Source organism: Candidatus Pantoea deserta (genome assembly GCF_003813865.1).
In the GTDB taxonomy this organism is placed as follows: domain Bacteria; phylum Pseudomonadota; class Gammaproteobacteria; order Enterobacterales; family Enterobacteriaceae; genus Pantoea; species Pantoea deserta.
On record NZ_RMVG01000010.1, the window covers coordinates 112,172 to 169,842 of the forward strand.

51 protein-coding genes, 1 tRNA gene and 1 pseudogene (1 of these 53 cut by a window edge) are annotated in these 57,671 nt (G+C 57.5%); 34 read left to right on the plus strand and 19 right to left on the minus strand.

Annotated features, from left to right (window positions below; all coding sequences use genetic code 11):
• Positions 1-9: 9 nt before the first annotated feature.
• Positions 10-2,871: a bifunctional diguanylate cyclase/phosphodiesterase gene (locus BBB56_RS13930; protein WP_123801543.1), complete on the plus strand. Its 2,862-nt coding sequence runs from the start codon at positions 10-12 to the stop codon at positions 2,869-2,871.
• On the opposite strand, the gene BBB56_RS13935 is transcribed toward BBB56_RS13930, so the two are convergent.
• On the minus strand, positions 2,868-3,932 hold the full coding sequence (locus BBB56_RS13935; protein ID WP_123801544.1) for a LacI family DNA-binding transcriptional regulator: 1,065 nt from the start codon (positions 3,930-3,932) through the stop codon (positions 2,868-2,870). The genes BBB56_RS13930 and BBB56_RS13935 overlap by 4 nt on opposite strands.
• A 237-nt stretch (positions 3,933-4,169) precedes the next feature.
• On the opposite strand from BBB56_RS13935, the gene BBB56_RS13940 reads away from it, so the two are divergent.
• Both BBB56_RS13940 and BBB56_RS13945 read left to right on the plus strand, forming a co-directional pair.
• Complete coding sequence (locus BBB56_RS13940) at positions 4,170-5,480, plus strand: MFS transporter (RefSeq protein WP_123801545.1); 1,311 nt, start codon at positions 4,170-4,172, stop codon at positions 5,478-5,480.
• 10 nt (positions 5,481-5,490) lie between these two features.
• Positions 5,491-7,851, plus strand: a complete 2,361-nt coding sequence (locus BBB56_RS13945; protein ID WP_123801546.1) for a glycoside hydrolase family 31 protein — start codon at positions 5,491-5,493, stop codon at positions 7,849-7,851.
• Between the two features lie 123 nt (positions 7,852-7,974).
• On the opposite strand, the gene ftnA is transcribed toward BBB56_RS13945, so the two are convergent.
• Entirely contained in the window at positions 7,975-8,487 is a 513-nt protein-coding gene (gene ftnA / locus BBB56_RS13950) for a non-heme ferritin (protein WP_123801547.1), read from the minus strand.
• Positions 8,488-8,931: 444 nt separating this feature from the next.
• Here ftnA and BBB56_RS13955 point away from each other — a divergent pair, with 444 nt between their 5' ends.
• From BBB56_RS13955 to mrdA2, 13 genes are all read left to right on the plus strand, one after another.
• The gene (locus BBB56_RS13955) at positions 8,932-9,603 is read left to right on the plus strand and encodes a nucleoside recognition domain-containing protein (protein WP_123801548.1); all 672 of its coding nucleotides are present in this window, start codon (positions 8,932-8,934) and stop codon (positions 9,601-9,603) included.
• Positions 9,593-10,066, plus strand: coding sequence for a YjiG family protein (locus BBB56_RS13960; RefSeq protein ID WP_123801549.1), 474 nt, complete (start codon positions 9,593-9,595; stop codon positions 10,064-10,066). Before BBB56_RS13955 ends, BBB56_RS13960 begins: the two co-directional genes overlap by 11 nt.
• A 10-nt stretch (positions 10,067-10,076) precedes the next feature.
• Complete coding sequence (locus tag BBB56_RS13965; protein WP_123801550.1) at positions 10,077-11,180, plus strand: M20 peptidase aminoacylase family protein; 1,104 nt, start codon at positions 10,077-10,079, stop codon at positions 11,178-11,180.
• 319 nt (positions 11,181-11,499) lie between these two features.
• Entirely contained in the window at positions 11,500-13,083 is a 1,584-nt protein-coding gene (prfC, locus tag BBB56_RS13970) for a peptide chain release factor 3 (protein WP_123801551.1), read from the plus strand.
• Between the two features lie 259 nt (positions 13,084-13,342).
• Positions 13,343-13,957 carry a molecular chaperone OsmY gene (gene osmY, locus BBB56_RS13975; protein WP_123801552.1) on the plus strand — a complete coding sequence of 205 codons (615 nt, stop codon included), beginning with the start codon at positions 13,343-13,345 and terminating at the stop codon, positions 13,955-13,957.
• Between the two features lie 99 nt (positions 13,958-14,056).
• Positions 14,057-14,218, plus strand: a complete 162-nt coding sequence (locus BBB56_RS13980) for a DUF1328 domain-containing protein (RefSeq protein ID WP_065426276.1) — start codon at positions 14,057-14,059, stop codon at positions 14,216-14,218.
• A gap of 215 nt (positions 14,219-14,433) precedes the next feature.
• Positions 14,434-15,486 carry a patatin-like phospholipase family protein gene (locus BBB56_RS13985; RefSeq protein ID WP_123801553.1) on the plus strand — a complete coding sequence of 351 codons (1,053 nt, stop codon included), beginning with the start codon at positions 14,434-14,436 and terminating at the stop codon, positions 15,484-15,486.
• Positions 15,483-16,259: a TatD family hydrolase gene (locus BBB56_RS13990; protein WP_123801554.1), complete on the plus strand. Its 777-nt coding sequence runs from the start codon at positions 15,483-15,485 to the stop codon at positions 16,257-16,259. Before BBB56_RS13985 ends, BBB56_RS13990 begins: the two co-directional genes overlap by 4 nt.
• Before the next feature lie 170 nt (positions 16,260-16,429).
• Complete coding sequence (gene deoC, locus BBB56_RS13995) at positions 16,430-17,209, plus strand: deoxyribose-phosphate aldolase (RefSeq protein WP_123801555.1); 780 nt, start codon at positions 16,430-16,432, stop codon at positions 17,207-17,209.
• A gap of 58 nt (positions 17,210-17,267) precedes the next feature.
• Positions 17,268-18,593 (plus strand): thymidine phosphorylase, encoded by a 1,326-nt coding sequence (gene deoA, locus BBB56_RS14000; protein WP_123801556.1) that lies wholly within the window; start codon positions 17,268-17,270, stop codon positions 18,591-18,593.
• A gap of 111 nt (positions 18,594-18,704) precedes the next feature.
• Positions 18,705-19,928, plus strand: coding sequence for a phosphopentomutase (gene deoB / locus BBB56_RS14005; RefSeq protein WP_123801557.1), 1,224 nt, complete (start codon positions 18,705-18,707; stop codon positions 19,926-19,928).
• Between the two features lie 35 nt (positions 19,929-19,963).
• Positions 19,964-20,677, plus strand: a complete 714-nt coding sequence (gene deoD, locus BBB56_RS14010; protein ID WP_033792187.1) for a purine-nucleoside phosphorylase — start codon at positions 19,964-19,966, stop codon at positions 20,675-20,677.
• Between the two features lie 177 nt (positions 20,678-20,854).
• A complete protein-coding gene (mrdA2, locus tag BBB56_RS14015; protein WP_123801558.1) occupies positions 20,855-22,732 on the plus strand; it encodes a peptidoglycan DD-transpeptidase MrdA2 in 1,878 nt (625 codons plus the stop codon).
• A 56-nt stretch (positions 22,733-22,788) separates the two neighbouring features.
• Here mrdA2 and BBB56_RS14020 read toward each other — a convergent pair whose 3' ends face one another.
• A complete protein-coding gene (locus BBB56_RS14020) occupies positions 22,789-24,111 on the minus strand; it encodes a methyl-accepting chemotaxis protein (RefSeq protein ID WP_123801559.1) in 1,323 nt (440 codons plus the stop codon).
• A gap of 194 nt (positions 24,112-24,305) precedes the next feature.
• Between BBB56_RS14020 and BBB56_RS14025 the strand changes: the two genes are divergently transcribed.
• Positions 24,306-24,381: transfer RNA gene (locus BBB56_RS14025), tRNA-Phe, on the plus strand.
• Between the two features lie 562 nt (positions 24,382-24,943).
• Here BBB56_RS14025 and BBB56_RS14030 read toward each other — a convergent pair.
• The 4 genes and pseudogenes from BBB56_RS14030 to BBB56_RS14045 form a co-directional block, all read right to left on the minus strand.
• A pseudogene (locus BBB56_RS14030) lies at positions 24,944-25,443 on the minus strand (transposase family protein); the annotation flags it as partial.
• Positions 25,444-25,541: 98 nt separating this feature from the next.
• On the minus strand, positions 25,542-26,078 hold the full coding sequence (locus BBB56_RS14035) for an Hcp family type VI secretion system effector (protein WP_123801560.1): 537 nt from the start codon (positions 26,076-26,078) through the stop codon (positions 25,542-25,544).
• 2 nt (positions 26,079-26,080) lie between these two features.
• Complete coding sequence (locus tag BBB56_RS14040; protein ID WP_123801561.1) at positions 26,081-26,452, minus strand: hypothetical protein; 372 nt, start codon at positions 26,450-26,452, stop codon at positions 26,081-26,083.
• Positions 26,449-26,985 carry a type IV secretion protein Rhs gene (locus BBB56_RS14045; RefSeq protein WP_123801562.1) on the minus strand — a complete coding sequence of 179 codons (537 nt, stop codon included), beginning with the start codon at positions 26,983-26,985 and terminating at the stop codon, positions 26,449-26,451. Before BBB56_RS14045 ends, BBB56_RS14040 begins: the two co-directional genes overlap by 4 nt.
• Before the next feature lie 527 nt (positions 26,986-27,512).
• On the opposite strand from BBB56_RS14045, the gene BBB56_RS23495 reads away from it, so the two are divergent.
• Positions 27,513-27,686: a hypothetical protein gene (locus BBB56_RS23495; protein WP_158673937.1), complete on the plus strand. Its 174-nt coding sequence runs from the start codon at positions 27,513-27,515 to the stop codon at positions 27,684-27,686.
• Positions 27,687-27,692: 6 nt separating this feature from the next.
• Here BBB56_RS23495 and BBB56_RS14050 read toward each other — a convergent pair whose 3' ends face one another.
• The 3 genes from BBB56_RS14050 to BBB56_RS14060 form a co-directional block, all read right to left on the minus strand.
• The gene (locus BBB56_RS14050; protein WP_123801563.1) at positions 27,693-28,820 is read right to left on the minus strand and encodes an MFS transporter; all 1,128 of its coding nucleotides are present in this window, start codon (positions 28,818-28,820) and stop codon (positions 27,693-27,695) included.
• Positions 28,817-29,341: a TetR/AcrR family transcriptional regulator gene (locus tag BBB56_RS14055; protein WP_123801564.1), complete on the minus strand. Its 525-nt coding sequence runs from the start codon at positions 29,339-29,341 to the stop codon at positions 28,817-28,819. Before BBB56_RS14055 ends, BBB56_RS14050 begins: the two co-directional genes overlap by 4 nt.
• Positions 29,342-29,413: 72 nt before the next feature.
• Complete coding sequence (locus tag BBB56_RS14060; protein ID WP_123801565.1) at positions 29,414-30,196, minus strand: MBL fold metallo-hydrolase; 783 nt, start codon at positions 30,194-30,196, stop codon at positions 29,414-29,416.
• Between the two features lie 241 nt (positions 30,197-30,437).
• Between BBB56_RS14060 and BBB56_RS14065 the strand changes: the two genes are divergently transcribed.
• Positions 30,438-31,382 (plus strand): sensor domain-containing diguanylate cyclase, encoded by a 945-nt coding sequence (locus BBB56_RS14065; RefSeq protein WP_123801566.1) that lies wholly within the window; start codon positions 30,438-30,440, stop codon positions 31,380-31,382.
• A 19-nt stretch (positions 31,383-31,401) separates the two neighbouring features.
• On the opposite strand, the gene BBB56_RS14070 is transcribed toward BBB56_RS14065, so the two are convergent.
• Positions 31,402-33,270 carry an amidohydrolase gene (locus BBB56_RS14070; RefSeq protein WP_123801567.1) on the minus strand — a complete coding sequence of 623 codons (1,869 nt, stop codon included), beginning with the start codon at positions 33,268-33,270 and terminating at the stop codon, positions 31,402-31,404.
• Positions 33,271-33,288: 18 nt separating this feature from the next.
• Positions 33,289-33,846: an antibiotic biosynthesis monooxygenase gene (locus BBB56_RS14075; RefSeq protein ID WP_123801568.1), complete on the minus strand. Its 558-nt coding sequence runs from the start codon at positions 33,844-33,846 to the stop codon at positions 33,289-33,291.
• A gap of 132 nt (positions 33,847-33,978) precedes the next feature.
• Between BBB56_RS14075 and BBB56_RS14080 the strand changes: the two genes are divergently transcribed.
• Complete coding sequence (locus BBB56_RS14080; RefSeq protein WP_123801569.1) at positions 33,979-34,887, plus strand: LysR substrate-binding domain-containing protein; 909 nt, start codon at positions 33,979-33,981, stop codon at positions 34,885-34,887.
• A gap of 38 nt (positions 34,888-34,925) precedes the next feature.
• Here BBB56_RS14080 and BBB56_RS14085 read toward each other — a convergent pair whose 3' ends face one another.
• Positions 34,926-36,515: an MFS transporter gene (locus tag BBB56_RS14085; RefSeq protein ID WP_233593039.1), complete on the minus strand. Its 1,590-nt coding sequence runs from the start codon at positions 36,513-36,515 to the stop codon at positions 34,926-34,928.
• 238 nt (positions 36,516-36,753) lie between these two features.
• On the opposite strand from BBB56_RS14085, the gene BBB56_RS14090 reads away from it, so the two are divergent.
• Together BBB56_RS14090 and BBB56_RS14095 are read left to right on the plus strand one after the other, a co-directional pair.
• A complete protein-coding gene (locus tag BBB56_RS14090) occupies positions 36,754-37,575 on the plus strand; it encodes an alpha/beta fold hydrolase (protein WP_123801570.1) in 822 nt (273 codons plus the stop codon).
• A 599-nt stretch (positions 37,576-38,174) separates the two neighbouring features.
• Positions 38,175-38,339, plus strand: a complete 165-nt coding sequence (locus BBB56_RS14095) for a con-10 family general stress protein (protein WP_071997459.1) — start codon at positions 38,175-38,177, stop codon at positions 38,337-38,339.
• Positions 38,340-39,163: 824 nt separating this feature from the next.
• On the opposite strand, the gene BBB56_RS14100 is transcribed toward BBB56_RS14095, so the two are convergent.
• From BBB56_RS14100 to BBB56_RS14115, 4 genes are all read right to left on the minus strand, one after another.
• Positions 39,164-40,117: an aliphatic sulfonate ABC transporter substrate-binding protein gene (locus BBB56_RS14100; protein WP_123801571.1), complete on the minus strand. Its 954-nt coding sequence runs from the start codon at positions 40,115-40,117 to the stop codon at positions 39,164-39,166.
• A 103-nt stretch (positions 40,118-40,220) separates the two neighbouring features.
• Positions 40,221-41,879, minus strand: coding sequence for an alpha,alpha-trehalase (locus tag BBB56_RS14105; RefSeq protein WP_199756245.1), 1,659 nt, complete (start codon positions 41,877-41,879; stop codon positions 40,221-40,223).
• Between the two features lie 397 nt (positions 41,880-42,276).
• On the minus strand, positions 42,277-43,377 hold the full coding sequence (locus tag BBB56_RS14110) for an NADH:flavin oxidoreductase/NADH oxidase (protein ID WP_123801573.1): 1,101 nt from the start codon (positions 43,375-43,377) through the stop codon (positions 42,277-42,279).
• Positions 43,378-43,515: 138 nt separating this feature from the next.
• Positions 43,516-44,370: an SDR family oxidoreductase gene (locus BBB56_RS14115; protein WP_123801574.1), complete on the minus strand. Its 855-nt coding sequence runs from the start codon at positions 44,368-44,370 to the stop codon at positions 43,516-43,518.
• A 104-nt stretch (positions 44,371-44,474) separates the two neighbouring features.
• Here BBB56_RS14115 and BBB56_RS14120 point away from each other — a divergent pair, with 104 nt between their 5' ends.
• On the plus strand, positions 44,475-44,846 hold the full coding sequence (locus BBB56_RS14120; RefSeq protein ID WP_123801575.1) for a winged helix-turn-helix transcriptional regulator: 372 nt from the start codon (positions 44,475-44,477) through the stop codon (positions 44,844-44,846).
• Positions 44,847-44,879: 33 nt separating this feature from the next.
• On the opposite strand, the gene yghX is transcribed toward BBB56_RS14120, so the two are convergent.
• Positions 44,880-45,767, minus strand: a complete 888-nt coding sequence (gene yghX / locus BBB56_RS14125) for a YghX family hydrolase (RefSeq protein WP_123801576.1) — start codon at positions 45,765-45,767, stop codon at positions 44,880-44,882.
• A 769-nt stretch (positions 45,768-46,536) separates the two neighbouring features.
• Between yghX and BBB56_RS14130 the strand changes: the two genes are divergently transcribed.
• The 7 genes from BBB56_RS14130 to BBB56_RS14160 all read left to right on the plus strand — a co-directional run bounded on the left by BBB56_RS14130 (position 46,537) and on the right by BBB56_RS14160 (position 52,369).
• Entirely contained in the window at positions 46,537-47,961 is a 1,425-nt protein-coding gene (locus BBB56_RS14130; RefSeq protein ID WP_123801577.1) for a cytochrome ubiquinol oxidase subunit I, read from the plus strand.
• A 1-nt stretch (position 47,962) separates the two neighbouring features.
• Positions 47,963-48,967, plus strand: a complete 1,005-nt coding sequence (gene cydB, locus BBB56_RS14135) for a cytochrome d ubiquinol oxidase subunit II (RefSeq protein WP_123801578.1) — start codon at positions 47,963-47,965, stop codon at positions 48,965-48,967.
• Between the two features lies 1 nt (position 48,968).
• Positions 48,969-49,136: a DUF2474 domain-containing protein gene (locus BBB56_RS14140; RefSeq protein WP_123801579.1), complete on the plus strand. Its 168-nt coding sequence runs from the start codon at positions 48,969-48,971 to the stop codon at positions 49,134-49,136.
• Positions 49,137-49,479: 343 nt separating this feature from the next.
• Positions 49,480-50,346, plus strand: a complete 867-nt coding sequence (locus BBB56_RS14145) for a helix-turn-helix domain-containing protein (RefSeq protein WP_123801602.1) — start codon at positions 49,480-49,482, stop codon at positions 50,344-50,346.
• Positions 50,347-50,528: 182 nt separating this feature from the next.
• A complete protein-coding gene (locus tag BBB56_RS14150) occupies positions 50,529-50,732 on the plus strand; it encodes a hypothetical protein (protein ID WP_123801580.1) in 204 nt (67 codons plus the stop codon).
• Positions 50,733-50,959: 227 nt separating this feature from the next.
• Positions 50,960-51,748 (plus strand): siderophore-interacting protein, encoded by a 789-nt coding sequence (locus tag BBB56_RS14155; RefSeq protein WP_123801581.1) that lies wholly within the window; start codon positions 50,960-50,962, stop codon positions 51,746-51,748.
• An 84-nt stretch (positions 51,749-51,832) separates the two neighbouring features.
• Positions 51,833-52,369 (plus strand): PadR family transcriptional regulator, encoded by a 537-nt coding sequence (locus BBB56_RS14160; protein WP_233593040.1) that lies wholly within the window; start codon positions 51,833-51,835, stop codon positions 52,367-52,369.
• A gap of 93 nt (positions 52,370-52,462) precedes the next feature.
• On the opposite strand, the gene BBB56_RS14165 is transcribed toward BBB56_RS14160, so the two are convergent.
• Positions 52,463-52,759, minus strand: coding sequence for an Rdx family protein (locus tag BBB56_RS14165; protein ID WP_123801582.1), 297 nt, complete (start codon positions 52,757-52,759; stop codon positions 52,463-52,465).
• A gap of 243 nt (positions 52,760-53,002) precedes the next feature.
• Between BBB56_RS14165 and BBB56_RS14170 the strand changes: the two genes are divergently transcribed.
• The 4 genes in view from BBB56_RS14170 to BBB56_RS14185 are tightly spaced (at most 54 nt apart) and all read left to right on the plus strand, a layout consistent with a single transcriptional unit that may run on beyond the window.
• Entirely contained in the window at positions 53,003-55,354 is a 2,352-nt protein-coding gene (locus BBB56_RS14170) for a TonB-dependent receptor domain-containing protein (protein ID WP_123801583.1), read from the plus strand.
• 54 nt (positions 55,355-55,408) lie between these two features.
• Positions 55,409-56,440, plus strand: coding sequence for a hemin-degrading factor (locus BBB56_RS14175; protein ID WP_123801584.1), 1,032 nt, complete (start codon positions 55,409-55,411; stop codon positions 56,438-56,440).
• Positions 56,437-57,258: a heme/hemin ABC transporter substrate-binding protein gene (locus BBB56_RS14180; protein ID WP_123801585.1), complete on the plus strand. Its 822-nt coding sequence runs from the start codon at positions 56,437-56,439 to the stop codon at positions 57,256-57,258. The genes BBB56_RS14175 and BBB56_RS14180 overlap by 4 nt, the downstream gene beginning before the upstream one ends.
• A protein-coding gene (locus BBB56_RS14185; RefSeq protein WP_123801586.1) for a FecCD family ABC transporter permease crosses the window boundary here: on the plus strand, positions 57,251-57,671 show its start. 578 nt of this gene lie beyond the right edge of the window; 421 of the gene's 999 nt are visible here — the first part of the coding sequence; it begins with the start codon at positions 57,251-57,253; its stop codon lies off the right edge, out of view. Before BBB56_RS14180 ends, BBB56_RS14185 begins: the two co-directional genes overlap by 8 nt.

Consider the following 57,671-nt stretch of genomic DNA (forward strand, 5'->3'; position numbering starts at 1 on the left):
CTAATAACAATGGATAAAAACGCTGATGTCATGTATCGATTGCTGGTGCAGAGCGTGATCGACTACGCCATCTACATGCTTAAACCCGATGGCACCGTCGCTAACTGGAACGCGGGCGCGCAGCGCGCGAAAGGTTATACGTCGGATGAAATTGTCGGGCAGCATTTTTCGCTGTTTTACAGCGAAAGCGAGCGGCTTAACGGGCTGCCGCAGCGCGGTCTGGAGACGGCCGCGCGTACCGGCAGTTTTGAAACAGAGGGCTGGCGCTATCGCAAAGACGGCAGCGCTTTCTGGGCGCATGTGGTCATCGACGCGATCCGCGATGAGCACGGCGAGCTGATCGGCTTCGCCAAAATTTCCCGCGACTGCACCGAACAGCAGGCGCAACAGCGCAAACAGCGCGAACAGGAGGCGCGTTTTCGCCTGCTGGTGGAGGGCGTCACGGACTACGCCATTTATATGCTGGATCACGACGGTCTGGTGGTGAACTGGAACGCCGGCGCGCAGCGCGCCAAAGGCTACGTGGCGGAAGAGATCGTCGGCCAGCACTTCTCCCGCTTCTATAGCGCCAGAGATCGTCAGGCGCACATTCCGGAAAAGAACCTGCAAACGGCGTTTCGCACCGGGCGTTTCGAAGATGAGGGCTGGCGCTATCGCAAAGACGGCAGCGCCTTCTGGGCGCATGTCATCATCGATGCGGTGCGCGACGACAACGGCAAACTGATTGGCTACGCCAAGATCACGCGCGACTGCACCGAACAGCAGGCGCTGCTGCGCGCGCAGCGTGAACAGGAGCAGCGCTTTCGTCTGCTGGTAGAGGGCGTCACCGATTACGCTATCTATATGCTGGACATCCAGGGACATGTGGTGAACTGGAACGTCGGAGCGCAGCGCGCCAAAGGCTATCTTGCCGACGAAATCATCGGTCAGCACTTTTCAGTGTTTTACGGCGCGCAGGAGCGGATGCAGCGCACCCCTGACGCCAACCTCGCCATCGCGCTGGCCAGCGGCCGGTTCGAAGATGAGGGCTGGCGCTATCGCAAAGATGGCAGCGCCTTCTGGGCGCACGTCGTGATTGACGCTATCCATAACGACGAAGGACGGCTCATCGGCTTCGCCAAGATCACCCGCGACATCACCGAGCGCCGCGAGCAGCAGCAGCAGCTGCTGCGCGCCAAAGATCTCGCCGAATCGCAGAGCGCAAAGATGTCGGCGCTGTCGAAGTTTCTCGACAATATCATCGCCAATATTCCCTCCTGCGTGGTGGTGGAAGACGCCGTTACCCGTGAAATCCTGCTGGTCAACGACCGGGCCGAAAAGCTGTTCGGCGTGGCGAAGGCGCTGCTGGTTAACAAAAGGCCGCACGAATGCATGTCGGCCGAACTCAGCGACTACTTCAACAGCCTGGCGGATATCGCGCTGCGCAGCGAGGGGATCCATGAACGCGAACAGCTGCTGCTGACCGCCAGCGGCGAACGCATTCTGCATACCCGCGCCACCACTATCAAAGGACAGGACGCCCGGCAGAACTACGTTATGCTGATCGTCGAGGATGTCACCGATCAGCGCGCCGCCGACGCCCGCATTCACCATATGGCGCATCACGATAATCTCACCAGCCTGCCGAACCGGATTCTTTTCCGTCAGCGCCTGAGCGAGGCGCTGCGCAGCGACACCCAGGCAGGGCGGCAGACCGCCACGCTCTGTCTGGACCTCGACAACTTTAAAAACGTCAACGATGCGCTCGGCCACCAGATAGGCGACGAGCTGCTGCGCGCCATTGCCAAACGCCTGCGCGGCACGTTGCGCGACCGCGACACCCTGGCGCGTATCGGCGGCGACGAGTTTGCTATCGTCCTGCCTTCAGTGGGTAGCGCAGAGGAAGCGGCCATCGTCGCGCAGCGGCTGATTGAGGCGATACGGCCGCCGGTCAATATCGAAGGCCATAACCTGAGCGTCGGTCTTAGCGTGGGGATTGCCCTGAGCGCCACCCTCACTAACACGCCGGAGCAGATGCTGCGCTGCGCCGATATGGCGCTCTACGAGGCCAAGCGCAACGGCCGTAACCGCTACGAGCACTTTACGCTGGCGATGGATGATATCGCGCGCAGCCGCCGCGTGATTGAGAACGATCTGCGCGAGGCGATCGGCGGCCGCCAGCTCAAGCTTTACTATCAGCCGATTACCGATGGGGAAGCGGTGCAGTCGATTATCGGCTACGAGGCGCTGATGCGCTGGCATCACCCGGTGAAAGGGCTGATTATGCCAAACGACTTTATTCCCATTGCGGAAGAGAGCGGGCTGATTCATATGCTCGGCGCCTATGCCCTCTATGAAGCCTGCCGCGAAGCCACCACCTGGGAAGGCAAGCAGTCGGTGTCAGTGAATCTGTCGCCGCTTCAGTTTAAAAACAGCTCGCTGGTCTCTGTGGTCGAAGCCGCGCTGCGCGACTCCGGACTGGAGCCGGGGCGGCTGGAGGTGGAGATCACCGAATCGGTGCTGCTCGACGACTCGCTCGGCAATATCCGCACGCTGGAGAGTCTGAAAAAACTGGGCGTGCAGATCGCGCTCGACGATTTCGGTACCGGCTATTCGTCGCTGAGCTATCTGCGCTCTTTCCCGTTCGACAAAATCAAAATCGACAAATCCTTTATCAACGACATGGGCGACAGCCGCGAGGCGCTGGCCATTATCCGCGCCATCACTGGTATGAGCCGCAGCCTGGACATCCAGATCACCGCCGAAGGCGTGGAGAACAGCGAGCAGTTTGCGAAGCTGCGCGAAGAGGGCTGCACGCTGTTCCAGGGCTACTACTTCGGCCGTCCGCAGCCGTCGGAGCTGCGGCTGAAAGCGCTGGAGAGTCCCTCTTAATCGTACAGGCCGTGCTGCTGCACCGGCGCGTGGCTGAGGTTGTCGCGAATGCGGCGCACCGACTCGCGCACCACCAGCTTGCCGTGCAGCAGCAGCGTGCCGGGCAGGGCCTGCGGGTTCAGGCGCATCGTCTGCACCATGCGCACCGCTTCCGCGCCCAGCTCGTCGCGCGGCACCTGCACCGAGGTCAGGGGAATGTCGTGAATGGCGGCGAGGTTGAAGCCGTCCATGCTCATCACCGAAATATCCTGCGGCACGCGCAGGCCGGCCTGCTGTAGCGCTTCCACCGCGCCGGCGGCGATATAGTCGCCGCTGGCCAGTATCGCCGTAGGGCGCTGGGCGCGGGGGCAGTGCTTCAGGTATTCGCCTAGCCTTTCCGCCGCCTCCAGGCGACTAAAACTGGTCAGCGTCAGCAGATGCTGGCGGCTGTCAAAACGCAGATTCATCGCGTGCCAGGCGTCCCGCACCCCCTGCAAGCGCTGCTCCATGGTGTAGCGCCGCAGGCAGTGCAGCGACAAAATTTGCCGGTGCCCCTGTTCGAACAGATAGCGCGCGGCGCTCTCGCCAATCAGCTGATGATGGGGTGAAACTGAGGGCAGCCGCATCCGTCGATCCAGCGCATTGATTAACACGCAGGGTTTATTCATCTCGGCCGCAAGCTGGTGGATATGTCCATCGTCAATTCCCACCAGCAGCGCGGCGTCCGTCTGCTGCATCTTCTCCAGAAACAGCGCGGTATCGCTCTCATTCTCTTCCAGCGCGCAGTAGCGCAGACGCACCTCGTGCGGCTCAACGGCCTGCGCAATGCCCTGAATTACCTTGTAATAAAAGATGTCGCTGCGCGCGTCAAAAGCGCGCGACGGCGCGAATACCATCAGCGTATTGAGCAGCAGACGACCGCTGTGCAGGTTATCCAGCACGCCCTGCTGCTGCGCCACCGCCAGTACCTTGTCGCGCGTGCTGGCGCGGGTATTGGCTTTACCCGCAAGCACGCGCGAAACGGTGCTGATTGAGACGCCGCTCAGCGCGGCAATTTCGCTGATTTTCAGCCTTTGTTTCATTTTGTGATCGTCCTCAAATCTGCTGATGAAAAAATTTTCATTAAGTGCTGAATCGCGTCAGATAAGGCAAGGAAGCGGCTTTAGCCGCGCCAGAAAGTTTGCCATGAAAAAAGTTGCAAAAAAGCGGCTATACCGACGTTTCACGCTTTTTTATGGTGCAGACGGGTTCACGAGGTACGCCGGGCGGCGATGTGAAGGATTAACGTGGCCGTTAACAGTCTGCACAGGAGCTTAACAATGAGCCTTGAATCAACCACAAAAACCATCAGCGCTACAGGCGCGATACGAACGATAAAACATCTGCGCTGGTGGATGCTGGGACTGTTTCTGCTAGGCGTCACGGTGAACTACGTTACACGTAATTCCCTCGGCATTCTGGCGCCTGAACTGAAAACCAGCCTGAACATGAGTACCGAACACTATTCCTGGGTCGTCGCGGCGTTTCAGCTTGCCTATACCCTGTTCCAGCCGCTGTGCGGCTGGCTGATCGATGTGATCGGTCTGAAAATGGGCTTTCTGATCTGCGCGCTGGTCTGGTCGGTCACCTGCCTGCTGCACGCCGGGGCGGGAAGCTGGCTGCATCTGGCGCTGCTGCGCTTTGTAATGGGCGCCTCGGAAGCGGCGGCAACCCCGGCAAACGCCAAAGCGATTGGCGACTGGTTCCCGAAAAAAGAGCGGCCGGTCGCGGCGGGCTGGGCAGGCGTCGGCTTCTCTGTCGGCGCGATGCTGGCGCCGCCGATTATCTATGTGGCGCACATCTCCTTTGGCTGGCAGGGCGCCTTCCTGCTGACCGGCGGGCTTGGCCTGCTGTGGGTGGGACTGTGGTGGTGGGGCTATCAGTCACCGGAAAAACACGCGCGTCTGTCGGATGAAGAGCGCGCGTGGATCGCCCAGGATAACGAAGCGGTGGGCGAAAAGCTGCCGTTTTTCCGGGCGCTGAAAACCATCGGCAAAGAGAAGAAATTTTACGGCATCGCTATTCCCGCTTTTCTCGCTGAGCCTGCCTGGGCGGTGCTGAGCTTCTGGGTGCCGCTCTACCTGGCTAACGAGCGCGGCATGGATCTCAAACAGATCGTGATGTTCGCCTGGCTGCCGTTTCTCGCCGCCGATCTTGGCAGCGTCGCCAGCGGCTACCTCACCAAAATTTATGTGAAGTGGTTTGGCCTGACGCGCGTTAATTCCATTGTCGCCAGCTCGATCACCGGCGCGGCGCTGATGATCTCGCTGGCGCTGATGACGCTGGTGAAAGATCCTTATCTGGCGATCGCGCTGATCTCGATCGGCGGTTTCGGCCATCAGGTGATCTCCTGCATGCTCAGCGCGCTGGTGGTCGAACGCTTCGATCGCCGCCAGATGGCCACCGTTAACGGCATGCGCGGCTCCTGCGCCTGGATCGCCAGCTTTATCTTCTCTCTGATTATCGGCGTCACCGCCGACACCATTGGCTTTAACCCGCTGTTCGTCGCCATGGGCTTTTTCGACCTGATCGGCGCGATTTTCCTGGTGATGTTTATTGCCGAACGTCGTCAGCGCAGCGCTGAACAATAAGGACTCCCTGATGAAAACCCTGAAGAACTGGACGCTGAATCAGCACGCCGATCACTTTGTTGAGCTAAAGGTGGATAACCGCCATCTGCTGCGCATTTATGTGCTGGAATCGGGCCTGATGCGCGTGCTGCTGAAGCGCAACGGCGAGCTGGCGCTGAACCACACCTGGAGTATCGCGCCGGGGGACGACGTGCCCTGGGAAGGACGCGATCGCGAATCGTCTGACGGCTTTACGCTGCCCGCGTTTCAGCTGGAGCATGAGGAGAATCAGCTGCGTATCAGCACCGATCGCCTGCGCGTTACGGTACACCATCCGCTCTGCCTGAGCTGGGAACATGCTCAGCAGGGTCAGTGGCAGCCGCTGGCCGCCGATCGCCATACCGGCGCCTATCTGCTCAACGCGCATGGCGACGGCGTCGAGCACTACCAGCGTCGCCAGCCGCAGGATCGGGTATACGGCCTCGGCGAAAAAACCGGCGATCTCAACCGCAGCGGCCGCCGCTTCGAGATGCGTAACCTGGATGCGATGGGCTATAACGCCGCCAGCACCGATCCGCTCTACAAACATATTCCCTTTACGCTGACGCAGCGCGACGGCGTCAGCTTCGGCCTGTTTTATGACAACCTGAGCAGCAGCTGGCTCGATCTGGGCAACGAGCTGGATAACTACCATCTGCCGTACCGCCGCTATCGCGCCGAGGCGGGCGATCTTGACTACTACCTGATGCTGGGGCCGAAGCTGCTGGATGTCACCCAGGCCTTTGTACGCCTCACCGGACGCACCATTTTTCAGCCAAAGTGGAGCCTGGGCTACAGCGGCTCGACGATGCACTACACCGACGCGCCCGACGCGCAGCATCAGCTGCAAGGCTTTATTCGTCTCTGCCGCGAGCATGAAATTCCCTGCGACTCGTTCCAGCTCTCCTCCGGCTACACCTCGATCAACAACAAGCGCTATGTGTTCAACTGGAATTACGACAAGGTGCCGAATCCCAGCGGCATGAGCGAAGCCTTTCACGCGGCGGGCATGAAGCTGGCGGCGAATATCAAGCCCTGCCTGTTGCAGGATCATCCTCGCTATCAGGAGGTGGCGTCGCAGGGGCTGTTTATTCGCGACTCGGAGCAGGATCGCCCGGAACGTTCGGTGTTCTGGGATGATGAGGGATCGCACCTCGACTTTACCCATCCGCAGGCGGTGCGCTGGTGGCAGGAGAACGTCACCGCGCAGCTGCTGGAGAAGGGCATTGACGCCACCTGGAACGATAACAATGAATATGAGGTGTGGGACGGCGAAGCGCGCTGCCACGGGTTCGGCCAGAGCATTGCTATCAAGCATATTCGCCCGGTGATGCCGCTGCTGATGATGCGCGCCTCGCTGGAGGCGCAGCAGCGTTTCGCGCCGGAGAAACGGCCCTATCTTATTTCACGCTCCGGCTGCGCGGGGATGCAGCGCTATGTGCAGACGTGGAGCGGCGATAATCGCACCAGCTGGCAGACGCTGCGCTACAACATTCGCATGGGGCTGGGCATGAGCCTCTCCGGGCTGTTCAACGTCGGCCATGACGTCGGCGGCTTCTCTGGCGATAAGCCGGACGCCGAGCTGTTTGTGCGCTGGGTGCAGAACGGCGTGATGCATCCACGCTTTACTATTCACTCCTGGAACGACGATCACACCGTGAATGAGCCGTGGATGTATCCAGAAGTGACGCCGCTGATCCGTGAGGCGATCCGCTTGCGCTACCGTCTGATGCCTTACCTTTACACGCTGCTGTGGCAGGCGAGCGCGCAGGATCAGCCGATGCTGCGCCCAACCTTCCTCGACCATGAAGAGGACAGCGAGACCTACCGGGAGAATGACGACTTTCTGCTGGGACGCGACCTGCTGGTGGCCAGCGTGGTGGAAGAGGGCAGCCGCGAGCGCGAGGTCTATCTGCCACGCAACGCTCACGGCTGGTACGACTGGCACAGCGGGCAGTGGCTGGCGGGCGGGCAGACCGTCACGCTGGACGCGCCGCTCGACCGCCTGCCGCTGCTGGCGCGCGCCGGTTGCGCGATCCCGCTGGGCCGCTGTGAAAGCGCCACGGATGCGCGCCTCGACAATGTGCGTGAGCTTCAACTGTGGCCTGCGCCCGGCGAAGCGCAGACGGAAGGCGAGTTTTTTGACGATGACGGCGAGAGCCACGGCTGGCGTCAGGGCAATGCGCTGTGGATGCGCTGGACGCTACGCGGCAGCGCGCAACGCCTGGAGTTAACGCTGGAGAAGCGCGGGGATTATCAGCCGGCCTGGCGTGAGATTGAAGTGCTGCTGCCCGCTGGCGAGACGCGTGAACTGTGGATTAACGGCGAGAAAGGCACGCGCTTTAGCCTGTAGGCGGCGGCTGGCGCGAGGCGGCCGCGCGCCGGCCCGGTAAGGGACGCGCCTCAGGGAGGAGGCGCTTATCAGTGCGGGCTGCGCGACCAGAAACTTCTTGAGCGGTCTGGCGGTCTGGGCAACTCAGCCGTTAGCGCCGTGGCTTTCGCTATTCATACGCGCCAGATCTTTGTCGATCAGGAACAGGCCTTCGCCTTTATTACCCACCAGCGCCAGCTTATCCAGCACGGTTTTGAACAGCTTTTCTTCTTCATGCTGCTCGGCGACGTACCATTGCAGGAAGTTGAACGTAGAGTAGTCAAGCGAGGTTATCGCCGCATGCGCCAGCTCGTTGATCTTGCTGGTGATCAGCTTCTCGTGCTCCAGCGCCTGCTCCAGCAGTTCGGACAGCGAGTTATAGGCCACCGGCGGCGCGGCGATGGTGCCCAGCACCGGCATCGCGCCCGTGTCGCTCAGGTAATCAAACAGGCGCTGCATATGTTCCATCTCTTCGCGCGAATGCTCTTTGAGAAATGCCGCCGCGCCTTCCAGGCCTTTATCGCTGCACCAGGCGCTCATCTGTAAATAGAGATTCGCGGAGAAAAATTCGAGGTTAAGTTGATCATTCAGGCGCGCGGTCATTTCAGCGGTCAGCATGGGCGATTCCTTTTAAAAAGATGTTAATAAATAGCAGGGAAGTGGTGAATTATGCATCATAACGCGCAGCGAAAGAAAGCGTTTTGAATAAAAATGGTTAATTTATCCAGTTGATTTAACTAGAATTATTCAGCTATTTGAATGCGATCAATTATCATTCCTGGAGCGATTTTGTATTGCACCAGAGGCGTACGCGGCGAGCGCACCTTTGTGGTGCGCAGGCGGCCTTTCACTCAATCAGCGGTGGCGCGCAAAACATATTTACGGACGATCGCTCTTTTCAGAAAATATAAAGCGGCGCAGATTTAAACAATTATTTATTTCAAAGCTGGATTCAGAAAAACATTATTTTCAAAAGAGACTTTGCGCCCTTGCTGGCATAAATCCTGCAACGGTGAAAGTTCCATATATTGCAACTTGAACTCTTTATTAGCGGGAACAACGATGTCGGACGAAAAAATAGTCTTACCGGGCGAGCGCCTCTCCGCCAGCAAAGGAAGTTACGTGGCTCTGATTGTGGCTATCCTGTTTTTTTCAGGACTGCTATATCAGGTTGACGGTTTTCACTGGCTCGGCGCCTTTGACTTCACCACGCTGGGCGGCAGTTTCGGCACCATGAAAGATCCTGCCAGCAACACCTTTCTCGGCGCGGGCGGGCTGAGCGCCAAAGCGGGATTTCTCTTCGCCCTGTCGCTGACGCCGACGGTGATGCTGGCGCTGGGCGTGCTGGAAATCTTTACCCACTACGGCGCGATGCGGGCCGCGCATAAGCTGCTGACGCCGCTGCTTCAGCCCCTGATGGGACTGCCGGGACGCTGTGGACTGGCGCTGATCACCGATCTGCAAAGCACCGATGCCGGCGCGGCGCTGACCAAAGAGATGTATGACCGTAATCAGGTCACGAAAAAAGACATTGTGGTGATGAGCGCCTGGCAATATTCCGGCGCAGGCTTAATTAATAACTATTTTGCTATCGGCTCGGCGCTGTTCGCGTCGATGACGCTGCCGATTATTATTCCGCTGGCGTTAATGTTCATTCTTAAATTTGTTGGCGCGGCGCTGACGCGCGGCGTGTTAAACAGTGTATATAAAAAGGATTTCGCAAATGGAAAATAACGCAGCGGTAAAAACCAGCCAGAACCCATTTGATATTTTCGTCACCGGCGCGCGTAAAGGCTTCCATATCGCCGTTCACAACCTGATGCCGAACGTAGTCATGGCCTATGTGCTGGCAGAAGTGCTGAATCTGCTCGGCATTATGCCCTTTCTCGGCCAGCTATTCGCGCCGGTAATGGGGCTGTTTGGCCTGCCTGGCGAGGCGATTACCGTGCTGCTTACCGCCTGGCTCTCCTCTTCCGCCGGAACCGGCGTAGCGGTAAGCCTGCTGACCAAAGGCATACTGACCGGCGCGGACATCACTATCCTCGCGCCCGCCATTTTCCTGATGGGTTCGCAGTTGCAGTACATGGGCCGCCTGCTGGGCGTGGCCGACGTGCCGAAAAAATACTGGCCGCTGCTGATGCTGGTGAGCATTATCAATGCAGCGATCGCTATGTTTGTTATGCGTCTTTTTATCTAGGAGAGAAGCGGTGTCAAAGGTCTTAGATCACTATCACTACCTGCATGAGATCCCGGAGCTGGGGTTTCAGGAGTTTAAAACTTCCGCCTATATTGCCGATCAGCTGGAGAAAGCCGGTCTGAAGGTTACGCGCAATATCAATCAGACCACCGGCATCGTGGCGGAGATCGACAGCGGGGCGCCAGGCCCGGTGCTGGCGCTGCGCGCTGACATGGACGCGCTCGGCCATATCATCGACGGCGTGCCCTGCGCGCGCCACACCTGTGGTCACGACGGCCACTCCTCTGTGGTGCTGACCGCCGCGCAGGAACTGCTGGCGGAAGGCGCAGTGAAAAAAGGGCGTCTGAAAATCCTGTTCCAGCCTGCCGAAGAGCTGGGCGCGGGAGCGCTGGCGATGGTGGAGGGCGGCGCGCTGGACGATGTCGAGATGATCCTCGGCTTCCATCTGCGTCCGCTGGAGGAGTGTGTCGTGGGCCAGGCGACCCCTGCGGTGCGCTATTCCGCCTGCTCGACGCTGGAGGCGACCATCAAAGGCGCGCCTGCCCACGCCGCGCGCCCGCATCTTGGCGTTAACGCGCTGGACGCCGCGGTTCAGGCGGTTAACGCGGTCAACGCGATTCACCTCTCGCCAGGCCTTAACTGGAGCGTAAAAGCGACGCGCTTTCTCTGCGACGCGGGCGTCACCAACTCCGTGCCCGACGAAGCGCGCGTGGTCTGGGATCTGCGCTCGCAGGAGAACGCGCCGATGGAGGCGCTGAAAGAGAAGGTAACCCAGGCGATCCAGCACAGCGTCGCCGCGCTGGGGGCGACGGCGCAGGTGGTGGTGCTGAAGGAGATGCCGGCGGCGGAAATTCATGATGACGCGACCGAGGTGATCCGCGCGGCAATCAGCGAGGTGCTGGGGCCGGAAGGATTGCTCGACGCCAGAAGCACGCCGGGCAGCGAAGACTTCTTTTACTATCCGGTGAAGCGTCCGAACGTGAAGGCGGGATTCTGGGGGCTGGGAACCAATCTGGTGCCGGGTCTGCATCATCCCGATATGCACTTCGACCTTAACGCGCTGGAGATCGGCGTGAATATCTTCAAGTCCTGCGTGAAAAAAGTGCTGGGGTAAATCCCCGCCGCAGAGGGCTGCCCGCCAGAGCCGGGCAGCCCTTATCAGACGCGCCTTTGCCCAACCGCGCCTCTCTCCCGCCGTCGCCGGTAATTTTCCCCGTCCGCTGTTCGCCGCCGCGCGCAAAATATTGTATGCTATGCCGCCTTAAAGGAGACCAGGTAACCGGAATCGCCGCCAATGTAGAACGCGCCTTAAACACCGCCTTCCTGACGCTTTGCGTCACGTCTGGCTCCGTTTACCTGCCGGATTTCCGGCCATCATGATTACTCTGCATCGTCCTCGCATGTGACGTTGCCTCGATGAGAAGAACACACTCATGTCTAATTTCATGCAAGAGGTGGCGCGCCGCCGCACCTTTGCGATCATTTCGCACCCCGATGCGGGTAAAACCACCATCACCGAAAAAGTGCTGCTGTTCGGACAGGCGATTCAGACCGCCGGTACGGTAAAAGGCCGCGGCTCCAGCCAGCACGCGAAATCCGACTGGATGGAGATGGAGAAGCAGCGCGGCATCTCCATTACCACCTCTGTGATGCAGTTTCCCTATCGTGAGAGCCTGGTCAACCTGCTCGACACGCCGGGACACGAAGACTTCTCGGAAGATACCTACCGCACGCTAACGGCCGTGGACTGCTGCCTGATGGTGATCGACGCGGCAAAAGGCGTTGAGGATCGTACCCGCAAGCTGATGGAAGTTACCCGTCTGCGCGATACGCCGATCCTGACCTTTATGAACAAACTCGACCGTGACATCCGCGATCCAATGGAACTGCTGGACGAAGTTGAAAGCGAGCTGAAGATCGCCTGTGCGCCCATCACCTGGCCTATCGGCTGCGGCAAACTGTTTAAAGGGGTTTATCACCTCTATAACGACGAAACCTATCTCTATCAGTCAGGGAAAGGCCACACCATTCAGGATGTGCGCATCGTTAAAGGGCTGGATAACCCGGAGCTGGACAGCGCGGTAGGCGAAGAGCTGGCGGCGCAGCTGCGCGAGGAGCTGGAGCTGGTGAAGGGGGCTTCGCACGAATTTGATCAGGAGCTGTTCCTGAGCGGCGAAATCACGCCGGTCTTCTTTGGCACCGCGCTGGGTAACTTTGGCGTCGATCATATGCTGGACGGCCTGGTTTCCTGGGCGCCCGCGCCGATGCCGCGCGCCACCGATGTGCGCACCGTCACCGCGCAGGAAGAGAAGTTCAGCGGCTTCGTCTTTAAAATTCAGGCTAATATGGACCCGAAACACCGCGACCGCGTGGCCTTTATGCGCGTGGTGTCCGGTAAATATGAAAAAGGCATGAAGCTGCGCCAGGTGCGTACCGGTAAAGACGTGGTGATCTCTGACGCGCTGACCTTTATGGCGGGCGACCGTTCGCACGTCGAAGAGGCCTGGCCGGGCGACATTATCGGTCTGCACAACCACGGCACCATTCAGATCGGCGACACCTTTACCCAGGGTGAAAACATGAAGTTCACCGGCATCCCGAACTTCGCCCCGGAACTGTTCCGTCGCATTCGCCTGCGCGACCCGCTTAAGCAGAAACAGCTGCTGAAAGGGCTAGTGCAGCTGTCAGAAGAGGGCGCGGTGCAGGTATTCCGTCCGGTGCACAATAACGATCTGATCGTGGGCGCGGTGGGCGTGCTTCAGTTCGACGTCGTCGTCGCGCGTCTGAAAAGCGAGTACAACGTTGAAGCGATTTACGAAGCCATCAACGTTTCTACGGCGCGCTGGGTTGAGTGCGCCGATGCGAAGAAATTCGACGAGTTTCAGCGCAAAAATGAGGTTAACCTCGCGCTGGATGGCGGCGACAACCTGACCTATATCGCACCAACCATGGTAAACCTGAATATCACCCAGGAGCGCTATCCTGACGTGATCTTCCGTAAAACCCGCGAGCATTAATCGGCGTTACAACAGGGCCAGCCAGCTTTGGCTGGCCCTGTTCTCTCTCTCCAGACTCCTCCTAAAAACTCTGTTTTTTCTCTTAACTGGCGTGCGATCAACCAGTTAATCAAGCAAAACGCCAAACACCGACTATGATTATTCTGTCGGACGGCAAAAGAGAAGCTGCTTCTCCCTTACGTCCAACGATGCAGCAGCGCCGTTTGCTGCTGTTGCGCCCACGGTTGTGGGTGAGCTAACTGACAGAAGGAAGATATCGATGAATAAGACTAAGATTGCCCAAACGCTGATGGCGGTAATGGTAGGTTCCGCCCTGTTAAGCGGCAGCGCCCTGGCAGACGACTCTATGACGCAAAAAGCGCAGCAGAGCGCGGATAACGCCGGTGCGAAAATCAATAGTTCTATGAAAAAAGTCGATGGATTTATGGATGACAGCGCCGTCACCGCAAAAGCCAAAGCGGCTCTGGTGGATGACGAAGCCATAAAGAGTACGGATATCTCCGTGAAAACGCATGACGGCGTGGTGACGCTGAGTGGTTTTGTCACCTCGCAAGACCAGGCTGAAAAAGCCGTCGCCGTTGTGAAACAAGTGGAAGGTGTTAAATCCGTCAGCGACAAACTGCACGTTAAAGACAGCAAATCACAAAGTTTAAAAGGATATGCCGGGGATGCGGCAACGACCAGCGAAATTAAAGCTAAACTGTTAGCCGATGACATCGTCCCGTCGCGTAACGTCAAGGTTGAAACCACCGACGGCGTTGTTCAGCTTTCAGGAACCGTCGCGACTAAAGCGCAGTCGGATCGCGCTGAAAGCATCGCGAAAGCCATTGAAGGCGTTAAAAGCGTTAAGAATGACCTGACCGTGAAGTCTTAACGTCGTGAGCGCGGCGTCTGCGCGACGCCGTGCTGACAAAACAAAACCCAAACTGGGAAGAAACGAGCAGTTCGATTTCACTATGGTAAGGAGAGGCTTATGTTTCGTTGGGGTATTATTTTTCTGGTAATTGCACTTATCGCGGCAGCGTTAGGATTTGGCGGCCTGGCCGGTACGGCAGCATGGGCAGCTAAAGTTGTCTTCGTCGTCGGTATTATCCTGTTCCTCGTGAGCCTGTTTACTGGCCGCAAACGACCCTGACCGGTTGTGTCATTCTGATTTTTGCAACGCGTATGCATAAAGCGGAGACCAGCCAGCTGCCGCGCGGCGTGAAGGAATACGCGCCACGCGCGGCAGTCGCCGCCACACTCTGTGGCGGCGGGCCAGGAGAAAACATGGCTGGTTCTCCGGGATGCTGCTGAATTAAAACGGATAAAAACCACAGCAGACCTCAGAACCCTTTCTGAGGAGCAGATGTGGGTACCCGGATCCCTGTCACCCTCGGCGCAATTGAGCCTTTAGCTCTTGCCCCGTTCAAAGCGCGCAAAATCGCGCTTGTCTGCGAAGGCGGCGGTCAGCGCGGCATCTTTACCGCTGGCGTGCTGGATGAGTTTCAGCGAGCCAAATTCAATCCCTTTGATCTCTTTATCGGCACCTCAGCAGGCGCACAGAACCTGTCAGCCTTTGTCTGCGGCCAGCCGGGCTATGCGCGGCGCGTCATCACGCGTTATACCACCAGCAAACTCTTTTTCGACCCGCTACGCTTTGTGCGCGGCGGTCATCTGATCGATCTCGACTGGCTCATCGACGTTACCCGCCGCGAGCTGCCGCTGGCGCTGGACAGCGGCAAACTGCTGTTCGACAGCGGGCGGGAATTTTATATGTGCGCCTGCCGCAGCGACGACTACACGCCGGGCTACTTCGCCCCGACCAGCGCGAACTGGCACGATCTGATTAAAGCCTCCAGCGCCATTCCCGGCTTTTACCGCCTCGGCGTGGATCTGGAAGGCATTAGCTATCTTGACGGCGGCATCAGCGATGCGATTCCGGTGCGTGAGGCCGCACGGCGCGGCGCGGATACCATTGTGGTGATCCGTACGGTGCCGTCGCAGATGTTCTACACGCCCAAATGGATGAAGCGCATGGAGCGCTGGCTGAACGCCAGCGCGCTACAGCCGCTGATCGCCGTTCTTCATCATCATGAAGCGAGCTATCGCGAAATTCAGCAGTTTATCGAGCAGCCGCCGGACGACCTGCGTATTATTGAAATCTATCCGCCGCATGTGCTGGCGAGCATGGCCCTGGGCAGCCGCGTCGCCTCGCTGAATCAGGATTATCATCTGGGACGCCGCTGCGGCCGCTATTTCCTTGCTACCCTGGGGCAGTGGCTGAGCGATGCCGAGCCGTTTGTTCGCTATACCACGGTTACGCCGCCCGCCCCGGTCGCCAACGCGCCCGATAACCGACCCGTGATGACGCCGCCGCTGGCCGACAACGATGCAGACTACGATAAAGGTTCGCTGGCATGAGATTTGTCGATACCCACTGTCATTTTGATTTTCCGCCGTTTGTCGGCGAGGAAACCTCCAGCCTGGCTCTGGCCGCCGAGGCGGGCGTCGAGCGTATTATCGTTCCGGCGGTCGATGCCAGCCGCTTCGCGCGTATCGCCGCGCTGGCGGAGGAGCATCAGCCAGTCTATGCGGCGCTCGGCCTGCATCCCATCGCCATCGATCGGCACGAAGAGAGGCATCTGGATCAGCTAGAGAGCTGGCTGAAGCAGAAGCCGGCGAAGCTGGCGGCGATAGGGGAGATTGGGCTGGATCTTTATATGGAGAACCCCGCGTTTGAGCGTCAGGAAGCGCTGCTGGACGCCCAGCTGCGGCTGGCGAAGCAGTACGATCTTCCGGTGATCCTTCATTCGCGCCGCACGCACGACAAGCTGGCGCTGCATCTGCGCCGTCACGATCTGCCGCGGCGCGGCGTGGTGCATGGCTTTGCCGGTAGCCTGCAACAGGCGCAGGCCTTTATAAAACTGGGCTATGCGATTGGCGTGGGCGGCACCATAACCTATGCGCGCGCCAGCAAAACCCGCCAGACCCTGGCGCAGCTGCCGCTGTCGTCGCTGCTGCTGGAAACCGACGCACCTGATATGCCGCTGTCTGGCTTTCAGGGACAGCCGAACCGCCCGGAGCGCGCGCGTCTGGTGTGGCAGGCGCTGTGCGAGCTGCGCCCGGAAGCGCCGCAGGCCATCGCCGACGCGCTGTGGCGCAACACCCAGACCCTGTTTAACCTGCCTGATTAATCCTTGTTATGTGATAATAGTAACATCGCGCCTCTCTGCGTTATAATTGCGTTAACGCTCTTTGTTGCAGGCGGTGATGTGACAAATTGCACATTACCTCCTCTCTTTAAATGTTATAATTATCACATTACACCGGCGCTTCCGCGTCTGTTTGTTATCTGGAGAACACCATGACTGACATTAACGCTGCCGCGCAGCGCGCGCTGCATCTGATGGATCTGACCACCCTGAATGAAGACGACACCGACGAAAAGGTGATCGCGCTGTGCCGTCAGGCAAAATCGCCGGCGGGCAACACCGCGGCGATCTGTATCTATCCGCGCTTTATCCCGGTTGCGCGTAAAGCGCTGCGCGAACAGGGTACGCCGGAGATCCGCATTGCCACCGTCACTAACTTCCCGCACGGCAACGACGACATCGAGATTGCGCTGGCGGAAACCCGCGCGGCCATCGCCTATGGCGCAGACGAAGTGGACGTGGTCTTCCCTTACCGCGCGCTGATCGCCGGTAACGCGCAGGTCGGTTTCGAGCTGGTGAAGGCCTGTAAAGAGGCCTGCGCGCAGGCTAACGTGCTGCTGAAAGTGATTATTGAAAGCGGCGAGCTGAAAGAGGAAGCGCTGATCCGCCAGGCGTCAGAGATCGCCATCGACGCAGGCGCCGATTTTATCAAAACCTCTACCGGTAAAGTGCCGGTCAACGCGACGCCGGAAGTGGCGCAGATCATGATGAGCGTGATCCGCGACAAAGGCGTTAAAGCCCAGGTCGGTTTTAAACCGGCGGGCGGCGTGCGCAGCGCTGAAGACGCAGCCATCTACCTCAAGCTGGCGGACGATATTCTGGGCGAAGGCTGGGCCGACGCGCGCCACTTCCGCTTTGGCGCATCCAGCCTGTTAGCCAGCCTGCTGAACGCGCTGGGCCATCAGACCGCTGGCAGCAAAGCCGGTTACTGATAGCGTAACGGCGGCCGCTGGCCGCCATTCTCATCCAACCCTGATGTAGGGGGCGATTGTGTTTCTGCCGCAAGAAATTATTCGTAAAAAACGCGACGGCCAGACGCTGAGTGAAGAGGAGATCCGCTTCTTCATCAACGGCGTGCGCGACAACAGCGTGTCCGAAGGGCAAATCGCTGCGCTGGCGATGACAATTTTCTTTCATGATATGTCGCTGCCTGAGCGCGTGGCGCTGACCATGGCGATGCGCGATTCCGGCACCGTGCTGAACTGGCAGTCGCTGAACCTCAACGGCCCGGTGGTGGATAAGCACTCTACCGGCGGCGTTGGCGACGTGACGTCGCTGATGCTGGGTCCGATGGTCGCCGCCTGCGGGGGGTATGTGCCGATGATTTCCGGACGCGGGCTTGGCCATACCGGCGGCACGCTGGACAAGCTGGAGGCGATCCCCGGCTTTGATATTTTCCCGGACGACACGCGCTTTCGACAGATTATCAAACAGGTCGGCGTGGCCATTATCGGCCAGACCAGCTCGCTCGCACCGGCGGATAAGCGTTTCTATGCCACGCGCGACATTACCGCCACCGTCGATTCCATTCCGCTGATTACCGCCTCGATTCTGGCGAAGAAACTGGCGGAAGGGCTGGATGCGCTGGTGATGGACGTCAAAGTCGGCTCCGGCGCCTTTATGCCGACCTTTGAGGCGTCGCTCGATCTGGCCGGGGCGATTGTCGGCGTGGCGAACGGCGCGGGCTGCACCACCACCGCGCTGCTGACCGATATGAATCAGGTTCTGGCGTCGGCCGCAGGCAACGCGCTGGAAGTGCGCGAAGCGGTGCGCTTCCTGACAGGGGCGGAGCGTAATCCTCGCCTGCTTGAGGTGACGCTGGCGCTGTGCAGCGAGATGCTGCTCTCCGGCAAACTGGCGGCCAGCGAGGAAGAGGCGCGCGGCAAACTGTTGCAGGTGCTGGATAACGGCCAGGCGGCCGATGTCTTCGCGCGTATGGTCGCCGCGCAGGGCGGTCCGGCTGATTTTGTTGAGCGCCACGACGCTTATCTGCCGCAGCCGGTGCTGAGCAAAGCGGTATATGCCGATACGTCCGGCATCGTCAGCCGTATGGATACGCGCGCGCTGGGCATGGCTGTGGTCGCCATGGGCGGCGGACGTCAGCGCGCCAGCGACAGCATCGACTACAGCGTGGGGCTGAGCGAAATGATTACCCTTGGCGAACGCGCCGATTCGCAGCGTCCGCTGGCGATTATCCACGCCAGCAGCGAGGCGAGCTGGCAGCAGGCGGCGGCGGCGGTAAAAGCGGCGGTCACGCTGAGCGACAGCGCGCCAGAAGCGACGCCGGTGGTGTATCGTCGCGTCACCGCAGCATAACGATCGAAGCCGCAAATCTGCGGCTTTATGCTGCCGTTGAGCAGCCATTCGGGTATACTGATCTGATCGCTTTTTTTTGACTTGTCACGCGCGCAGGCGCAGGAGACTTGCATGAAACGTGCTTTTATTATGGTGCTCGATTCATTTGGAATCGGCTCAAGTAAAGACGCCGACAAATTCGGCGACGCAGGATCGGACACGCTGGGCCATATCGCCGAAGCGTGCTTTAACGGCAAAGCGGATCAGGGCCGCAAAGGCCCGCTGCATCTGCCCAACCTGACCGCGCTTGGCCTGGGGAAGGCCGCTGAGCTATCGACCGGCCGTTTTCCGCTGGGGCTGGATGCGGACGCTGAAATCAAAGGCGCTTACGCCTTTGCCAGTGAAATCTCATCCGGCAAAGACACGCCGTCTGGCCACTGGGAAATTGCCGGCGTGCCGGTGCTGTTTGACTGGGGCTACTTCAGCGACAAAGAGAACAGCTTTCCGCAGGCGCTGCTCGACAAGCTGGTCGAACGCGCAAATCTGCCGGGCTATCTCGGCAACTGCCACTCCTCCGGCACGGTGATCCTCGATCAGCTGGGCGAAGAGCATATGAAAACCGGCAAGCCGATTTTCTATACCTCCGCAGACTCGGTGTTCCAGATTGCCTGTCATGAAGAGACCTTTGGACTCGATCGCCTCTATGAGCTGTGTGAAATCGCCCGCGAAGAGCTGACCGAAGGCGGCTACAATATTGGCCGCGTTATCGCACGCCCGTTTGTCGGCGACAAAGCTGGTAACTTTGAACGTACCGGCAACCGCCATGACCTGGCCGTGGAGCCGCCTTCGCCTACCATGCTGAAAAAGCTGGTGGACGAGAAGGGCGGCGAAGTGATTTCGGTGGGTAAAATCGCCGATATCTATGCGCATCAGGGCATTACGCAGAAAGTGAAAGCCACCGGCCTGAACGCGCTGTTTGACGCCACCATCGAACAGATGAAAAAAGCGCCTGACCAGTCGATCGTCTTTACTAACTTCGTGGATTTCGACTCCACCTGGGGACACCGTCGCGACGTTGCCGGTTACGCGGGCGGACTGGAATTGTTTGACCGTCGTTTGCCGGAGCTGATGGCGCTGGTGAAAGAGGATGACATTCTGATCCTCACCGCCGACCACGGTTGCGATCCCACCTGGCCAGGCACTGAGCATACGCGCGAGCACATCCCGATTTTGATCTATGGCCCGAAAGTGAAACCCGGTTCGCTGGGCTATCGCGAGACCTTCGCGGATATTGGTCAGACGATCGCGCACTATTTTGGCCTGTCCGATATGGACTACGGCAAGAGCATGCTGTAAACAGAGCCGCTGAATTTAACAAGGATAAACAAACAATGGCAACTCCTCACATTAATGCAGAAATGGGCGACTTCGCTGACGTGGTACTGATGCCGGGCGATCCGCTGCGCGCAAAGCATATCGCGGAAACCTTCCTGGAAAACCCGGTGGAAGTGAATAACGTGCGCGGCATGCTGGGCTACACCGGCACCTACAAAGGCCGCAAAATCTCGGTGATGGGCCACGGCATGGGCATTCCGTCCTGCTCGATCTACACCAAAGAGCTGATCACCGACTTTGGCGTGAAAAAGATCATCCGCGTTGGCTCCTGCGGCGCGGTACGTGCGGACGTGAAGCTGCGCGACATCGTTATCGGCATGGGCGCATGCACCGACTCTAAAGTCAACCGTATGCGCTTTAAGGATCATGACTTCGCGGCCATCGCCGACTTCGACATGGTGCGTAACGCGGTTGACGCGGCTAAAGCGCTGGGCGTAGAAGCGCGCGTCGGCAACATCTTCTCAGCCGATCTGTTCTATACCCCCGATCCGCAGATGTTCGACGTGATGGAGAAGTACGGCATCCTGGGCGTGGAGATGGAAGCGGCGGGTATCTACGGCGTGGCGGCAGAGTTTGGCGCGAAAGCGCTGACTATCTGCACCGTGTCCGACCATATCCGCACTCATGAGCAGACCACCTCTGCCGAGCGTCAGACCACCTTCAACGATATGATTAAGATCGCGCTGGAGTCGGTGCTGCTGGGCGACTAAGCCTGCGCCTGCGGTCCCCTGTTCCAGATGGAGCAGGGAACCGCTCGCTTTTTTCGTAACATTCTCACCAAATGACACACTTTTCTCGACTCCTGTGCATCTTCCCGCTGGTACCGATTCCTTAGCGCCCTATCATTAGCGCGACAACAAAAACGACTCCTTTGCCAATGCCGCCTGATGAATTTCCGCAATTTCGAAGCTGAAGAAAAGCTGTTCGCGCGTCGCGCGCTGGTCGCCTTTGCGCTGGTCGTGATCTGTTTCACCATTCTTGGCGTCAATCTCTATCGTCTTCAGGTGCGCGATCATGGCTACTATCAGACGCGATCTAACCAGAACGACATTAAAATGATCCCCATCGCGCCGACGCGCGGGCTGATCTACGATCGCAACGGCATTCCGCTGGTGCGCAACGTCACCTGGTACGCCATCACGCTGACGCCCTACAAGATCGACGATATGCAGGCCACGCTCAAGGCGCTCACGCCGTTGGTCGATCTGACGCCTGAAGAGATCGACACCTTTACCCGCGCGCTCAGGCAGAGCAGCCGCTATAAGCCCGTGGTGCTGAAAGAGGAACTGACCGACGAGCAGGTGGCGCGCTTCTCGGTGAACCAGTACCGCTTTACCGGCGTGACCATCGACACCTTTCAGGATCGTCAGTATCCCTATGGCGCGGACCTGGCGCACGTTATCGGCTACGTCTCTAAAATCAACGACAACGACTATAAGCGCCTGAACGCCGCGGGCATCGCCGAGAACTATGCTGCCGACCACAATATCGGCAAGCAGGGCATTGAGGGCTATTACGAATCGCTGCTGCACGGCAAGCCGGGGTATCAGGAGGTGGAGGTCGATAACCACGGCCGCATCGTGCGCGTGCTGAAAGAGGTGCCGCCGGTCGCCGGTAAAAACATTACCCTGACGATCGATCTTCATTTACAGCAGTACATCGAGAGTCTGCTGGCCGGGCAGCGCGCGGCGGTGCTGGTGGAAGATCCGCACGATGGCGGCGTGCTGGCGATGGTGTCCAGCCCCAGCTACGATCCTAATCCGTTCGTCAAAGGCATCAGCTACCAGTCCTACAAGACGCTGTTGCAGGACAAGAACCTGCCGTTGATCAACCGCGTGACGCAGGGGCTTTATCCCCCGGCCTCGACGGTAAAACCCTATATGGCGATGTCGGCGCTGCTGACCGGCGTGATTAACCCGCAGACCAGCTTTTACGGCGCGCCGACCTGGACGCTGCCAGGCACCGATCGCCGCTATCGCGACTGGAAAAAGAGCGGTCACGGCATGCTGGACGTGACAAAGGCCATTGAGGAGTCGGCTGACACCTTTTTTTATCAGGTGGCGTTTATGATGGGCATCGACCGCATTCACAGCATGCTCAGCCAGTTCGGCTACGGCAAATCCACCGGCATCGATCTTAACGAAGAGTACAGCGGCCTGCTGCCGAGCCGCGACTGGAAGCAAAGGGTGCATAAGAAAGCCTGGTATCAGGGAGATACGGTATCGGTAGGCATCGGGCAGGGCTACTGGATCGCTACCCCTGTTCAGATGGTGAAGGCGATGGTGGCGCTGATTAATAACGGCAAAGTGATTACGCCCCATCTGCTGGAGAAGGCCGAACGCGGCAAGGTGGTCGAAAGGTATCAGCCAACGCTGCCTCAGCCGCAGATTGGCGACGCGCGCTCGCCTTACTGGGCGCTGGTGCGCCGCGCGATGTTTGGCATGGCGAATGCGCCCAACGGCACCGGCTACAAATATTTCCACACCGCGCCTTACGGTATTGCGGCGAAAAGCGGCACGTCACAGGTGTTTAGCCTGAAGCAGAACCAGACCTATAACGCGAAGATGATCCCGGTGCGCCTGCGCGACCACATCTTCTATACCGCCTTTGCGCCCTTTAATAACCCCAAAGTCGCGGTGGCGCTGATTCTGGAGAACGGCGGCAACGAAGGCGTCACCGCCGCGCCGGTGATGCGCGAGATCCTCGATCATATCTTCCTGCCGCCGCCGAGTGCGGCACCGGTTGAAACGGCGCATCAGCCGTAAACCGCGGCGCAGAGATAAATGCGGTAATAGCAGCCGACAGGCCGTCGGCTGTGCGCTTACTCCTGACTCAGGGTCTGAGTGACGTGGCTGATGGCGCGCACCACTTCTGATGAACTGTCGCGCAGCTCGCTGATCACGCCGCCCGCCTGCTGCGCCAGCACCACGCCGTGGTCGGCGCGCTTCATATTGGACTCGATGCTTTTTAGCGCCTTCGACGTCAGCAGATGATTCTGCTGAATACGACTTTCAATCTCCGTCGTGGCCTGATTGATGTTGGCCGCCAGCGTGCGTACCTCATTAGCGACAACCGCAAAGCTGCGTCCGTGCGTTCCTGCGCGTGCGGCTTCGACAGCAGCATTCAGCGCAATCAGGTTGGTCTGGTCGGCGATGCGGCGGATGCTGGCCACAATGGCGCCGATACGATCGGACGAGTCGCTGAGATCGGAAATATCGTCAGAGATGCCGTGCAGCTCTCCCGCCAGCGCGTTAATGGTTTCAACGCTGCTCTCAATGACGCTGGCGCCGTGGCGTGTGCTTTCGCTGGTCTGCAACGCGGTCTGATAAGCCTGCTGCGCGGCGTCGCGCTCCTGCTGGTTTTTCACCACCTGCGCGGTCACGTCGGTGGCGAACTTGACGACCTTGTACAGGATGCCCTCTTCATCAAAGACCGGATTATAGGTGGCGCGCAGCCAGACGGTCTGACCCTGTTTATTGACGCGCGGGAACTGACCGGCAATAAACTCGCCGCGATTGAGCTTTTCCCAGAAGGCCTTATATTCCGCGCTCTGACGCAGCGCCTCAGAACAGAACCGGCTATGCGGCAGGCCGATCACCTCACTGGCGCGATAGCCCATGGTTTTAAGGAAGTTGGCGTTGGCTTTCAGCACCTCGCCGTGGAGATTAAAGGCGACCACCGCCATAGAGCGTTCGATCGCGGTGGTCATGGCGCGCTGCTCCTGCGCGTCCACGATGCGCTCGGTCACATCGGTGGCGAGCTTAACGATTTTTACCACGCGACCGCTGCGATCCTGTACCGGCACATAGTTGGCCTCCAGCCAGACGGGACGGCTGTTTTTCGCCAGACGCAGGAATTTGTCGCTAAAGCTTTCACCGTGCTTCAGGCGCAGCCAGAAGTCGCGATAGTGCGGCGACGTGATAACGTCAGGGGGACAGAACAGGCTGTGATGCTGACCGATAACTTCGCTTAGCGCATAGCCCATGCGATCCAGAAACAGGTCGTTGGCGTTGAGAATGATGCCCTCTGGCGTGAACTCAATCATAGCGATAGCGTCATTGAGCGAGCTGAGGGTAGCGGATGGAGAGCTGTTTTTCTGCCACGCAAGGCGCGACAGGATACCTGATGAAATAGTGGAAAACATGGTGCACCTTATTATTGGTATGAAGTGTCGTGATCGTTATCGGCTGAGGTGATCAAAAACTAAGCGCAGCGGGCGAGGGCAGAGGTTTTTTTTTACCATCCGGTCTGCTGGTTGCTGTAAAACGCAGCAGTCAGTAGCAATTTGGTGAAAAGCATTTGACGCTGTCAGGGCATTAGGGTTTAATGCGCCCCGTTGCCCGAATAGCTCAGTCGGTAGAGCAGGGGATTGAAAATCCCCGTGTCCCTGGTTCGATTCCGGGTTCGGGCACCAAAATTTAAAGAACCCAGCCTCTGGCTGGGTTTTTGCTTTTGTGCGGAACCCGTTCATCGAACCGGTTCGATGACCTCGCCGCGTCCCGGCGGCTCGCCCTGCGGGTTTACCGCGCAGGCGCGGTAAAGCAAAAATGCTCCCGGCATTTTTGTCCGGGTTCGGGCACCACAAATTTAAAGAACCCAGCCTCTGGCTGGGTTTTTGCTTTTGTGCGGAACCCGTCATCGAACCGGTTCGATAACCTCGCCGCGTCCTTGCGGCTCGCCCTGCGGGTTTACCGCGCAGGCGCGGTAAAGCAAAAATGCTCCCGGCATTTTTGTCCGGGTTCGGGCACCACAAATTTAAAGAACCCAGCCTTATGGCTGGGTTTTTGCTTTTGTGCGGAACCCGTCATCGAACCGGTTCGATGACCTCGCCGCGTCCCGGCGGCTCGCCCTGCGGGTTTACCGCGCAGGCGCGGTAAAGCAAAAATGCTCCCGGCATTATTGTCCGGGTTCGGGCACCACAAATTTAAAGAACCCAGCCTCTGGCTGGGTTTTTGCTTTTGTGCGAAACCGGTTCGATAACTGCTGCGAAAGCCAGCATCGGTCACGATAATAACCTTCTTCTCTTTGCCGATAGCAGCAGCCATCTGGTCAAGAAAAGCATTTTGTACGGCGGAATTGTTCTCTTAGCGAGAGGAAATCACTTTACTCATCAGCGGAATAGCTCTGCGATCACACAAAAGTTCGCCCGTAAAACGCTGAGTTCCGATAAGGTATAGCCGCTCCAGTCCACGGCAATCACACATGACGAAAGGCTGTACATAAGGCGGGAAACAAGCTGCTGATAAACAGCGGGAATATCTCTCAACATCAGGTCATTGCTGAGGTATCGGTCAACACGCTTAATATTGTGCCTGACGCGTGCAGACCCAGACAGGTATCTACCGATGCTGGTAAGAAAAAGTGAAGCACCGTGAGTTAAAGCCACTGTATATCAAGCAGGGCATTTTTTACTGTACTGATGCAGCGACTTCAGGGACTGGTTGAAAAATTTATGGCAAAATTGTAAAGCAGGTATAGAGGCTTGACCTTATTTTTTGGTGGAACACTAAGTAGATCACAACCTTCTATGCTGTTTTTATTTATGGGTAACCCTCAGCACATAGGCTCTCTTCTTTATTTATACTCTCCTGGTTTATCTTCCTCTTTAGGTTGCCTGCGCCAGGAATCATCATATTTTATAATCCCCGGAATATAGAACCACTCGATACTGTTGTATCTCAGACCAATAACCTCAAGCATATTAGGTGAACGAGAGCCTTGCACACAGGCATGAGAGAAGTCTGTTGACGTGATAACAACTCTCCCCATCGTTACTCGATAAACCTCAGTTTCCATTCCAGTATCCGATGTTTCATAATATTTTATTACAGCCTGTTGGAATACTTTACCTGTACAAACGGCGTCATTGAGCATTGGAGAGTTTTTATCTAACTGTTTATGTAATATATAAGAGCGATGTTGGCGGGTGCCATTCAAGCGACCTGTTGTGGCATCAGCGGGTTGGTATATACCATGTTGGCTACTCATGATTTCAATACCACTTCGGCGATCTTCTAATAACTTACTGACAACGCCTTCATCGCCATTATTATTGCCACTAATTAACATTCCATTTTCATCATACAAAAATAAATAAGCAGGCAATGACATTTCTAACTCCTTCTTTCAGTTTTAGATATTGTTCCATTTTTATTTGTATCAAACTTATAGCGATATTTAATACCATTCATTATATATAACAACCCGTACTTACTGTCGGGTGTTAATTTAATTATGAAGCAAGTGTCAGGGTAGGTAATATTCAACATGCTATCCCCTGAGTTAAGTAATGGCTTATTTATCCCTTGCAGTATCTCTTCAAGATAGTAGTAGTTCAGCACGTCAGCTTTACCTGACCTACCAATACAGAGGGAATCACCATTAGTAAATACTGTGCCAGCCTCAGTGAATACCAACCTGTCAGCATCACTCTGACATCCAGAAAGAGTCAGACCAATAATTACAGTGATTGCCAGCTTTCTCACGACGGGAATCCTCTCAATATTCTCTGGTATTTGGCTATAAGCTCGCTTACTGGCTCCGATAAATTATAATCTTTCAGGCTATAGAGATTATTATGTCCATAAAAGCCATAATTAATTAACAACCAATAATCCGATACAATACACGCCTGCTGCTCCATTGGATAATCAGAAAGTTTATCTTTGTCTAACGTATATTGATAATCTACAGCCCATGAAAATGAACCTATGGTTCTTACCCACATACCTCGTTGGTGTTGGTAAACATGCATCATTTCGTGCAGAAATAAAAGCTGCGAGTCAATTGGCGACATTGAAAAATCGTCTTGATAAGTGCCTTCTTGAAAATACAACTCCCCATTAGGGGTCATAGCGTAGTTTTCGGATTGTAGATTGAATGGAAGATAACTTTCCCTGTGTATCCAGACTTCATTATATCGGATACTGAACGCGTATACTGTTGTTGCAAGATGAAGCTCACCCAAGGTTAAACGCCTTAATCCGCCTCTTTTTATCGGGTTAAATACTGTTACCATACGCAAATCCTTTTGCACGAAAATCCTATTGTACATATTTTATACAAATGGTTAAAGGTCTGTTCGTGGCTAATTAAAGATAGAATATTTTAATGTTTATCCTTTTTTGGTTATCATTGTAAAATATGTTCATTTCTTTCTGATTTAATTTTCTGTGCAGTTGTACGGGGGATTTTAATTCTAGCGTTAAAGCTGTGTCATGCTGAATCAGCGCCGTGCCGGTCAGTGCGCCCGCAATGCCCGCGCCGCTGCCGATCGGTCACAGCAGGCTGCTGACAGGCGTATCAGGACGCAGATGATTACCTGAACCATAAAAGTAGCAGGTTAAAGTTTGATATTAGGTTGCCATCCCCCCCTAATAACGCTTCCCTTATTTTTTTAATAGTTTCGACGTTACAAAACTCTAAACATAATTTAAACATGAGTCACCATATGGCAACCTTTGATTTTAAATAATCAGCGACTTCATACTTTAATATTCCTGATGGCTTGTATAATAAAAAACAATCCAAAATCAGGAGTCATGGATGGCTACCCTGCCATTCCTGGAAGGTGATGGAAGCATAGCGGCCATTACACCAGAGAAGGGTAATAAATTACACATCGTCTACAGCGGAAACGTCTTTTCTCTGGACCGAACGGCAATTTATCGCGAGGACGGTAAATCTGTCACCCTACACCTTTCATACCAGATAAATTAATGGCTGTTATCTCCCAGGCACCACAACCATCATCCCCAGCGCCAGCGCGGCAAACCCCACCAGCGCGACGCTCGCGCCAGGCCCGGCATAAACCGCGCCAAACAGCATTGAGCCGACCACCTGACCCGCCGCCAGCATAAAGAACGCCACGCCGACCCCCGTCGCCGCAGAGTCTGGCGTAGCGGCTGCGCCATAGACCAGCAGCACGCCGGAGAGGGTGACGTAACCCGCGCCTCCCAGCGCCACGGCGGGAAACAGCCAGCCCGAAAACCCGTTCAGGCTCGCCAGCACCAGCAGCGGTAGCGCCATACAGCACAGCGACAGACGATAGATTTGCGCCATGCTGAACCAGCGCCGCGCCGCGCCAGTCAGCGCGCCCGCAATGCCCGCGCCGCCGCCGATCAGCCACAGCAGGCTGCTGGCATGCGCATCCAGATGCAGATGATTACGTAAAATCTCAGGTCCGAAGCTCCACCAGGCGGCGCTGGACGATCCGCTGATAAAAGCCACGATCGCCAGGCGCAGCAGCGATCGTTGCCGCACCAGATCGCGCCAGCCGGTGCGATCCCTGTCTCCCTTGCGACGATCCTCCGGCAGATAGCGCCACGTCGGAAGCAGACAGAGCAGCGCCAGCACAGCAAAGGCAACGCAGGCCGCGCGCCAGCCGCCGGGCAACAGCAGCAGTATCGGCACGGACAGCATAATGCCCGCGCTGGTACCGGCGTTAATCGCGGTATTGGCGGCATCCTGCTGCGCAGAGGGTAGCCCGGCGCTGACCGCGCTGGCGATGGCAGGCGAGGCGATTCCGGCGCTCAGCCCGGCAATAAGCAGTCCGGCGGCGAGCATCAGCGGCGCAAAGGCGCAGGCAAGCAGCAGCAGCCCCGCCGCCGCACAGAGCGCAGCCAGACAGGCCACCCTTCTCGCGCCAAAGCGCATTACCAGCCCAGGCGCGGCCGCGGTGGAAAGGCAGTAGGAGAGATAGCTACAGGCGGCGACTATCCCGGCAAGATGAACGCTAAACGGAATATCCTTCATTACCGCAGGCATCATCAGGCCCCACGCAAAGCGCGCCAGGCCGTAGGTAACGGCAATCAGGGAAAAGCCCGTAACGCCGAGCGCAACGGATGCGTTCATGGCCGATCCTCGCGCTGATCCAGCAGCCGCGCGGCGGCTTCGCCCGCGTGCTTCGCCGCGTCCGGACCGAGCATCAGCGCGGAAATCACGGCGCCTTCAAACAGCATCCACACCGCGTTCGCCAGCGCCTCATCCGCTACGCAGTCGGCAATGTAGCGACGTAGAGCATAGCGATAGTCGAGCGCATGGGCCGCCAGCATGGCGTCTTTCTCTGCGTACTCTCCCCACGCCTTGACGAAGAAGCAGCCCTGCGCGCCATACCGTTCCGTCCATTCGCTAAGCGCTTCAAACAGACGGTGCAGCGCCTGCGGATGCTGTGCAGGCAGCAGATCGCTAAAAAATCGCGCTCTGCGCGCCGCCATCACGCTGATAGTCAGCGCTTCGCGTGAGGCGAAGTGGTGATAGAGCGTGCGCGTGGAGACACCGGCCTCCCGGCACAGCTGATCGGTGCTGGTAGCATGAAAACCGTTGTTGTAGAACAGCCTCTCGGCCGCCTGCAAAATATCGTCGCGTTTGTTCATCTCTTAAAAGTAAACCGATCGTTTTACTTTTGCGTAATGGCGACGAAAATTTTTTGGCCGGGAGCGCGGCCGTCAGGCCAGACAGCGCAAATACCGTGCGCCTGATTGCCTCACCACCTCTTTCGCCTTCTGCGCCACATCCTGACCTTCAAACGCGCCGTACAGGCGTGAAAAATCCAGCTCTTCACAACGGTGGAGTATGTCGCTCACCGTGGCGGCGGAGAGCGGCAGCATATTGGGGTAGCTCCACATAAAGGAGACGGCATCTTTTCCCGGCGCGACCTGGATAATATCGCCCGCCAGCAGCACGCCGCCGTTGGCTTTCCAGTGCAGCACGCAGCCGCCGGCGAAATGCCCGCCCAGCCGCACGACATCAACCTCGTCGTTCAACGGCAGCACGTCCCCCTGCCAGAAATGAATTGCTTCGCTGTCGCCCATCACCCATTCACGATCGTCGGCGTGCAAATAGATCGGCGCGTTAAACTCGGCTGCCCACGTCTGCATGGTGGTGTAGTAGTGCGGATGCGAAATGGCGATGGCGCTGATGCCGCCGAGCGCGTGAATCAGCTCAGCGGTGGCGGCATCCAGACTGGCAATACAGTCCCAGAGAATATTGCCGCTGGGGCTGCGCAGCAAAAGGGCGCGCTGACCAATAGCGAAGTTCGGCACGGTCTTAATGCTCAGCAAACCCTCCTCAAGGCGCTGCCACTTGTTTTGATGGCGATGAGTAAGCGAAGCAAAATCGGTCCACTGCTGGCCGCTGGCAGGCACCCACTGTCGTTCATCTTCGCAAATTTTGCAGCGTTGCGGTAAAGGCTCAGCGTATGCGGTGCCGCAGGTCGCACAAATTTTCATTTTACAGTTCCAGAGCATTAAAGTTCTTCTGACTATAGCTGGTCGCTGCGTGAACGAATAAGTGGCCTGCTAAGAGGAAAATTATTACGCCCAGCCGCTGAGTATGCGGAAAGCCCACTTTAAACCGGATAAAATTCCGTGGTTAAGCCAATAAAGCGCTGCTCATCACGTTTCTGCCGCTTCTCTTTACAGAAATATCCGCACAGGCAAAATACATTTTATTTCTCTACGTCCGCGTGCCATGTCTGAAGAAGCGCTGCGCCAGCAGATACAGATTTTGAAGAAGCATAATGCGCGGCTGAAGCGTATAGCGCATGACGCGCGCAGCAAGCTCAGCGCGGCGCTGGACGGCACCGGTCTCTGTTTATGGCAGCTCGATATTCCCAGCGGCAAACTGGTGATCTTCAACCGGCGCTGGGGCGCGATGTTGGGTTACCAGCCGAAAGAGAGCAAAGCCAACTTCGACGAGTGGAAAGAGAGTCTGCATCCAGAAGATGCCGCTGAGGTGCTGAAAGCCTTCTACGACCATATCGATGGCAAAACGCCTTACTATGAGGCCCTGCACCGTATGATTGCCAAAAACGGCAGCATAACCTGGGTGCTGGATCGCGGCCGCATCAGCGAATGGGATGAGCAGGGCAGGCCGCTGAAGGTCACCGGCACCCATATCGACATGACCAAAGAGAAGCAGTACGAAGCGCAGCTGGCGATGCTGGCGAATCACGATCCGCTGACGCAGCTCGCCAACCGTCACGCGCTGCGCACCGCCTTCGGTCAGATGCGCAGACAAGATGAACTCTGTATCGCCTTTATCGATCTCGACGATTTCAAACACGTTAACGACACGCTGGGCCATCGCAGCGGCGATGGGCTGCTCATCCAGCTTAGCCAGCGCCTGAGAGAAATCTGCCCGGAAAAGGTCATGCCCGGCAGGCTGGGCGGTGATGAATTTTTGCTGCTGATGCCGTTCGGTCAGGACGATCCGCGCGTCGCGCAGATCGGTCGTGCCTGTTTGCAGGCGACGCTGACGCCTTTCGAACTGGAGAACGGTACGGCCAACATCGGGGCGTCGATTGGTATCGTGCAGGCGCAGCCGCAGGAGAGTTTTAGCGCGGTAGTCAGCCGCGCCGATGAGGCGATGTACCGCATTAAACGCAACGGTAAAAACGGCGTCGGGCTGGGTTAAGACGCCCGACGCCAGCCAGTCAAAAGGCGAAACAGGAACAGCCCAGCGCACCCCAGAACGCCGTATTATCGGATACCGGCACCGACGACTGACGCGCCACGTCGTGCGCGTGGCTGTGTACGCCGCAGGGACCGCTGCACTGGTGCGCCTTCGGCATCATCGCCGCCCGGCCGCTCGCCTGCGGCGGCGCGCTGCGGTAGTGGCCAGGCGTGGTGACCACCGGGGACCACTCCGGCAAGACCGGAACCGGCGGCGGCGCCAGCGGCGTAAAGCTGCCTGCGGCATAGACAATATCGCCGTCGACCAGCGTCAACACTGATTCGATTCCTTTGATCTCCTCTTCGCTGACGCTGAAAAAGTCTTTTGACAGCAGCGCCAGATCCGCCAGCTGACCCACCTTAATTTCCCCTTTTTTGCTCTGCTCGCTGGAGAACCAGGCGCTGCCTTTGGTCCACAGCATCAGCGCGGTTTCGCGGTCGAGGCGGGCGTTATCATCATAAAGACGCATTCCGCCTACGGTGCGGCCAGAAACCAGCCAGTAGAGCGCGGTCCAGGGGTTATAGCTGGCCACGCGCGTGGCATCGGTGCCGAGGCCGACCGGCACCTCGACATCGAGCATGCGCGCCACCGGCGGCGTCTGTTTCGCCGCCTCTTTGCCATAGCGATCGACAAAGTATTCGCCCTGAAACGCCATACGATGCTGTACCGCAATGCCGCCGCCCAGCGCTTTCACGCGTTCGATATTCGCCTCGGTGATGGTCTCCGCGTGGTCGAAAAACCAGTGCAGGCCGTTAAACGGAATATCCCGGTTCACCTTCTCAAACACGTCGAGCATACGGCTGATGGATTCGTTATAGGTGGCGTGCAGGCGGAACGGCCAGCGATGCTCGACCAGGTGACGCACCACGCGCTCCAGCTCATCCTCCATGCCAGGCGCAAGGTCGGGGCGCGGCTCCAGAAAATCTTCGAAGTCGGCTGCGGAGAACACCAGCATTTCACCCGCGCCGTTGTGGCGATAAAAATCGGTGCCCTGGCCTGGCTTGAGCAGGTCGGTCCATTTCTCAAAATCTTCCAGTTCATGACCGGGACGCTGGGTAAAGAGGTTATAGGCGATACGCACGGTCAGCTGTTTTTTAGCGTGCAGTTCGCTAATCACGGCGTAATCGTCGGGATAGTTCTGGAAGCCGCCGCCTGCGTCGATGGCGCTGGTGAGGCCGAGGCGGTTCAGCTCGCGCATAAACTGACGCGTAGAGTTGACCTGCTGCTCCAGCGGCAGCGTCGGGCCTTTCGCCAGCGTGGCGTAGAGGATCATGGCGTTGGGGCGGGCGATCAGCATACCGGTTGGATTGCCGTTGCCGTCGCGCTGAATTTCGCCGCCCGGCGGATTCGGCGTATCACGAGTATAGCCGACGGCCTTCAGCGCGGCGCGATTCAGCAGGGCGCGGTCGTAGAGATGCAGAATAAAGACCGGGGTATCCGGCGCGGCGGCGTTGATCTCATCCAGCGTCGGCATGCGGCGCTCGGCGAACTGAAACTCGCTCCAGCCGCCGACCACGCGCACCCACTGCGGCGACGGCGTGCGCAACGCCTGTTCTTTCAGCATGCGCAGCGCGTCGGCCAGTGAAGGCACGCCTTCCCAGCGCAGCTCAAGATTGTAATTCAGCCCGCCGCGGATCAGGTGCAGATGCGAATCGTTCAGGCCCGGAATGCCGGTATGCCCTCGCGCGTCGATGATCTGCGTCTCCGCACCGGCAAAGCGCATTACCTCCGCTTCGCTGCCGACGGCCAGGAATTTGCCGTCTTTGATTGCGACGGCGCTGGCGAGCGGGTTCTCGCGATCCACCGTATGAAACTTGCCGTTAGTCAGAATCAGTGAAGCCGTATTCATCGCTGTTCTCCAGAGCCGTTATTTACGCGGGATTAACCAGTTTTTCAGTAAACGCGTCAGCAGCGGCATCCATAGCCAGACCACCAGCGCCACCACGGTCGCATCGTTTAAAAAGTGTCCCCACAGCGTGCCGCGGCTGGCGGGCAGCAGCGTGCTCCACAGCAGCGGGATCAGCAGGGTCGAAGGAAAAATTACTCCCAGCGTCAGCAGGTACTGCTTCCACTGCGCAGGGCGCGCGGCGGCTTTTGCCACCGGCGTAAACCAGAATGCGGCGCCGGGGCGGACGTCGATATGCTCCGGCCCTGAGAGCAGCTGCGGCAGCTCGCTTACCAGCGTCTTGCGCGCCTCGGACTGCGTCCAGTGAAACAGGTTGTCGAGGCTGTCGAAGCGGATCAAGACGGTATAGGTGTTTTCGCCGTGCACCGGACGTAGCACGTTAACGCCAAGGTGGCCGGGAAACTGTGCCGCCTGCGGCATGATCTGCTCCAGCCACTGCTCATAGGCCTGCTGTTTCTCAGCCTGCACGCCATGGGTAATAACCAGGGTAACGTGGCTGGCCTGATGCGAACTGTTCATATCGCCTCCCGGCGCGCTAAAAGTGATTTACAGCGGTTGCGCTGTTGGATACAAAAATACGAGATGAGAATGTTTATTGTTAGCGGAATGATTTTGGCTTGTTGTTCAACAATTTTTGCGGAGAACTAAGGAATGCGATTAAACCTTGAGGCGCTGCTGATTCTGGATGCGCTCGACCGTCACGGCACCTTCGCCGCCGCAGCGGCGCGGTTGTTTAAAACCGCGTCGGCGCTGAGCTATACGGTGCAGAAGATGGAAAGCGACATGAAGATCACGCTGCTCGATCGCTCCGGTCACCGCGCCACGTTCACGCCGACCGGGCGGCTGATGCTGGAAAAAGGGCGGACGCTGCTGCGCGCCGTCAACGAGCTGGAACAGCAGGCGCGCTACGTCGAAAGCGGCTGGGAGAGCAACCTGACCATCAGCGTTGACGCCTCGGTGCCGTTTTCGCTGCTGACGCCCTTGATTGACGCGTTTTATCAGCAGCATCCGCATACGCAGCTTCAGTTTCGCCAGGACGTACTGGCGGGCTGCTGGGAAGCGCTGAGCTACGGCGAGGCAGATCTGGTGTTCGGCGCGGTACAGGAGCCGGCCACGCGGAAAGACATCGGCTGCGTCGCGCTGGGCTGGCTGGAATATGTCTTCGCGGTCGCGCCGACGCATCCGCTGGCGCAGATGCCGGAGCCGCTGCTGCGCGAGCAGATCCGCCAGTATCGCGCCGTGACGGTGCATGACTCCTCACGCCACGGCGCCGGTATGGATCTGCGCGTGCTGGATGAACAAAAAGCGCTGAGCGTGCACGACTTCCACGCCAAGCTTCAGGCGCAGCTCGCCGGACTGGGCTGCGGCTACCTGCCACGCTATCTTGCCGCGCCGCACCTTGCCGACGGCTCGCTGGTGGCGCGCCAGCTCGACAGCGAAACGCGGCGCGATTTGGCTTATCTGGCATGGAATGAGAACGCCAGCGGCAACGCGGCGCGCTGGTGGCGCGACCGGCTGCAAACGCTGGACGGGCTGCGTGACATTTACGTCGCGCCCTGAAGCAGCCAGCGCGCGGCGAAAGCGCCGCGCGTCGGGGATTACAGCGAGATAAAGTGGTGCGCTTTCGGCGGGCCTTCGCCCTGATGGAACGCCAGCACCGCCGCCTGTAGCTCTGCGTCCGCTTTCGATACGCGCTGATGCTGACGCAGATGCTCCTGCCAGGATTCAACTAAAAACCACTCCTGAATAAGGGACGCGTCTTCGCTATGCGTCATCACGCCCCAGGCGTAAGCGCCATCGCGACGCCGCGCCAGCGACAGCTTGTTGATGGCCGCCAGGAAAGCCGGGCGATCCTCTTCCTCTACGCGATAGTGGATCTGCACCATCACCGGGCCGCGATGTTCGTCAACGCTCTGCGCCACGGTCGGTTGCTGCCAGTGCAGCGCAGGTTGTAAATCCGCTTCGCCTTCCGGCAGCGCTTTGCGATACAACAGCAGCGCGCTCGCGATCAATGCCGCCGCCGCCGCAACCAGCGTGACGATTACGCCGACCTGCTGCGCCACCAGACCCCACAGCAGGCTGCCGCTTGCCAGCGCGCCGTTAAAGACCATCAGGTAGACGGCCAGTCCGCGTCCGCGCACCCAGTCCGGCAGCACGGCCTGAGCAACGCCGTTCAGCGTGGTCAGCGCGATAATCCAGCCGCCGCCCAGCGCCAGCATCATCACCAGCGCCAGCCACTGCGGCGGCGTCAGCGCCAGACCCAGCATCACCAGCGCGTTAATGGCGGCGGCGAGCAGCAGCAGCGCATCGGCACCTGTTTTGCTACGCAGGCGCGGCAGCAGCAGCGCGCCGCCAATCGCGCCGATACCCACGGCGCCGAGCATCATGCCGTAGAAGCCCGCCGTGCCCTGTAACAGCTGGCGAGCCACCAGCGGCAGTAGCGCCCAGAGCGCGCTGGCAAAGAGAAAAAACATCGCGGCGCGAAACAGCACGCGGTGCAGCTCGCGGCTCGCCTTCACATAGCGCAGCCCGGCGCGAAACGCGCCGAGGAAGTGCTCATTTAGCTCATCCTGCGGCTTCGCCGGGCGTTTCCAGCACAGCAGCGCGGCGATAACGACAAAATAGCTGGCCACATCCGCGCCGTAGGCCGCCATCGCGCCGAGGCTGGCCAGCAGCAGGCCGCCGGTTGCCGGGCCGATAGCGCGGGCGATATTGATGCCGAGGGAATTGAGCGCGACCGCATTTTTCATCTCCTGACGCGGCACCAGCTCCGGCACGATGGCCTGCCAGGCAGGGCCAAACAGCGCCGCGCCGATGCCGCCTACAAAGGTCAGACCAATCAGCCATTCGGCGGTCAGCCAGTTATTGTGGGAGAGGATCAGCAGCGTGCCGCTAACGCTGGCCATCAGTATCTGAATGGCAATCAGCAGGCGGCGGCGGTCGAAAATATCGGACAGCACGCCCGCAGGTAAAGCCAGCAAAAACACCGGCAGCGTGGCGGCGGTCTGCATCAGCGCCACCGCCGTGGGGTTATCGGACAGGCCGGTAATCAGCCAGGAGCTGGCGACGTCGCGGATAAAACTGCCGGTATTGCCTAACACCGAGGCGGCCCAGATCAGGGCGAACATCGTGTAGCGAAAAGGGGAAAACGCGCCGCCCGCAGGCGGGGTCGTCATGCTCTGGCTCATCTTCTTTCTCCTGCTGCGCCCCGTAGCGCAGCGTTATTGAGTGGCGATAGATGAAACATTAGGTTCGCTCTGCCAGGCTTGATAGCGGAATATCTGCGGCAACTTGCCCAGGATTTTTTCACAAGTACCGGTCGCAAAAATCGTTGAACAACTTATTAAAATTTCTGCTTTAGGTTTTACCTGTTGCTCAGGTTAGCTTAATGAGCAGCACACACATCATCGATCGTGGAGAGAAAATATGAGCACCTTTACAACCAAAGATGGGGTACGCCTTTATTTTAAAGATTATGGCAAAGGACAGCCTGTGCTGTTCAGCCACGGCTGGCCGCTGGATGCCGATATGTGGGAAAGTCAGCTGGTTCACCTGGCGGAAAATGGCTATCGCGCCATTGCTTTTGACCGTCGTGGGTTTGGTCGCTCTGACCAGCCGTGGGAAGGTTATGACTACGATACCTTCGCAGATGACATTCACGGGCTGATTGAACATTTAGGCATCAGCGACATCACGCTGGTGGGCTTCTCCATGGGCGGCGGGGATGTCTCTCGCTATATCGGTCGCTACGGCACGGCAAAAGTGAAAAGCCTGGTGCTGCTGGGGGCTGTTACCCCCATCTTTGGTCAGACTGCCGATCATCCGGAAGGGCCAGAAAAAGCGGTTTTTGACGGTATCAAAGCCGGTCTGCGTAAAGATCGGGCGCAGTTCATTAAAGAATTTGCCGCGCCGTTCTATGGGACCAACGCGGGACAGAGCGTGTCCGAAGGCGTACTGACGCAGACGTTGAATATCGCGCTGCTCGCCTCGCTGAAAGGGACGCTGGACTGCGTGACGGCCTTCTCTGAAACCGACTTCCGCGCCGATCTGGCGAAAGTGGATGTGCCGACGCTGATCATTCACGGCAGCAATGACCAGATCGTTCCCTTCGAAGCGACCGGCAAGCTGGCGCATGAGCTGATTGCGGGGTCAGAACTTAAGGTGTACGAAAACGGTCCGCATGGCTTTGCCGTTACCCATCAGGACCGACTCAATCAGGATCTGCTGACCTTCTTACAGCAGCATTAATGCCTGTTTCTACATAAATAACGTTAAAACGCCCTCAGGGCGTTTTTTTATTTCCGCTTCGCTTAAAAGGCGGTACGGAATATAAGCGAGCCGCTAATCTATTTCGGAAAAGTGAAATTCTGATCATTTATTGATCACTTTCAATGAGTTAGCAGGTTAAATAGCCTCTCTATCCGCTTCGCTTTAATGTTTTTTTTACTTAAATTGACGAATAAGTAATTTTCTTAATTTTACGGTAAAAATGATCATTTAATGATCAACCGCTCCGCTTATCTGCTAAAGGAGTTGCAAAATTGCCGCTTCGCTTAAAAAGAGGCAATCGTCCAGAATAAAGGTCAAATAGAGTAATTTTGCCGGGTTATATGTGTAAATAGCAGGGAGATAATGAAGGTTTCCATGCTTTAGTTACCGGCAAACATGATTTCATAAAGTAATTGTCGGCACGTTGATTTGTTTATCGTTCAGTCTGAGTTTTTTTAATCATGCATAAGCAATACTTGATCCATTATTTTTAAAAGCTACATTTAACCCTGCGCCATCAATGCTGATGAAGCGTAGGCTGTGATATTTTTATTATTAATCCTTAAGAGGAACACAGTATGTCTCAATATCGTGGTGGAGCCGGAAACTTTGCGGTGGATCGAGAGCGGGCAGCGGAAGCCGGAAGAAAAGGCGGCCAGAAGAGCGGCGGCAATTTTAAAAATAACCCTGAACGCGCAATCGAAGCCGGGCGCAAAGGAGGGAAAATCAGCCGTAGAAGCTGAAATTACAGTAACTTAGACGAGGCAGGAGCGATTATCTGACCGCGAGTAAGCCATCTTTTATTCCTGTTTGTTCTCCTTGCGAAACACCCCTGACAGATAAACATCCCCGACTTTTTTAAAGCCCAGGGATGAGACTAATTAAGCCGGGCATGGGTTTTCCCCCTGTCCGGTTTTTTTAATTACTTGTAAATAAAACACCCTGGAAAAAAGGCCAGAATGGGTTGATGTCGCCATCCCTGAGCCAGACAGGTCTATTTAACGGATGGATAATTTATACAAGAGACTACCAGGTTGTACAAATATTTAAGTGCGAATGCCGTCGGCAGAGGAGGTTATTTTATAGAGCAATCTGATGCTAACTATTTGTCAGTAATGGAAAAAATTGCATTTCATATGCCACTTTTTGTAAAAGCGCGCAGCAAAAAATTTTCTGCGCTTTTTGCGATAACATATTTTTAAGCGACTTTGATTAGACAGAAGGCGGGAGTGGATAACGCGCGCATTTAGCTGCGCAGTGAAATAGTTTTTGGCAGTAAGGAGCTGTACAAGATAACGCGCCATACCGGCATGCTACGTTGAGTCGAGAAGGTGCAAAAAATTTACAAGTGGCTTTCAGCCATGCTGGTCAACAGCCTGTATTATCGCGGGCTGCGGGATTAATAATGATTACCAACGTGCTCTCGTCTGAATAAACTATCAGGGAGAAACAGATTAATTCATTTTTGATATTCAGTTCGGGCGGGGATTAAAAAGAAAGTAGGCGCTTACTAATTTTTAAAAATGTGCGAAAAATGACGCTGGCCACGGCGGGCCAGCGAAGACGATCAGCGTTGAGCAGGTTGCCAGGTGGCTGGCGCCTGAGCATCAATAGGCTTCGGTAAGAGCTTCGCCCGGTAAAAAGCGTCCGCGATAGTCTGCTGCTCGGCCAGGTCGCTTTTCTTCACCGGTTCGACCTGATAACTACGCTGCGCATTAGCCTTTTCAATGGTCGCCACCGGCAGCTTGCCCCACAGCGGTGAAAGCAGCGCAGCGGCATCGGCAGGATTGGCTTTCAGCCAGGCGGCTTCCTGCTTCAGCGCCTGAAAAACGGTATTCAGCACCTGCGGATGCGCGCTGGCATAGGGCGTTGAGGCCAGGTAATAGCGCTGATAATTCGCCAGTCCTTTGCCGCTTGTCAGCACGCGGGCGTGCTGCTCGACCTGCGCGCTGGTTACATAAGGCTCCCAGGTGACCCAGGCCGCTACGCTACCGTTCTCCAGCGCTGCTCGACCATCGGCAGGCGTCAGCCAGGCCGGAGAAATATCGCTGAAGGCGAGTCCCGCCTTGTTGAGCGCGGCGATCAGCAGATAATGGCTGCCTGCGGCTTTAGTCACCGCGATTTTTTTGCCTTTGAGATCCTGAAGCGTTTTTATCGACGAGTCGGCGGGAACCAGAATCGCCTGTGCGTCTGGCGACGGGGTTTCGCGGGCGTAGTAGGTCAGACTGGCACCGGCGGCCTGCGCAAACAGCGGCACGGTATCGGCGACGTCGGCAGAGAGATCGACATTGTTAAGGTTGAGCGCCTCCAGCAGCGGCAGGCCGCTGGAAAATTCGTGCCAGCTAACGGTTACGCCCTGCGCTGCAAGCGCCTTTTCCAGATCGCCACGCTGTTTAATAAGCGTGAGCAGCGTAGAGGATTTCTGGTAGCCGATGCGAAGCGTCTCTTCTGCCTGCGCAGAAAAAGCGAAAAGGGCGGTGAAACACAGCGCGCCGCCCAGGAAGAAACGAACAGGTTTCATAAGCGTTCCCGGTTAAGGTTTATCATCTGGGTAATGATAAAAGCGCGTCAGGAACGCGCTAAACGCCTTTTTTGCATAAGCTATGCGGCAGGGTGGGAAAGGATTAATTCACCAGCAGATGGCCATACATCGCCATCAGACGACGCGTTACGCCATTGGTCCAGCCGAAACCATCCTGTAAGGGATATTCGCCGCCGCCGCCAGGACGCGCGCGCTCGCCGCTGATGTCATATTTTTCCACCAGCTTATGGTGCAGCTGATAGAAGTTGTTCACCGTCGTCAGCCAGTTAACCGCGATTTCCGTCGCCAGCGTCTCTTCGCCGTACTGATTCAGTCCGACCACCGCCATCCACTGAAGCGGCGCCCAGCCGTTGGGTTTGTCCCACTGTTCGCCGCTTTCCACCATCGAGGTCACCAGCCCACCGTTGGTCAGCAGCAGCTGGCGCAGCGCGATAGCCTGCAAATGCGCCTGTTTTGGCGTCGCCAGGCCGACAAACAGCGGCACTACGGCTGCGGCAGTGAACGCGCCGAAACGTTCGCGTCGCCAGTCATAGTCGCGATAGACGCCTGCGGTGCTGTCCCACAGATAGCGGTTAATGGCGCGCTTGCGCGCTTCCGCCTTTTTCTGCCACGCCAGCGCGGTCAGCTCTTCTCCCTTCGCATGGGAAAGCGTCGCGATCATCAGCTCCAGTTTATAGAGGAAGGCGTTGAGATCGATCGGGATAAACTGCGTAGTGCGAATGCTCGCCAGACGTTTCGGATCGCGCAGCCAGCGGGAGGAGTAGTCCCAGCCGGACGCCGCGCCCGCGCGCAGATCGCGATAGACCTCGCTTGCCGGACGGCTTGAGTGGCTTGCCGTTTCGACATCCTCAATCCAGGACTCATCGCGCGGCGTATCGCGGTCATCCCAGTAGCGGTTAAGCAGCGAGCCGTCAGCCATTCGCACCACGTGGCGATAGGCCTGGCGCGGCATCAGCGCGCCCGCGCCATCCATCCAGAACTGATACTCTTTCATCAGCTGGTCGAGATAGCGTTTTGCCCCGCGCACGCCGTCTTCCTCGAACAGCTCCACCATCAGCGCAAAAACCGGCGGCTGTGAGCGGCTCAGATAATAGGTACGGTTGCCGTTGGGAATATGTCCGTAGTTGTCGATCAGCCAGGCAAAGTTGTCCGCCATATGACGCAGCAGGTCATCGCGTCCGCTCTCCGCCAGACCAAGCATCGTAAAGTAGGAGTCCCAGTAATAGGTCTCGCCAAAGCGGCCGCCGGGCACCACATAGGGTTTCGGCAGCGGCAGCAGCGATGAATGCGGCAAATGCTGCTGCGGCATTTTAGTTAATACCGGCCATAGCGCATCAATATGCTCGTTAAGGGTTTTATCCGGGTTCGAGACATAAAAACTTTCGTTTATCGCCGGTAAATAAAAATGGTCGGCCACGAAGCGCGCCAAATCAAAATCGCGGCTGCGTTTCTGGCGACGATAACGCATTAATACATCCAGCGGATCGTATTTGGGCGAGCAGTCCGGGAAGGTTTTACTGTCTTCAAAGATGCGCGACATCTGCACATGCTCGAACAGCTCCATGTAGCGATCGGCAGGCGTGAGCGCGTCCGGCGCCGGTAAGCCTTCGATCAGCTCCGGTTCCGGCTCGGAATCCTGCATACGGTCAAGCTTTAGCTCGTGGGGATCGTATTGATACTCAACTTCCGCCCCATTGCGAACCTCATCGAATGCGTTGAGTTGCTGGCGATAAGTATTAATAGCGGCCTCCTGGAGTCTGAGGGGTTTCACAAAAGAAAAATTATAGACTTATGGCTGGCTCAAACAACAATGCAGAATATCTATGAACGTAATAAAAATTGTCTATCAATGGGATATTTAGCGGAATTGCTCAGGTAATCAAGCAAATAACGCGCTGCGTTTACAACATCTATTTAGGAGTAATCTTTGTAGAACAAAAATAAACAGCGAGATATTGAAAAAAAGCGGCAAAAATTGACAAAAAATCACCTTGCCGCTGCGCTGCGCAATGATCAATTTGTGGCATTTTTGCACAGTTAGCGAAAGCGCCCTCAAAAGAGGGCGCAGAGAGTGGCCGCAAACTCATCGCGGCTGCCGCTCTGGCGAGCGGTCTGTAGGAGCAATTTACCCCCCTCGCTTACTCGCTTACGCGATAGCGCTCCAGCCAGTGCGCGTAGGGCGCAGGCAGCACCCAGGACGGCTGAGGCTTATCGAGTTCCAGCGCCGCCTGATAAGGCCAGTGCGGATTTTTCAGATGGGCGCGACCGACCATAACCAGATCAAGCTGACCCTTTTCCACCGTACCGTTAGCCACCAGCGGCGCATCGATGCCCCATGCGGAGGCGACGGCAATATCCGCCTCACGGCGAACGCGCTCGGCGATCGGCGCAAGGAAGGCAGGCGTGCCCCACGGAATAGCCGCGTCTGGCGTTGAAAAGCCGATGCTGACGCTCAGCAGATCCAGACCGTTGGCGCGCCAGTAGCGCGTCAGATCGATGGCTTCCGCCAGCGTCTCTTCGTCGCGGCCGTCATACTCCAGCACGCCGAAACGCGCGGTCAGCGGCAGGTTTTCCGGCCAGACTTCACGCACGGCATCAAAGGTTTCGCGCAGGAAGCGGCTGCGGCCAGCGGCGTCGCCGCCGTACTCATCGGTGCGCTGGTTGGCATGCACAGAGAAAAAGCTCTGCGCCAGATAGCCGTGGGCGAAGTGCAGCTCCAGCCACTGGTAGCCGGCGTCGCGCGCGCGGATGGCCGCCTGCACGAAGTCATTGCGTACCCGCGCAATATCTTCGGCCGTCATGGCGCGCGGCACCTGCGGCAGGTTATTGCCAAAGGCTACTGCGGAAGGGGAAATCGTCTCCCAGCCGCGTCCGTCGTCCGCAGCGATGTGATCGTCGCCTTCCCAGGGTTTATTGGCGCTGGCTTTACGACCGGCGTGACCAATCTGGATTCCCGGCACGGCGCCTGCCGCTTTGATCGTCTGGGCGATCTGCGCCAGACCCTGCGCCTGCGCGTCGTTCCACAGACCCAGACAGCCCGGCGTGATGCGGCCTTCCGGCGAAACTGCGGTCGCTTCGACAATCACCAGACTGGCGCCGCCGCGCGCCAGCGCCGCGTAGTGCACCTGGTGCCACTCATTGACCAGGCCTTGTTCGGCGCTGTACTGACACATCGGCGGCACCGCGATACGGTTGCGCAGCGTAACGTCTTTCAGACGAAATTCAGAAAACAGAGACATAGCACCCTCATGCTCAGGTTAGATTACGTCGCCGGAAGCTGAACTGGCGGTCAGTATCAGCTTCCGGCGCGCTTCGCCGGGCAATGTATCCTGAGGAGTGAGCGCAAGCCTACGCTCGCTGTGCTGTGTCGCGCAGGCTTATTTTGCCAGCGTCGCCTTGATGACCTCCTGATAAGGCGTAGTGGCGCGTCCCGTCAGCCTGCTCAGGCTGTGGGAGTCATCAAACAGGCCGCCCTGGGATGCGCCCTTGTCCGAGTCCGCCAGCATCTCGGCCAGACCGTCCGGCAGACCGGCGCCTTTCAGCGCGGCGGCAAATTCAGCTTCAGCAAGGTTAACGTACTCCACCTGCTCGCCGGACTGGCGCGCAATTTCTGCGGCAAATTCAGCCAGCGTGTAGCTGTCATCGCCTGCCAGCTCATAAATCTTGCCCGCCTGATCGTCACGGCTGATCACTTCTGCCGCCGCTTCGGCATAGTCCCGACGCGCGGCGGAAGCGATACGCCCTTCGCCTGCGGCGCCGATAAAGGCGTGATGCGTCAGGGCAGGCGCAATGCTGGCCGCGTAGTTCTCGGTGTACCAGCCGTTACGCAGCAGCGCATAGGGGATGCCTGACGCCTCCAGCTGCGCCTCGGTGGCGCGATGCTCTACGCCAAGGCCGAGCGGAGAGCTGTCGGCGTGCAGCAGGCTGGTATAGGCAATAAACCTCACCCCCGCTGATTTGGCCGCATTAATGACCGCCTGATGCTGGGCTTCACGCTGGCCGACTTCGCTGCCGGAAATCAGCAGTAGCTTTTCAACGCCGCCAAAGGCTGAGAGCAGCGTATCCGGCTGGCTGTAGTCCGCTTTGCGCACCGTGATGCCTTTCGCGGCCAGATCGGCGGCTTTTTCCGGAGATCGAACGGCGGCGATAATCCGTTCTGCCGGAACTTTTTTCAGTAAAGCTTCAATCACCAGACGGCCCAGCTGGCCCGTCGCGCCTGTTACTGCAATCATTTTCATTCTCCTTTTGTGGTTAACCTTGTTGAAAGCCAGACTACGGGATAAGCTAACTTTTAGTAAGTACTTACAGCTTTGTTAGTTTGGGAAAAAAGAGATAAATGTCTGAAAAGATAAGTGAAAAATTCAGGCGCGGCGAACTGCTTAATGTTAACTGCCCGTCGCGGGAGATATTAAAACGCGTCACCAGCCGCTGGAGCGTGCTGATCTTTCTGGCGTTGCGCAATCACACCCTGCGCTTCAGCGAGCTGCGCCGCGCCGTAGGCGGCGTCAGCGAACGCATGCTGGCCCAGACGCTGCGCCATATGGAAGAAGATGGCTTTGTCGAGCGCATCGCCTGGAACGTCGTCCCCCCGCACGTCGAGTACCGTCTGACTCCGCTGGGCCGCGAAGTGGAAGGGCAGGTGGTCGGGCTGGCGGACTGGCTGGAACTCAACGTTAACCGTATTCTGGCGCAGCGTGAAAAAGCCTGACAGCGCGCCGTCGGCAGAAGGCGCGCACGAGGCTCAGGAAAGGTAGCGCTTAAACCACTCCAGCGTCCGTCCCCAGGCGAGTTCAGCCGCCGCGCGGTCGTAGCGCGGCGTGGAGTCGTTGTGAAAACCGTGATTCACCCCAGGGTAAATCCAGGCCTGATACACCTTTTGCTGCTCTTTCAGCGCTGCCTCAAAAGCGGGCCAGCCGGCGTTAATGTTGGTATCCAGCTCCGCATAGTGCAGCAGCAGAGGAGCCTTAATGCGCGCCACATCTTCTGCTTTGGGCTGACGCCCGTAAAAGGGCACTGCGCAGGCCAGTTCCGGGAAGGCCACTGCTGCGGCGTTTGAGACGCCGCCGCCGTAGCAGAAGCCGGTGATGCCGACTTTGCCGCTGCTCTCTGGATGCGTCTTCAGGAAATCAACCGCCGCGAAAAAGTCGTTCATTAGCCTGACGGGATCGACTTTCGCCTGCATCGCGCGACCTTCGTCGTCATTGCCGGGATAGCCGCCCAGCGAACTCAGCCCGTCCGGCGCCAGCGCGATATAGCCCGCTTTCGCCACGCGGCGCGCTACATCTTCGATATAGGGATTGAGACCGCGATTCTCATGCACCACCACCACGGCAGAAGTTTTACCCTGCATTTGGGTCGGACGCACCAGATAGCCGCGCACCTCGCCGTGCCCCTGTGGGGAAGGGTAGTGAATATATTCCGGTTTAATGGCGGGATCGGTAAATTCGACCTGCTGCGCGAGCGCGTAGTCGGGACTCATCAGGCTGAGCAGCGTTGCGCCGGTCATACCGCCAATCGCCAGCTTACCGGCCATCGAGATAAATTCCCGCTTACTGATCCTGCCGTGCGCGTAATAGTCATAGAGTTCGAGCAGCTCCTGGGGAAAATCGTGTGCCGTCAGACGTGCCATAGGGATTCCTTAACGCAGATTAGCCAGAGGCTTTAACAGAGCACAGGTGGCGGCGACTGGCAAACCCGATGCCGCAATCTGTTAACGCGGTCCGGTCTGGCAGGACCAGGGGAAGATAGGCTTGCCGAGAGACGAGAAAAAAGAAGGGGGACGGCTGCGCAATATGTCTTCAGAGAAACCTGCGCGCTAAATGCATTATTACCGTGCCGTTATGTTTAACGCTTATTAACAACTTTATTTCATGTCCGGAAGGCGCGCTAATTAAGCGCGGCGCAATGTCGGATTAAGACGCGGCCTTCGAAAATGACTTTTTTAAACGTAACGCCTTAAAAAGGATTTCTTAGGCGCTAAATACTTAATTTATATTCATTAAGCGCGGCGATAAAGTTCACCAATGACCGCTTTTTTATTCAGGGTTTAGCTAAAATAATTCGCCAAAACAGGGCGTTGCGCACTAAAAAAAGCGCAGCATCGCTTCCTTCTCATCCCTTCGCTGGCGCGCAACAACAAATAACAATAATGTCACATTAAGGCCTGTGAATTAACCTAAAGTCAGGCGCTTAAATAGATGATTGCGGACAAAAACAATGACCAAAATCAAAAAAGACTGTTATAGTTTTTGCATCCCCCACTGTTTCTGTTTGTCTGACGCGAGTTCTTATAAATTCGTGTCAGCAACCGGCTTAAGCGCAGCGTAAATATTAACGCTGTGCTTTAGTTGTTAATTATAAGTAAACATATGGTGTTATATGTGGCAACGAGGTAAGCAATGTTCGGATTAGACGCCTTTCATCTGGCCAGGATACAGTTCGCTTTTACTGTCTCCTTTCACATACTCTTTCCCGCCATTACCATCGGCCTCGCCAGTTTCCTGGCAGTGCTGGAAGGTATGTGGCTAAAAAGCCGTAACGAGACCTACCGCGATCTCTATCACTTCTGGTCCAAAGTCTTTGCCGTTAACTTTGGTATGGGCGTGGTGTCCGGTCTGGTGATGGCTTATCAGTTCGGGACTAACTGGAGCGGCTTTTCACAGTTCGCAGGCAGTATTACCGGGCCGTTGCTTACCTATGAAGTGCTGACCGCCTTCTTCCTGGAAGCGGGTTTCCTCGGCGTAATGCTGTTCGGCTGGAACCGCGTTGGTCCGGGCCTGCACTTTTTCGCTACCTGTATGGTGGCGCTGGGCACGCTGATCTCGACTTTCTGGATCCTCGCCTCTAACAGCTGGATGCATACGCCGCAGGGCTACTTGATTGAGAACGGCATCGTGGTGCCGGAAGACTGGCTGAAAATCATCTTTAACCCGTCCTTCCCCTATCGCCTGTTCCATATGTCGGTCGCCGCCTTCCTTTCCAGCGCCTTCTTTGTGGGCGCGTCGGCGGCATGGCATCTGCTGCGCGGCAACGATAATCCGGCGGTGCGCAAGATGTTCTCTATGGCGCTGTGGATGGCGCTGATCGTGGCGCCCATTCAGGCGATGATCGGCGATGCGCACGGCCTGAATACCCTTGAGCATCAGCCTGCGAAGATTGCGGCGATTGAAGGCCACTGGGAAAACCCGCCGGGCGAAGCGACGCCGCTGATCCTGTTCGGTATTCCGGATATGGAGCAGGAGCGCACGAAGTATGCGCTGGAAATTCCTTACCTCGGCAGCCTGATCCTGACGCACAGTCTGGATAAACAGGTTCCGGCACTGAAGACCTTCCCGAAAGAAGATCGTCCTAACTCGCTGATTATTTTCTGGTCGTTCCGCGTGATGGTGGCGATGGGCCTGCTGATGATTACCCTCGGCGTGGTCAGCCTGTGGCTGCGTTATAAAGGACGTCTCTATGAGTCGCGTCCGTTCCTGTGGTTCGCCCTGCTGATGGGACCTTCAGGTCTGATCGCGCTGCTGGCGGGCTGGTTCACCACGGAAATCGGTCGTCAGCCGTGGGTGGTTTACGGCGTGCAGCGCACCATCGATGCGGTATCAGGTCATGGTGATCTGCATATGAGCATCAGCCTGCTGGCCTTTATTGCGGTCTACTCGGCGGTGTTTGGCGTAGGTTACATCTATATGGTGCGTTTGATTAAGAAAGGCCCGCTTACCGGCGAAGGCAAAGATGTCCGCCACGGTGGTCCCGGCCACGGCAAAACGCCTGCTCGTCCGCTCTCTGCGGCCCCTGAAAGTCTGAACGATCCACAGGAGGGAAAATAAGATGATCGATTTTTCCATTATCTGGTTCGCGATTATCGTTTTCGCCACCCTGATGTATATCGTGATGGATGGCTTCGATCTCGGTATCGGTCTGCTGTTTCCTTTTAATAAAGACGCGACCGAGCGCGACATGATGGTTAACACCGTCGCGCCGGTTTGGGACGGCAACGAAACCTGGCTGGTGCTGGGCGGGGCGGGGCTGTATGGCGCATTCCCGCTGGCGTACTCGGTGATTGCCGATGCGCTCTCTATTCCGCTGACGGCGATGCTGATCGGCCTGATTTTCCGCGGCGTCGCCTTCGAGTTCCGCTTTAAGGCAACTGAATCACACCGCGCATTCTGGGATAAATCCTTCGTCGCGGGCTCCATTCTGGCCACCTTTAGCCAGGGCGTTGCGGTTGGCGCTATGCTTGACGGTATTCAGGTCACGGGCCGCCACTTCAGCGGCTCCGCGATGGACTGGCTGGCGCCGTTCCCGCTGTTCTGCGGCGTGGGCCTGGTTATCGCCTATGCGCTGCTGGGCTGCACCTGGCTGATCATGAAAACCGAACATGAGCTGCATCGTAAGATGTCTGCGCTGGCGACGCCGCTGGTGATTGCGCTGCTGGTGGTGGTGGGCATTATCAGCCTGTGGACGCCGTTCACCCATGACGCGATCGCGCAGCGCTGGTTTACCCGCCCGAATCTCTACTGGTTCCTGCCGGTTCCGGTGCTGGTGCTGCTCTGCTCGTGGGGCATCGTGCGCGCCATTAAGCGTGAGGCGCACTATTCGCCGTTCCTGCTGACGCTGGCGCTGATTTTCCTCGGCTTCTCCGGCCTGGGCATCAGCGTGTGGCCGAACATTATTCCGCCGTCAGTGACTATCTGGCAGGCCGCGTCTCCGGCGATTAGTCAGGCCTTTATGCTGGTGGGCAGTTTGTTAATTATTCCGATGATCCTCGGCTACACCTTCTGGAGTTACTACGTGTTCCGCGGAAAAATCAAAGCAGACGAAGGATACCATTGATATGCAAACCGAGACTGGCAGCGTGAAAAACCACAATCAACCTAAGGCCCCGTGGTGGAAGCGCATTCTGTGGCTGGTGGTGATCTATGGAGCAAGCGTGCTGGCGCTCGGTGTCGTGGCAACGCTGTTCCGCATGATGATGACCGCGGCGGGCATGCGAAGCCACTAAGGCTTCAATGGGGTAAAGAAGTCCGCGCAGGGGCGGGATGGCGTGACGCGCAGCCATCCCGCGATAAAAGGAAACGCGGTCCGCTCACGGAGGCCTCTTCGCAAAGAGGCGCGTACCGCGCGGGCCAGGCGGGCAGAGCGACGTAACGCCGCTTTGCCGCTGCACTTTCCGCTTCTGCGCCTGAAGGCTGGCTCCGCCAGCCTTTTTACTTATCAGACTAAGCATTAAATGCCTTTTTAATGCCGCTTTGCCTACGCTTCCTTTACCTTTCCTTACATGCATAAGACGTTCTTGTTATAATTATGTGACTAATCTCGCAATACTTTTTACGACCCTCACCGAAATGCTCAGCCTGAACGTAAAAAAACAGTACATCAGCGATCTGGTGGAGTGGATTGAGGCGAATCTGACCGACGATCTTAATATCGATCTGATTACCCTGAAATCCGGCTACTCCAAATGGCACATGCAGCGCATGTTCAAAGAGATGACCGGCCAGACGCTGGCGGCCTATACCCGCAAGCGCCGTCTGACCATGTCGGCCATGGCGCTGCGTCTGACGCGCATGCCGCTGATTGACATCGCGGTGCGCTTTGGTTTTGATAACCAGCAAAACTTCACCCGCGTGTTTAAGAATCACTTTGCGCTGACGCCGGGCGCCTTTCGTCGCGTGCCGGAACTTCAGCTTAAAAGCTTCCACGGGCCGATTTCCGTTCAGGGCGAAATGATGCAGGCACAGCTGGTTGAGCGCGATGAGCTGCAACTGCGCGGGGAAGTGACGGAGTGGGAGTGCGAATTCGGCGGCTACGTGCATGATCATGCGGAGACCGTCGCGCAGCAGGCGCGTCAGTTTGTCCGCTTCGCCGGCCAGCATGTCGATCGCGGCTGGCTGGGCTTTCAGTATGGTCCCGGCCACTCGGCAGCGGAGCAGCAACATATCAGCCTGTTCCAGGCGCTGGAGAGTCAGCACGCCGATATTATGGGATCGCATATTGTTAACTGGACCTCGGCTCGCGGCCTGTACGCGACCATTCCCTGGCAGGGCGCGCCAGAGCAGCTGACGCGTTTTATTGCCGACCTTTACTATGTGCATCTGCCCGCGCTGGGCGTGGCGCGTCGCCAGGGAAAAGATCTGCTGCGGCTCGATATGAAAGCCTCAACGCCGGATGCGCTGAGAGGCGTTTTTTCTATTCCCGTTACGCTGGGCTGAAATCATCTTTTCGTGCGGTTAAGCGTGACAAACCGCACGATTTTATAAAATAAAGGCCATATCTGGCGTAAAATTCCTGCCTTAACCGGGATGCCATGCGGAAATTGTGCGTAAGGCGTTCCGAACTGGATATTCATCTGCCTTTCGGGTTCTTTCCGAACCAGACATAAACGACGAAAACTATGAAACTTTCAACGCTGTTCCTTGTTACGGCGCTTTCTGCTTTGCCGCTTGTTGCCAGCGCACAGATGGCTGAACCTTTTACGCCGCCTGAAGGTCTGCATCCGCATGCCCAGCCAGCCCAGCATGAAATTCTGGGCGATAACGCGCTGCCGCAGCAGTCGCAGCAGCACTTCACGCCCAGCGCCTGGGACGACAACGCCTGATCCCCGCGCGCGCCTGATACGGGCGCCGTTTCTGATGACTTTTTCTCTTCTGCGCGCGCAGGCCAGGCCTGCGCACCCTTTCTGCTGCGCGCAAATAGCACAATCCATCCTTGCGCATAAGATATATCATGAGTAATCTGACCGCCTTAAATGAGAATCATTTCTGACTTCTCGCGTCCTGATGTCCGTAGCTGGTCATGCGTACCGGCTGTGTAAAAGGAGAACTCATGCATCCTGATAGCCCTCTGTCTAAAAGCCGTGCGCCACAGCGCGTGCGCAACGAACTGCGTTTTCGCCATATTACCGTCGCCAGCAAGACGCTGATTGCCGGACAATTCTGGCGCATTACCTTTCACGGCAGCGATCTGGCCGGTTTTACCTCGCCGGGTTTTGATGACCATATCAAAGTATTTTTCCCCCAGAGCAGCGGCGCGACGCTTCAGCTGCCGCAGATGACCGACGAAGGCATCGTCTGGCCGGACGGCGTGCGTCCGCCCGCGCGTGACTACACGCCGCTGGCGTTTGACGGCGAATCGTCGCTGACGCTCGATTTCTATATTCACGACGGCGGCGTCGCCAGCGGCTGGGCGCAGCAGGCGAAAGAGGGAGATCGGCTGGTGGTAGGCGGTCCGCGCGGCTCGCTGGTGGTTCCGACCGATTACGCTTTTCAGCTCTACGTCTGCGATGAAACCGGCCTGCCCGCGTTTAAGCGTCGCCAGGCGGCTGCCGAGGCGCAGGAGCTGCATCTGTTTGCCTGTGTCGATGAGGCGACCGGACGCGGCTACCTGCCGGAACTCACCGGAGTCAATGCCCACTGGCTCGGCAGCGGCACGATGCAGGCGGATAACCTCGACGCGCTGATCGCCGCGCTGGATAAGCTTGCCGTGCCGCAGGATGACTATTTTATCTGGCTGACTGGTGAAGGTGACTTTGTCAAAGCGCTCAGCGACTACTTTATCGGGCGTCGTGGTCTGGATGCCGCCTTTGTGCGCACCGTGGCTTACTGGCACGCCTGACAGGCCGTCCCCGCCGCCCAGGTTGAATTTTACCAGGCGGCGGACTACTATCACCCTCCCGTAAATACTCCCTTCAGGCAGGCAATGAAACAGGACCCGGCTTTTTCGTGTCACCAGGATCCCGCTCCGCGCGGAGGATGCGGCGGTCGCCGTAAACGTCGCGAAAAGATGCTGGATGCCAGCGACATCCGCCTGTTAATGCTGCACTTCCTCGCGCAAAACGACGCGCACGGCTATGAGCTGATCAAGTCCATAGAAGAACTCTCTAAAGGGGAGTACTCGCCCAGCCCCGGCATTATTTATCCCAACCTGACGCTGTTAGAAGAGATGGATGCTATCCGCGTGGTCGATGCGCAGGCGTCGCGTAAAGCCTATACGCTGAATGAGGCGGGGCGCGCGCTGCTGGCAGAGCAGCAGGCGCATATTCAGCACCTGACAGAGCGGCTCGCTTCGCTGGCGGTTCTGGTGAATAACCGCAGCATCCCCGATGTCGATCAGGCCATTTATCGTATGCGCACCGCGCTGAATAGTCGCCTGTCGCAGGAGAATATCTCCACTGAAGCGCTGGAGCAGATCGTCGACGCGCTGAATAGCGCAGCGGAGAAGATAGCCAATAGTTAAGGCAGTCGTTCACGCCAGCCTTAACGCGCCGCCTCCTGCGAAAGAAATGCAAACAGCCTTCAGCGGGCGGCTTATCTGCGCTCGCTGAGGTTGTTAACCTTGCTCTGTTTTCTTCTTATCCAGATGACCCAGCGAACGATCCGGAAAGCAGACGTCGCGTACGCGCTGCTTTAGCGCCGCCGCGTCAGGAAAGCCGCCGTCGCGCTTGCGCTCCCAGATGGTCTCATTACCTATGGTTATCACGAAAACTCCGCCGGTTCCGGGCTTAAGCGTCACCGCCTCCAGATCGCTGGCGAAGGTGTGCAGCAGTTCCTGTGCCATCCAGGCGGCGCGCAGCAGCCAGTTACACTGGGTGCAGTAGTGAATCGTGACAGAGGGTTTTTCACTCATAGCAGTTTTCCTTAGCGGTCCTGAAAAAATCCGATACCGCGCAGGTTAACAAATTGTGCGGTGTAAGATACATCTTAGTGTAAAGCCAGTTGATAATGATTACCACTTGCATTAAATTCCAGCCGAAATAATTTATAACAATAACCCTGTTTTATTTTACGGTTTTTATGTGCGAAACCGCTATTTAGCTACTGACAGCAAATAAGTGAGCAAATACTAACAATCAATAAGGTATTTGCGCTTATGTCCTCAATGTTTCAGGGATTAACCCAACAGCGGCTGTTTAAATATGCGCTGCTGGCCTCTTCCATTCATGCAGCCTGCGGTTATGCCGCCAGCGATACGCTTTCCGCAGAACAGCGCGCCAGCGATACGGTGATGACCGTCACCGCGCCGAAGCCCAAAGCGGGAAGTAAAACCACGATTTCCGCGAGTGAGTTACAGCAGCGTGGAGCGAATGATTTCGGTTCGATTATGCGCTACGAACCGTTAATCAGCGCCACCGGTTCGGCGGGCGGCTCCTCATCAGGTAAAAGCGGCTTCGACCGCGCAGGCTATAGCGGCTATAACATTCGCGGCCTGGAGAGCAACCGTGTCGGGCTGGACGTTGACGGTATTCCGCTGCCGGACGCGACCGGCCGTCCCTACGTTAGCCGCGTGGGCAACAACACCTTCGGCATCGGGCGCGGCGACTATATCGATCCCTACATGTTCGGCAGCGTTGAGATTGAAAAGGGCGCCACGGCGGTTGACCAGCCTAATGCCTCTATCGGCGGCAACGTCTCCTTCCATAACAAAAGCGCCGACGACTACCTGAGCAGCGGCAAAACCACTTACTTTGGCTATCAGAGCAACTATGACTCATCAAACCGCAGCTGGCACAACGGCATTACGGCGGCGGCCGGCGACGATGAGCTGCGCGGTCTGTTTGTTTACAGCCGTCGCGACGGGCAGGAAACCGAAAATAATAGCGGCGTAAAAGATGCGTATCCGGCTAACTGGCACTCTGACGCCTTTATGACCTCCGGCATCTGGCAGCCCAACGATCTGCACAAACTAAGCGCCACCTTCGACTACTACCATAAAACCAGTCATACCCACTACGACGGCTGGGACACCTCAGGCAACACCATCTGGGGCACCTCGCAGCAGCAGAGCGATACGCGTCGCTTCGGCGTTAGCCTGGCGGACGAATGGACGCCGTATAACGATCTGCTGGATACCCTGACCACGCGTCTCTACTGGCAAAAAACCGAATCGCACGACAATACCTTTATGCCGGCCAGCGCCAGCGCATACGAAAGGGTCTATTCGGATTACAACACCAGCAGCCTCGGCTTTGACACCCGCGCGACGAAAATCGTGGGCCGCCATGAGCTGAGCGCGGGTATCAACGCCCATACGGAAAATACCGAGCGTCCGTTCCGCCAGTCGCCAGCGCCGAGTCAGTACAGCGTGATCATGCAGCCGCAGGCCGACAGCCGCAGCTACACCGTCGCCGGTTATGTGCAGGACAAAATTAACGTTGATCTCGACAGCCATAACTTTGCGGTGATCCCCGGCGTGCGCGTGATGTACCAGAACACCAAACCGCGAAATTTGTCCGATCTCACCACCGGCAGCAGCGTGCTGACTGAAGAGCAGCTGGAAACGCTGTACGGCGACGGCAACAGCGATACCGAAGTGCTGCCGTCGCTGACCTTACAGTATGAGCTGTCGCCTGCGCTCATCACTTATCTGCAATACAAACGCGGCGTCGAGTTCCCGAACGCCAGCCAGCTGTACGGCTCCTGGAACCTTGGCTCCAGCTACGCGGGCCGCGCCCAGTATGCGCTGATCGGCAATGCCGATCTGGATACCGAAACCAGCAATAATTTTGAGTGGGGCCTGAAAGGTCAGGTAGCGGCAGGCGTGACGGTAAATACTTCGCTGTTCTACAACCAGTACAAAAACTTTATTGCTTATACGCGCTATACGCGCGCCGGTAATCCTGACAAATTCGTTAACGTGCCGGGCAATATCTACACCACCTATCAGGCGGAAAACCGCGACAAGGCCTATATCTATGGCGCAGAGCTGGCTACCAAAGTGGATTTCGGCACCTGGTTCCAGCAGGTTGACGGGCTGAGCGCGACTTTTGCGCTGGGCTATAACGAAGGGAAGTCGAAGTCGAGCTATTCCGGCGATAAGTATGTCGACCTGGACAGCGTCGCGCCGCTAAAGGCGATTGTCGGCCTGGCGTGGGATGACAGGCAGCGCGGCTATGGCGCCGCCGTCACCGCCACCTTCGTCAAGGGTAAACGCGCCACCGAGACCAACCGCGAGAGTTATTCCAACAGCGGTACGGCGCTCACTGACGCTACCAGCGAGTATATGCGCATTCCGGGGTATGGCATGGTGGATGCGACCGCCTACTGGCAGGTGGCGAAAAACGTCAGGCTGAGCGGCGGGATCTATAACCTGACCGACCGCAAATACTGGGACTACACCAGCAGCCGCGAGCTGACCAGCGATACCGCGCAGGATCGTAATGATGTGGCGCTGGCGGTGATGCCGGGCCGCACGTATCAGCTGGGTGTTAACGTCGATTTCTAATCACTCGTCCGCCCTGCGCTGGCGCAGGGCACTTGCTTACGGGAGCAATGCGCAATGAATCCATTTTTTCAACACTACCAGACGCTGAAAGGCGACCATCCGAAAAAGTATGCCCGCGACCTGGCGGCGCTGATGGGGATCAGCGAAGCCGCGCTGTGCGACGCGCGCGTGGGTCAGGATGCGCAGCGTCTGAAAACCCAGTTTCGCGAACTGCTGCTGGCGCTGGAAGCAGTGGGTGAAACGAAAAATATCACCCGCAATGACTATGCGGTGCACGAGCACCTCGGCTGCTACCAAAATGTGTCGCTGGGCGATCACGCAGGGCTGGTGCTAAACCCGCGCGCGCTCGATTTACGCATCTTCATCGGCCAGTGGCGCAGCGCGTTCTTTCTCCGCGAGCAGAGCGCGCGCGGCGAGCGGCAGAGCATTCAGATCTTCGATCGTCACGGCGATGCGGTGCTGAAAATCTACGCGACTGAAAACAGCGATATGAACGCCTGGCAAAGGTTAATCTCGCGCTTTATTGATAACGCGCCCGCCGCGCTAAGCGTCGAGGCCGTCCCTGACGCCAGCTTTACCCGCCATGTTGACGCCGCGGCTATCGACAGCGAGTGGCGCGCCATGACCGACGTGCACCAGTTCTTCGGCCTGCTGAAGCGGCATAACGTTTCACGGCCGCAGGCCTTTCGCGCGGCGGGCGACGATCTGGCGTGGCGCGTCGATAACGACGCGCTGGCGCGACTGCTGGCGCTGGCGCATCAGGACGGCAATGAAATCATGATTTTCGTCGGCAATCGCGGCTGTACGCAGATCTTTACCGGCGCGGTGGAAGAGGTGGCACCAGTAGAGAACTGGCTCAACATTTTCAATCCGCGCTTTACGCTGCACCTGATGGCCGACCAAATCCATGAGAGCTGGGTAACGCGCAAGCCGGGCAGTGACGGTTTTGTTACCAGCCTGGAGCTGTTTGCCGCCGACGGCACGCAGATCGCCCAGCTTTACGGCCAGCGCAGCGAAGGCGCGCCAGAGCAGGCGCGCTGGCGCGAACAGGTTATGTCGCTGAGCGCGGCGGGAGAGGCGGCATGAAACGCCTGATCCCCTGGCTACTGCTGCTGGCGCTACCGTCGCTGGCGGCGGATCGCGTTGTCTCTATTGGCGGCGACGTCACGCAGATCGTCTATGCGCTGGGCGGACAGCAGGCGCTGGTGGCGCGCGACAGCACCAGCCAGCATCCGGCGCTGGCGAAGAAGCTGCCGGACATCGGCTATATGCGCCAGCTCAATGCCGAAGGAATTCTGGCGCTGAAGCCGACGCTGGTGCTGAGCAGCGAGCTGGCGAAACCGTCACTGGCGCTGCAACAGGTCGCTCAGGCCGGCGTTAAGGTCGTGGAAGTGACCGGCGAGAACAGCCTTGAGGCTATTCCACAGAAGATCGCCGCCATCGGCAAGGCGCTGCATCGTGAGGAAGAGGCAAAGGCGCTGACTGAGCAGGTCAGCAAAACGCTGGCGGCGCTGCCAAAAAGGCCGCTGCCGGTGAGGGTGCTGTTTATCATGACGCACAGCGGCATGAAGTCGCTGGCGGCAGGCAGCGATACCGCTGCCGACGGCGCAATCCGCAGCGCGGGCCTGGTTAACGCGATGGCGGCTGTGCCGCACTATCAGCCGCTGTCGCAGGAGGGCATCATTGCCGCCGCGCCGGATCTGGTGGTGATCGGCGACGACGGGCTAAAAACGCTGGGCGATGAAGAGAAAGTATGGCAATTACCGGGCCTGGCGCTGACGCCCGCCGGTCAGCATAAAAACCTGCTGGTAATAGATGAGATGGCGCTGCTGGGCTTTGGCCTGGATACGCCTGGTGCCATCGTTAAGCTGCGCAAAGCGGCGGAAGCGGCGCGGCATGAGTAATCCCGTCGCCCTGCGCTGGCTGGCGCTGATGCTGATTAGCATGCTGGCGGCGATGGCGCTGGCGGCGAATCTCGGCGCCATGACGCTGTCGCCGCGCGCGCTGTGGCAGGCGCCGTTTAGCGATATGGTCTGGCGGATTTGGCTCGATATCCGTCTGCCGCGCGTGCTGCTGGCGGTGCTGACCGGCATGGCGCTGGCGGTTTCCGGCGCGGTGATGCAGGGATTGTTTCGCAACCCGCTTGCCGATCCGGGCCTGCTTGGGATCAGCAGCGGCGCGGGACTGGCGGTAGCGATTGCTGTGCTCCTGCCGCTGACGTTGCCGCCGCTGCTGGCGCTCTGGCTGCCAACCCTGGCGGCGTTTCTTGGCAGCCTGGCGGTAATGGCGCTGATCTTTAGCTTCAGCCGTCTGGCGC

Bases quoted from the DNA above. Each gene is read 5' to 3' on its own strand.
- BBB56_RS13930 (WP_123801543.1), top strand. From the start codon at position 10: ATGGATAAAAACGCTGATGTCATGTATCGATTGCTGGTGCAGAGCGTG.
- BBB56_RS13935 (WP_123801544.1), bottom strand. From the start codon at position 3,932: ATGAAACAAAGGCTGAAAATCAGCGAAATTGCCGCGCTGAGCGGCGTC.
- BBB56_RS13940 (WP_123801545.1), top strand. From the start codon at position 4,170: ATGAGCCTTGAATCAACCACAAAAACCATCAGCGCTACAGGCGCGATA.
- BBB56_RS13945 (WP_123801546.1), top strand. From the start codon at position 5,491: ATGAAAACCCTGAAGAACTGGACGCTGAATCAGCACGCCGATCACTTT.
- ftnA (WP_123801547.1), bottom strand. From the start codon at position 8,487: ATGCTGACCGCTGAAATGACCGCGCGCCTGAATGATCAACTTAACCTC.
- BBB56_RS13955 (WP_123801548.1), top strand. From the start codon at position 8,932: ATGTCGGACGAAAAAATAGTCTTACCGGGCGAGCGCCTCTCCGCCAGC.
- BBB56_RS13960 (WP_123801549.1), top strand. From the start codon at position 9,593: ATGGAAAATAACGCAGCGGTAAAAACCAGCCAGAACCCATTTGATATT.
- prfC (WP_123801551.1), top strand. From the start codon at position 11,500: ATGTCTAATTTCATGCAAGAGGTGGCGCGCCGCCGCACCTTTGCGATC.
- osmY (WP_123801552.1), top strand. From the start codon at position 13,343: ATGAATAAGACTAAGATTGCCCAAACGCTGATGGCGGTAATGGTAGGT.
- BBB56_RS13980 (WP_065426276.1), top strand. From the start codon at position 14,057: ATGTTTCGTTGGGGTATTATTTTTCTGGTAATTGCACTTATCGCGGCA.
- BBB56_RS13990 (WP_123801554.1), top strand. From the start codon at position 15,483: ATGAGATTTGTCGATACCCACTGTCATTTTGATTTTCCGCCGTTTGTC.
- deoC (WP_123801555.1), top strand. From the start codon at position 16,430: ATGACTGACATTAACGCTGCCGCGCAGCGCGCGCTGCATCTGATGGAT.
- deoB (WP_123801557.1), top strand. From the start codon at position 18,705: ATGAAACGTGCTTTTATTATGGTGCTCGATTCATTTGGAATCGGCTCA.
- deoD (WP_033792187.1), top strand. From the start codon at position 19,964: ATGGCAACTCCTCACATTAATGCAGAAATGGGCGACTTCGCTGACGTG.
- mrdA2 (WP_123801558.1), top strand. From the start codon at position 20,855: ATGAATTTCCGCAATTTCGAAGCTGAAGAAAAGCTGTTCGCGCGTCGC.
- BBB56_RS14020 (WP_123801559.1), bottom strand. From the start codon at position 24,111: ATGTTTTCCACTATTTCATCAGGTATCCTGTCGCGCCTTGCGTGGCAG.
- BBB56_RS14035 (WP_123801560.1), bottom strand. From the start codon at position 26,078: ATGTCATTGCCTGCTTATTTATTTTTGTATGATGAAAATGGAATGTTA.
- BBB56_RS14045 (WP_123801562.1), bottom strand. From the start codon at position 26,985: ATGGTAACAGTATTTAACCCGATAAAAAGAGGCGGATTAAGGCGTTTA.
- BBB56_RS23495 (WP_158673937.1), top strand. From the start codon at position 27,513: ATGGCTACCCTGCCATTCCTGGAAGGTGATGGAAGCATAGCGGCCATT.
- BBB56_RS14050 (WP_123801563.1), bottom strand. From the start codon at position 28,820: ATGAACGCATCCGTTGCGCTCGGCGTTACGGGCTTTTCCCTGATTGCC.
- BBB56_RS14055 (WP_123801564.1), bottom strand. From the start codon at position 29,341: ATGAACAAACGCGACGATATTTTGCAGGCGGCCGAGAGGCTGTTCTAC.
- BBB56_RS14060 (WP_123801565.1), bottom strand. From the start codon at position 30,196: ATGAAAATTTGTGCGACCTGCGGCACCGCATACGCTGAGCCTTTACCG.
- BBB56_RS14065 (WP_123801566.1), top strand. From the start codon at position 30,438: ATGTCTGAAGAAGCGCTGCGCCAGCAGATACAGATTTTGAAGAAGCAT.
- BBB56_RS14070 (WP_123801567.1), bottom strand. From the start codon at position 33,270: ATGAATACGGCTTCACTGATTCTGACTAACGGCAAGTTTCATACGGTG.
- BBB56_RS14075 (WP_123801568.1), bottom strand. From the start codon at position 33,846: ATGAACAGTTCGCATCAGGCCAGCCACGTTACCCTGGTTATTACCCAT.
- BBB56_RS14080 (WP_123801569.1), top strand. From the start codon at position 33,979: ATGCGATTAAACCTTGAGGCGCTGCTGATTCTGGATGCGCTCGACCGT.
- BBB56_RS14085 (WP_233593039.1), bottom strand. From the start codon at position 36,515: ATGAGCCAGAGCATGACGACCCCGCCTGCGGGCGGCGCGTTTTCCCCT.
- BBB56_RS14090 (WP_123801570.1), top strand. From the start codon at position 36,754: ATGAGCACCTTTACAACCAAAGATGGGGTACGCCTTTATTTTAAAGAT.
- BBB56_RS14095 (WP_071997459.1), top strand. From the start codon at position 38,175: ATGTCTCAATATCGTGGTGGAGCCGGAAACTTTGCGGTGGATCGAGAG.
- BBB56_RS14100 (WP_123801571.1), bottom strand. From the start codon at position 40,117: ATGAAACCTGTTCGTTTCTTCCTGGGCGGCGCGCTGTGTTTCACCGCC.
- BBB56_RS14110 (WP_123801573.1), bottom strand. From the start codon at position 43,377: ATGTCTCTGTTTTCTGAATTTCGTCTGAAAGACGTTACGCTGCGCAAC.
- BBB56_RS14115 (WP_123801574.1), bottom strand. From the start codon at position 44,370: ATGATTGCAGTAACAGGCGCGACGGGCCAGCTGGGCCGTCTGGTGATT.
- BBB56_RS14120 (WP_123801575.1), top strand. From the start codon at position 44,475: ATGTCTGAAAAGATAAGTGAAAAATTCAGGCGCGGCGAACTGCTTAAT.
- yghX (WP_123801576.1), bottom strand. From the start codon at position 45,767: ATGGCACGTCTGACGGCACACGATTTTCCCCAGGAGCTGCTCGAACTC.
- BBB56_RS14130 (WP_123801577.1), top strand. From the start codon at position 46,537: ATGTTCGGATTAGACGCCTTTCATCTGGCCAGGATACAGTTCGCTTTT.
- cydB (WP_123801578.1), top strand. From the start codon at position 47,963: ATGATCGATTTTTCCATTATCTGGTTCGCGATTATCGTTTTCGCCACC.
- BBB56_RS14140 (WP_123801579.1), top strand. From the start codon at position 48,969: ATGCAAACCGAGACTGGCAGCGTGAAAAACCACAATCAACCTAAGGCC.
- BBB56_RS14145 (WP_123801602.1), top strand. From the start codon at position 49,480: ATGCTCAGCCTGAACGTAAAAAAACAGTACATCAGCGATCTGGTGGAG.
- BBB56_RS14150 (WP_123801580.1), top strand. From the start codon at position 50,529: ATGAAACTTTCAACGCTGTTCCTTGTTACGGCGCTTTCTGCTTTGCCG.
- BBB56_RS14155 (WP_123801581.1), top strand. From the start codon at position 50,960: ATGCATCCTGATAGCCCTCTGTCTAAAAGCCGTGCGCCACAGCGCGTG.
- BBB56_RS14160 (WP_233593040.1), top strand. From the start codon at position 51,833: ATGAAACAGGACCCGGCTTTTTCGTGTCACCAGGATCCCGCTCCGCGC.
- BBB56_RS14165 (WP_123801582.1), bottom strand. From the start codon at position 52,759: ATGAGTGAAAAACCCTCTGTCACGATTCACTACTGCACCCAGTGTAAC.
- BBB56_RS14170 (WP_123801583.1), top strand. From the start codon at position 53,003: ATGTCCTCAATGTTTCAGGGATTAACCCAACAGCGGCTGTTTAAATAT.
- BBB56_RS14175 (WP_123801584.1), top strand. From the start codon at position 55,409: ATGAATCCATTTTTTCAACACTACCAGACGCTGAAAGGCGACCATCCG.
- BBB56_RS14180 (WP_123801585.1), top strand. From the start codon at position 56,437: ATGAAACGCCTGATCCCCTGGCTACTGCTGCTGGCGCTACCGTCGCTG.